Source organism: Microtetraspora fusca, from assembly GCF_001570365.1.
In the GTDB taxonomy this organism is placed as follows: Bacteria; Actinomycetota; Actinomycetes; order Streptosporangiales; family Streptosporangiaceae; genus Microtetraspora; species Microtetraspora fusca.
Genome location: NZ_BBYK01000054.1, coordinates 111,098 through 168,768 on the forward strand (window position 1 = coordinate 111,098; position 57,671 = coordinate 168,768).

Consider the following 57,671-nt stretch of genomic DNA (forward strand, 5'->3'; position numbering starts at 1 on the left):
TGGACGTCTTCTGCGCGCCCAACCTGGGCGGTGAGAGCTTCGGCATCGTGCTCACCGAGGCGATGTCGGCCGGAGCGCCCATCCTGGCCAGCGACATCCCCGCGTTCCGGCGGGTGCTCGGTGACGGCCAGGCCGGCGCGCTGTTCGCCACCGGCGACGCGGCCGCCCTGGCCAAGGAGGCGGCCCGGCTCCTCGACGACCCCGGGTGTCGCGCCAAGTTGTCCGACGAGGCGCGGCAGGCGGTGCGCAAGTACGACTGGTCCACCGTCGCCCGCGACGTGTCGCGCGTCTACGAGACCGTGACCGACGCGACCGCCGGTGTGGTGGAGGACGACGCTTCGTGACGACCACGGTCCTGATCCTCGTGGTGGGCGTGATCGTCGTGCTCACCGCCGTCTACATCTCCTGGCGGGCCGGCCGGCTCGACCGGCTGCACATCCGGCTGGAGACCGCGCAGGCCGCGCTCGACGCGTCCCTGCTGCGGCGGGCGGCGGTCTGCCTGGAGCTCGCCGGGTCGCGCATCCTCGACCCCGCGACCTCGCTCGTGCTCGCGGCCGCCGCCCACGAGGCCCGTACGGCGGGGCCGGACGAGCGCGAGCACGCCGAGAGCGACCTGTCCCGGACGTTGCGCGCGGTCGTCGGCCAGGACCGGTTCCGGGAGAGGCTGGCCGAGCACGCCACCGGCCCGGAACTGCTGGAGGAACTCGACGCCGCGGTGGCCAAGGTGGTCTACTCCCGGCGCTTCTACAACAACGCCGTCGACGTCACCCGCACGGCGCAACGCCGATGGCTGGCGCGTACGCTCCGCCTGGCGGGTCACACGGAATATCCTCGGTTCTTCGAGATCGACGACGCGCCTCCGGCGGCCCTCGCGGCGGAATAGCCGCTTTTGACCGTTCCAAGCGGGATCTACTATCCGGCACCGGTAAGCTCGTTGCCATTTCGCGGCGCGAGCCGGTCCAGATACGGCGTTTCCTGCTGGTCTCGGCTGGTTCTCCAAGGGAGGAGCTTGAGGGTGCGGGCGCAACGGATGATCGGTGTCACGCTTGGTCTGGGGGCGGTTCTCGCCGGCGCCGCGTGCTCCTCGGACAGTGACAAGCCGCCGGTCGCGCAGCCCCAGGCCGCGACCGCCTCCCCGTCGCCGACCCCGCCGCCCGAGCACCCGTTCACCGGCCGCCCGGTCACGCAGCGCCGTCCGGTGCTCGCCGTGAAGATCGAGAACACCTCGGCCGGCAAGCCGCAGATGGGCGTGCGCAGCGCCGACATCGTCTACGTCGAGCAGGTCGAGGGCGGGCTCACCCGTCTCATGGCGATCTTCTCGTCGAAGCTGCCCACCCAGGTGGGGCCGGTCCGCAGCGCCCGGATCTCCGACCTGCACATCCTGCCGCAGTTCGGCAAGCCCGCCCTGGCGTACTCGGGTGTGCAGACCAAGATGATCCCGTACGTGCAGAAGGCGTCGCTGTTCGACGTCTCCGACAGCAGCACGCCCGGCGCCTACTTCCGCGCCCAGGGCCGGTACGCGCCGTACAACCTGTTCGCCACCCCCCGCAAGCTGCTGGCGAAGGCGTCCCAGGCGACCAAGGCGGACGACGTCGGCTTCGTTTTCTCCGACGAGCCGCCCGCCGGGGGAGTGCCGCAGAAGAAGGTACGCGTGCGCTACCCCGCGGCGAACTTCGAGTTCGCCTGGTCGGAGACGCAGAAGCGCTGGCTGGTCACCCAGGACGGCAAGAAGGACATGGCGGCCGAGGGCGGCCAGCAGGGCGCGCCGACGATCGTGGTGCAGTGGGTGAAGACCGAGAGGTCGGAGTTCCACGACTTCACCGGCAGCTACACGCCCCTGGTCCACAGCGTCGGCAAGGGCACCGGCGTCGTGCTGCGGGACGGCATGGCGTACAAGGTCAGGTGGGAGCGCCCCTCCGAGGAGGGGGGCACCACCTACACCATGGCCGACGGGTCGCCGATGCCGTTCGCGCGCGGCCAGGTCTGGGTCGTGCTCGCCTCGCGCAAGCCCATCGCCCCCTGACGAGCGCATACGGAAACCCGCGCCGGGGCCGGGCGCGACGGAGGAATGGGCGCGGCGTACAAAACGCGGCATGAACCCTTACAGGATGGTGCGTCGGGCCAAGGTTCGGTCAGGACCTACCATGGGAAGGGAATCCACCGATCAGCCGTCGTGAGGTAGCAACGTGTCCAGCAGCACGCCCGAAGTCAACGAGACCGCCGTCGGCACCGCCCGCGTGAAGCGGGGCATGGCCGAGATGCTCAAGGGCGGCGTCATCATGGACGTCGTCACGCCCGAGCAGGCCAAGATCGCCGAGGACGCGGGAGCGGTCGCGGTCATGGCGCTGGAGCGCGTCCCCGCCGACATCCGCGCCCAGGGCGGGGTTTCCCGGATGAGTGACCCCGACATGATCGAGGGCATCATCAGCGCCGTGTCGATCCCGGTGATGGCCAAGGCCCGGATCGGCCACTTCGTCGAGGCCCAGGTGCTGCAGGCGCTTGGCGTCGACTACATCGACGAGTCCGAGGTCCTCACCCCCGCCGACTACGCCAACCACATCGACAAGTGGCGTTTCACCGTCCCCTTCGTCTGTGGGGCCACCAACCTGGGTGAGGCGCTGCGCCGCATCACCGAGGGCGCCGCGATGATCCGCTCCAAGGGCGAGGCCGGCACCGGCGACGTCTCCAACGCCGTCACCCACATGCGCACGATCCGCGCCGAGATCCGGCGGCTCACCTCGCTGGCCGAGGACGAGCTGTACGTCGCGGCCAAGGAGCTGCAGGCGCCGTACGAGCTGGTCGCCGAGGTGGCCAAGACCGGCAAGCTCCCGGTCGTGCTGTTCACCGCGGGCGGCATCGCCACCCCGGCCGACGCCGCGATGATGATGCAGCTCGGCGCCGAGGGCGTCTTCGTCGGCTCCGGCATCTTCAAGTCCGGCGACCCGGCCAAGCGCGCCGCCGCCATCGTCAAGGCGACCACGTTCTACGACGACCCGGACGTCGTGGCGAAGGTGTCGCGCGGCCTGGGCGAGGCCATGGTCGGCATCAACGTGGACGACATCCCGGTGCCGCACCGCCTGGCCGAGCGCGGCTGGTGACCCGCGTGTGATCTCGCCGGTCTGATCCGCTGAGAAACGGCGGCCCCGCCACCGGGGCCGCCGTTTCGCTTTCCGGAAGCTCCTGGAATATCAGGCATATGAGGGGCCCTCCGGGCGAATAGTTAGTCAGGCTAAGTTAGTATGGCAAACTATGACGACGGATGACACGCAGGCGCTGGCCGAGCGCCTGTCCCGCGAACTGCGCCACCTGGTGATGCTGCTGCGCCGCACGACGGCGGGCCAGCCGATCACCACCCAGCAGTACGGCGTGCTCGGCTCCCTGGAGGGCGGCGGCCGGCGGATGACCGAGCTGGCCGAGGAACACGGGGTGCAGCTCCCCACCATGACGGTGCAGATCAACCGGCTGGAGGACGCCGGGCTCGTCGCGCGCGCCGCCGACCCGGCCGACGCCCGCGTGCGCACCGTCGAGCTCACCGAGGAGGGCCGCGCCCGGCTGCACGCCGTAAGGGAGGCGAGGATCGCTTATCTCAGCCGCCAGCTCGGCTCCCTCACCCCCGAGGAGCGCGCCGCCATCGACGTCGCCCTGCCCGCCCTCGCCAAGCTCGGCCGAAGCTGAAGGAGTACCAGTTGTCGCAGCCATCCGGAGGACTCCTCCGTCAGCCCGTCTCGGTGTGGGCCACCGCGTTCGCCGCGGTGGTGGCCTTCATGGGGATCGGGCTCGTCGACCCCATCCTCCCGTCGATCGCGCAGGGCCTGCGGGCCACGCCCAGCCAGGTGTCGCTGCTGTTCACCAGCTACTTCCTGGTCACCGCGGTCGCGATGCTGATCACCGGCTGGTTCTCCAGCCGGATCGGCGGCAAGCGCACCCTCCTGCTCGGCCTCGCGCTCGTCGTCGTCTTCGCCGCGCTGGCCGGGACCTCCGACACGGTCGGCCAGCTCGTCGGCTTCCGTGCCGGATGGGGCCTCGGCAACGCGCTCTTCGTGGCCACCGCGCTCGCCGTGATCGTCGGCGCGGCCAGCGGCGGCGCGGAGAAGGCGATCATCCTCTACGAGGCCGCGCTCGGCCTCGGCATCTCCCTCGGCCCGCTGGTCGGGGCGCTGCTCGGCGACTGGAACTGGCGCGCGCCCTTCTTCGGCACGGCGACGCTGATGGCCGTCGGGTTCGTCCTGATCGTGACCCTGCTCGCGCCGACGCCCAAGCCTGCCGTACGGACCCGGCTGAGCGACCCGATCCGCGCGCTGGCCCACGGCGGCCTGTCCACCACCGCCTTCACCGCGCTCTTCTACAACTTCGCGTTCTTCACCGTGCTGGCGTTCACGCCGTTCATCCTCGGCATGTCCGCGTACGGCATCGGCGCGGTGTTCTTCGGATGGGGCGTGTGCGTGGCGCTGGCCTCCGTCTTCGGCGCGCCGTGGCTGCAGCGCCGCCTCGGGTCGGTCCGCGTGCTGCTGCTCTCCCTCGCGCTGCTCGCCGTCCTCCAGGTGGGCATCGCCCTCTCCGGGCAGGCCGGGACCGTGGTCTTCGTGATCCTGTGCGGCATCCCGATCGGGTTCAACAACACGATCTTCACCGAGGCCGCGATGGAGGTGTCGGACGCGCCCCGTCCCGTCGCCTCGGCCGGCTACAACTTCGTCCGCTGGATGGGCGGGGCGCTCGCGCCGTACATCGTGACCAAGCTGGGTGAGGAGTTCGGCGAGGCCGTGCCGTACTACGTGGGGGCGGCCTGCTGCGTGGTCGGCATCGCGATCCTGTTCGCCCGGCGGCACCATCTGGCCGCGCTCGACCACGTCGACACCGATCACACCTTCCAGGACGCGTCGCCCGCACAGGCATAAAACATGCGGTTTGGGACGTTCTGCGCCTTGGTTCTACGCTGGGACCACCGCCGGACGAAAGGATGACCGTGACGACTGCGCCGCTTATCGGCGTGCTCGCCCTGCAGGGCGACGTGCGCGAGCACGCCCGCGCCATCGAGGACGCGGGGGCGAGGGCGATGGCCGTACGCCGCAGGAGCGAACTGGACGCGGTCGACGCGTTGGTCATCCCGGGCGGGGAGTCCACCACGATGTGGAAGCTCGCGACCGCGTTCGACCTGCTCGAACCGCTCAAGCTGCGCATCAAGGAGGGGCTGCCCACGTACGGCTCCTGCGCGGGGATGATCATGCTGGCCGACCGCATCGAGGGCGGCGTCGAGGGCCAGGAGACGATCGGCGGCATCGACATGGTCGTCCGCCGCAACGCCTTCGGCCGCCAGGTCGACTCCTTTGAGGCCGACCTCGACTTCGCCGGACGCGGCACCGTCCGGGCGGTTTTCATCCGCGCACCCTGGGTCGAGTCGGTCGGCGCCGACGTGGAGGTGCTGGGCACAGCCGAGCCCGGGGGTAGGATCGTCGCGGTCCGACAGGGACCTCTGCTCGCGACGTCCTTCCACCCCGAGCTGACGGGCGACGCGCGGGTTCACTCGTATTTTGTCGAAATGGTGAGGGAGTTCTAGGCGATGTCCGGCCACTCCAAATGGGCGACGACGAAGCACAAGAAGGCCGCGCTCGACTCCAAGCGCGGCAAGCTGTTCGCCAAGCTCATCAAGAACATCGAGGTCGCGGCCCGGACCGGCGGCCCCGACCCGGACGGCAACCCGACCCTCTACGACGCCATAACGAAGGCGCGTAAGAACTCCGTCCCCATCGACAACATCGAGCGGGCGCGCAAGCGCGGCGGCGGCCTGGAGGCCGGCGGCGCCGACTGGCAGACCATCATGTACGAGGGCTACGCCCCGGGCGGCGTGGCCGTCCTGATCGAGTGCCTCACGGACAACCGCAACCGCGCGGCGTCCGAGGTCCGGGTCGCGCTGACCCGCAACGGCGGCTCGCTGGCCGACCCGGGTTCGGTGTCGTACATGTTCAACCGCAAGGGCGTCGTCCTCGTGCCGAGGGCCGGCGACCTCTCCGAGGACGACGTGCTGCTGGCCGTCCTCGACGCGGGCGCCGAGGAGGTCAACGACCTCGGCGACAACTTCGAGGTGGTGTGCGAGGCCACGAACCTGGTCCCGGTCCGCTCCGCCCTCCAGGACGCCGGCATCGAGTACGAGTCGGCCGAGCAGAGCTTCCTGCCGAGCATGAACATCCCGCTCGACGAGGAGGGCGCCCGCAAGGTCTTCCGCCTCATCGACGCCCTCGAGGACAGCGACGACGTGCAGAACGTCTGGGCCAACTTCGACGTCTCCGACGAGATCATGGAGAAGCTCGAGGCGTAGATTCGCCCGTGGGTCCCGCCGCCGCCCTGTGAGCGGCGCGCGGGTCACACGGAAAATCGATTGGCGCGGGACCGGTCGTCAGCATATTTTGTCCGATCGTGGACATTCGTGACCTCACCGTCGATGATCTCGACGCGGTGCTCGACAACCGTAAGCGGGCCTTCGGCCCCATCTCCGGCAGCGACGTCGAGACGTGGCGCGAACTGGTGGTGCCCGTGTTGCCGACCGGGCGCTTCATCGGCGCCTTCGACGGTCCCCGCCTGGTCGCCACGGCTCGGATCAACGCGTTCACCCAGTGGTGGCACGGCCGGCCGATGCCGATGGGCGGCGTCGCGAGCGTCACCGTCGCCCCCGAGGACCGGGGCCGCGGCGTGGGCCGGGCGATCATGCAGGCCGTCATCGAGCGTACGGCCGAGCTCGGGGACGTCGTCTCCGCGCTCTACCCCGCCACCACGCCGCTCTATCGGAGCATGGGCTGGGAGCACGCGGGCGGCCTGACCAGGGCCACCCTCCCCACCGAGGCGCTGCGCGGGCTCGGCACGGACGGCCCCGGCGTCAAGCTGCGCCGGATGGGCCCCGACGACGCGCCGGAGCTGATCGCGACCATCGGGCGGATCAACGCCGCGACCCGCGCCTCCGGCCCGGTGTGCTACGACGAACGCACGTGGCGGCTGTGGCTGGCCGAGGACGACGACTTCTGTTACATCGCCGACGACGGATTCCTGATCTACCGGTGGGACAGCGGTGACATCGAGGTCGACAACTGCGTGGCCGGATCCGAGGCCACCGCGCGGGCCCTGTGGTCCATGGTCGGCAGCGCCTCCTCGATCGCCAAGTCCGTCACGGCGATCGTCGACCCGTACGACCCGGTGCTCTGGCTGCTCCGGGAGCGGAGCAAGGACGAGATCCGGCAGACGCGCTGGATGTTCCGCGTGATCGACCTGGCCGCCGCCGTCGCGCGGCGCGGCTTCCCCGCCGGGATCTCGGTGGACACCGTCATCCAGGTGGAGGACCCGCAGCGGCCGGCGAACAGCGGCGCCTGGCGGCTGGAGATCTCCTCGGGGGCGGGATCCGTCACCCCGTCGTCGGGAACCGGGCCCGCCTTCGGCGTCCGCGGCCTGTCCGCGCTGTTCGCGGGCGTCCCCATGGCCGCGCTGCGCCGTACCGGCCTGGTCGCGGGCGGCACCGCCGAGGACGACGAGGCGCTCGACGCGGCCTTCCACTGCGCCGCGTACATGCTCGACTACTTCTGATCCGCCGTTACCCGTGATCTCGCGCCTCCGCCGGGAGTAGAGTTCTTCGCCGAACACGTGTTCGGCGAAGAGTGGATCCCGGGGGAGGCGTTCTCGTGCGGTTGCCCGAGCTGAGGGTGATGGGGGTCGATCCGGGGCTGACCCGGTGCGGCCTCGGAGCGGTCGAGGGCCGTCCGGGCGCGCCGCTGCGCATGGTGGCCGTCGGCGTGGTGCGCACGCCCGCCGAGGACGACATCGGCGCCCGGCTGGTCGCCATCGAGGCCGAGATCGAGCGCTGGCTCGACGAGATCAAGCCCGACGCGGTGGCCGTGGAGCGCGTCTTCGCCCAGCACAACGTGCGCACGGTCATGGGCACCGCGCAGGCGTCCGCGGTCGCCATCACCTGCGCCGCGCGGCGCGGCCTGCCGGTCGCGCTGCACACGCCGAGCGAGGTCAAGGCCGCCATCACCGGGAACGGCAACGCCGACAAGAAGCAGGTCGGCACCATGGTGACCCGCGTGCTCAGGCTCGACGCCATGCCGAAGCCCGCCGACGCCGCCGACGCCCTGGCCCTCGCCATCTGCCACGTCTGGCGCGGCGGCGCGCAGAACCGGCTGGCCCAGGCCCTGGCCGGGCGGGGACGACCCGGCGCGGCCGTCGCGCTCCAGCCGGGGTACCGCCATCCCGGGGCCGGGCGGTGACCCGGGAGACGTCGCCGGCCGCGGCGATGTCGGCGGCTTCTGGTAGGACTGGGGTCCGCGAGGCAGGGCGGGCCGATGGGGGAGGGAACGCGCAGTGATCGCATCCGTGGCGGGCCGGGTGGCCGGGGTCGGGCCGGAGGCCGCCGTGATCGAGGTCGGCGGGGTCGGCATGCTGGTGCACTGCACGCCCGGCACGCTGGCCGGGTTGCGGGTGGGCGAGCCCGGCAGGCTCGCCACCTCGCTCGTGGTTCGCGAGGAGTCGCTCACGCTGTACGGCTTCGCCTCCGAGGACGAGCGGACCGTGTTCGAGATGCTGCAGACGGCGAGCGGAGTGGGGCCGCGCATCGCGCTCGCCATGCTTGCCGTCCACACGCCGAGCGCGCTGCGGGTGGCCGTCGCGACCGCCGACATCAAGGCGCTGACCATGGTCCCCGGCATCGGCCAGAAGGGCGCCCAGCGCATCGTCCTGGAGCTCAAGGGCAAGCTCGGCACCCCGGAGGACGCGGTCAACGCCGCGCTCGGCGGCGGCGCGCCGGTGCCGCCTCCCTGGCGCGACCAGGTCCACTCCGGCCTGGTCGGCCTCGGATACTCGGCCAAGGACGCGGACGAGGCCGTCGCCGCGGTGGCGCCCGAGGCCGACGCAGAGGTGGCGGCCGGCCGGTCCCCCCAGGTCGCCGTGCTGCTCAAGTCGGCCCTGCGGGCGCTGAGCGTCCGGTGAGTCGTCCGATGAACGTTTCAGCGCGCCACCGGCGACGGGGGAGGCAGTCATGAGCATCGAGCGCGACCTGGTGTCGCCCGACGCCGAGGGGGACGAGCACGCCATCGAGGCGGCGCTGCGTCCCCGCCGCCTGGAGGAGTTCATCGGCCAGGGGAGGGTGCGCGAGCAGCTCTCGCTGGTGCTGGAGAGCGCCCTGCGCCGCAACCGGCCGCCGGACCACGTGCTGATGAGCGGCGGCCCTGGCCTGGGCAAGACCACGCTCGCCATGATCATCGCGGCCGAGCTGGGCGCGCCGCTCCGGATGACCTCCGGCCCGGCGCTGGAACGCGCCGGCGATCTCGCCGCGATCCTCTCGACCCTCTCCGAGGGCGAGGTCCTCTTCATCGACGAGATCCACCGCATGGCCCGCCCGGCCGAGGAGATGCTGTACCTCGCGATGGAGGACTTCCGGGTCGACATCGTGGTCGGCAAGGGGCCGGGCGCCACGTCCATCCCGCTGGACATCGCGCCGTTCACGCTGGTCGGGGCGACCACGCGCGCCGGGCTGCTCCCGGCGCCGCTGCGCGACCGCTTCGGCTTCACCGCCCACATGGACTTCTACGAGGTGCCGGAGCTGGAGCAGGTGCTGCACAGATCCGCGCGGCTGCTGTCCGTCGATCTTCCCGGCGAGGGCGCGCACGAGATCGCCCGCCGGTCCCGCGGGACGCCCCGCATCGCCAACCGCCTGCTGCGCCGGGTTCGCGACTTCTCCGAGGTGCGCGCCGAGGGCGTGGTCACCCGCGAGGTGGCCGCCGCCGCGCTCAACCTCTACGAGGTGGACGGCGAGGGCCTGGACCGGCTCGACCGCGCCGTGCTCGGGGCGCTGCTGCGCAAGTTCGGCGGCGGCCCGGTCGGGTTGTCCACGCTCGCCGTGGCGGTGGGGGAGGAGCCGGAGACCGTGGAGGTGGTGGCGGAGCCGTTCCTCGTTCGGCAGGGCCTGCTGGCCCGCACACCGCGGGGTCGCGTGGCGACCGCGGCGGCCTGGACGCACCTCGGCCTGATCCCGCCCCCGGACGCCCCCTTCTGAACCGCGCGGCCGTTCCGCTTCCGCTGGAGGAGTGGCGGAGCCGTGAATGACCGACGACGAAAGCCGTGCATTTCTTGAATGACGGAGAAATATCAGGGGGGCCGAAGTCGGTCGAGAAGGGCGCATCAGCCGTGCATGGTCACAGATCGGTTGCAAAGACGCTGAAATGGGCACTTTCCCGCGTGCCATATCGTGGGTTCGTTGCCGCTCTTCGAGCGGCTCGCCTACACTGCGTGGCTTGACCGGCCGCTTACGCTGACACTTCTCGGCGACGCGGTCGCGGCGCGCAAAACGCCTAACTGGACCTCCGGTGTCAAGCCGGTTCATCACCTAATGGAAGGGTGGCCCCCGTGGGCAACAACCCGCTTGGGACGTTTCTGCCACTGATCTTGCTGGTAGTGGTGTTCTACTTCCTGCTGATCCGCCCCCAGCGCAAGCGTCAGCAGGAGCAGCTGCAGATGCAGAACACGCTTACGCCGGGCGCGCGCGTCATGACCACCACGGGTCTGTTCGGCACCGTGGTGGGCCTCCAGGACGAGGACGTCATCCTGGAGATCGCGCCGGGTGTGGAGACCCGCTGGGTCAAGGCCGCGATCGGTCGCGTTGTGACTCCCGTTGACGGTGCCGACGCCGACGAGACGGATGCTGCCCAGTCCGTGGCGCAAGAGGGCGTTCGCGACGACGCCCATGAGGACATTCAGAAAGACAAGGGCGAGCAGGTGACCGAGACCTCCGAAGACGGGGGCGCCAAGGACTCGAGCACCAAGCAGTCCTGACCACGCTCACTGAAGATCCCTTGACGAAAGAGTCGACCACCAGTGGCCCCACCGACCAGTAGCCAGATCAGGCCAGGACGCACGCTCCTGGCCCTTCTGGTGATCATCCTCGCCATGGGGGCGTCGATCGTCTTCCAGAAGGCGTTCGTCCCCAAGTTCGGTCTCGACCTCGCGGGCGGCACGACGGTGACGCTGTCGCCCGTGACCGCGGACGGCAAGGCCCCGCCGCAGGAGAGCCTCGACCGGGCCGTCAACATCATCCGGGACCGCGTGAACGGCACCGGCATCTCCGACGCCGAGGTCGCCAGGTCCGGCGACAACATCGTCATCTCGGTGCCGGGCGCCGGCCGCGACGAGGCCATCAAACTGGTCGCCACCACCGCGGAGATGCGTTTCCGCCAGGTGCTCGCGGTGGCCGCGGCCACGACTCCGCCGGCCGCCCTTCCCACGACCGCGGCAACGCCGAGTTCGTCGGCCGTGACCCCGTCCCCCGGCGCCACGCCGGCCGGGCGCGCGGTCTCCAAGGCCGTTGCCGAGCCCACACCGACGCCGGGCGTGACCAGGCGGGCGAGGTCGCATACCGCCACCGGTGAGAGGTCGGCGGCCGGGACACGGGCCAAGGCGACTCCGTCGCCCTCGCCCTCGGCCACCGCCGGCGAGGAGGACCCACTCGCCGGGCAGGACGTCTCCGGCATCGACCCGGCTGTCCTGGAAGCGTTCCGCAAGATCAACTGCACCGCGAAGGACCGCGGCCAGGGCGCTCAGGACGACCCGAACAAGCAGATCGTGGCCTGCAGCCAGGACGGCTCCGCGAGGTACATCCTCGACAAGGCCGCCGTGCAGGGCTCCCAGATCACCACCGCGTCGGCCGGCGTACGCCAGGACACCGGCGAGTGGGTGGTCAACCTCGACTTCAAGAGCCAGGGCGCGTCGCAGTGGAGCGACCTCACCGCCAAGGCCTTCGGCGCCCAGGCGCCGCGCAACCAGATCGGCGTCGTCCTCGACGGCCTCGTGATCACCGCCCCCTCCTCGAACGGCCGGATCCCCGGCGGCAAGACCGAGATCTCGGGCGGCTTCACCCAGCAGACCGCGACCGAGCTCGCCGACCAGCTCAAGTACGGCGCGCTGCCGCTCAAGTTCGTGCAGAGCTCCGTCGTCTCCGTCTCCTCGACGCTCGGTCAGGACCAGCTCCGCGGCGGCCTCGTCTCCGGCGCCATCGGTCTGCTGATCGTCATGCTCTACCTGCTGCTCTACTACCGGGGCCTCGGCGCGATCGGCATCGCCAGCCTGGGGGTGGCGACGATCGCCACCTACCTGTCGGTGGCCGTCCTCAGCGCGAACGTCGGCTTCCGATGGTCGCTGCCACACATCATCGGCCTCGTGGTCTCGATCGGCATCACCGCGGACTCGTTCATCGTCTACTTCGAGCGCATCCGTGACGAGATGAAGGAAGGCAGGCGCACTCTCCGCGCCGCCGTCGAGGTCGCCTGGCGGCGGGCCAAGCGGACGATCCTGGTCGCGGACGCGGTCATGTTCATCGCCGCGGTGGTGCTCTACTTCCTCGCCGTCGGCGGTGTCGCCGGGTTCGCGTTCGCCATGGGCCTGACCACGCTCATCGACATCGTGGTGGTCTTCCTCTTCACCAAGCCGCTCATGTCGCTGGCCGCGCGGCTGAAGTTCTTCTCGAAGGGCCACAAGCTGTCCGGGCTCGACGCCGAGCGCATGGGCCGCAGCGGTGCCGAGCAGACCCTGCAGGAGGCGTGATGCCGGGCATTATCAGCCGCCTGTACCGCGGCGACATCGACATCGACTTCGTCGGCAAGCGGAAGCTCTGGTACGGCCTGTCGGCCCTGCTGATGGCGGTCTCCATCCTGGGCATGGTCATCCACGGCCTCAACCTCGGCGTCGAGTTCAGGGGCGGCTCGGTCTTCGAGTTCCCCCGGGCGGCGAGTTCCAGCGTCGAGGAGGTCAGGGAGACCATCCACGAGACCGGGGTCCACCAGACCATCGTGCAGCAGGCCGGGGCGAACTGGCGGGTCACCACCGAGAGCCTGGACACCAACGAGGTCCCCAAGGTCCAGCAGGCGGTCGCGCAGAAGTACCACATCGACGTGAACGAGGTCAGCACCCAGGTCATCGGTGCGACCTGGGGTGGCGAGGTCGCCCAGAAGGCGTGGATCGGCCTGGCCGTCTTCATGCTCGCGATCATGCTGTACCTCAGCCTCGCGTTCGAGTGGCGGATGGCGCTCGCCGCCATCGTGGCCCTGGTCCACGACCTCGTGATCACCGCGGGCATCTACGCCTGGTCCGGCTTCGAGGTCACCCCGGCCACCATGCTGGGCTTCCTCACGATCCTCGGCTATTCGCTGTACGACGCGGTCGTCGTCTTCGACATGATCAAGGAAGTGACGGGCAAGCTCGGCACGAGCGCGAAGATGACCTACACCCAGGCCGCGAACAACGCGCTCAGCCACACGCTGATCCGGTCGCTGAACACCTCCCTGGTCGCGATCCTGCCGGTGGCGGCGATCCTGTTCATCGGCACCACGCTGCTCGGCGCGGGCACGCTGAAGGACCTCTCCCTGGCGCTGTTCGTCGGCATGGTCGTCGGCACGTACTCCTCGCTGTGCGTGGCCACGCCCATCCTGGTCACGCTCAAGGAGCGCGAGCCGCAGTGGCAGGCCCTGGCCAAGCGGGTGGCCCAGCGCGAGGCCTCCGCCGCCAAGGCGGCCGCGGCCGACGCGCGCGCTGCCAAGCAGCCGGTGGGCGCGGGGTCGCAGAACGGGACCTCGGCGACCGAGGACGACAAACGCAAGAAGCGCTGACCGGTACGGTTGACGCATAAGTACGGCGACGGCGCTCCTGTGCCGCCTCCGGCGATGCCCGGCATCGCGGGAGGGACGCGGGGGCGCCGTCCTCATGAAGTGGGCGGAAAATGACCGAGTGGGTCTCCCTGATCAGAGACGTTCCCGACTACCCGAAGCCGGGCGTCGTGTTCAAGGACATCACCCCGCTGCTGGCCGACCACAGCGCGTTCACGCAGGTGGTGGACGAGCTGGGCGCCGGCCTGGCGTTCGACAAGGTGGTCGGCATCGAGGCGCGCGGCTTCATCCTGGCCGCCCCGGTGGCGTACCGGGCGGGGGCCGGGTTCGTCCCCGTGCGCAAGAAGGGCAAACTGCCTGCACAGACGTTCGAGGCGAACTATGATCTGGAGTACGGCTCCGCGACGGTGGAAGTGCACTCCGACGCCTTCGCCCCGGGCGAGCGGGTGCTGATCGTGGACGACGTGCTCGCCACGGGAGGCACCGCCAACGCGACCGTGGAGCTGGTCAGGAGAGCGGGCGCCCACATCATCGGGGTGTCCGTCCTGATGGAGCTGTCCTTCCTCTCCGGCCGCGACCGGTTGCCTGGCCTGGAGGTCCGTTCCCTGGTGACCGTCTGAACCGACCGCATCCAGGCGAAAAGCGGGCATACGGCGCGGATACACTGGGGAGCCTGGACTCGACGTGAGGAGTCTGTGTGCCCCGTGATGTGGTCGTGCCCGACGGCGTGCGGGCCCGGAGTGAGTCCTGGCCCGCCGAGGCCGAGGAGACGGTAGTCGCGCGCGACGCATCGGAGGCAGTGGAGGAGAGACCCGCGCCTGCCCAGCGACGGCGGCGGGCGCGGTTCGGGGGGCAGTGGGGTGCTATGAATCCGGTGTTGGAACCGCTCTTCAAGACGGTTCGCGCGACCCATCCCAAGGCGGATCTCCGGCTGATCGAGCGCGCCTACGATGTCGCCGCCCACCATCACCGCGACCAGAAGCGCAAGAGCGGCGATCCGTACATCACGCACCCCCTGGCCGTGGCGACGATCCTGGCCGAGCTCGGCACCGACGACGAGACGCTCTGCGCGGCGCTCCTGCACGACACGGTCGAGGACACCGCCTACAGCCTGGAGGAGCTGCGCGCCGACTTCGGCGAGAGCATCGCCCTGCTGGTCGACGGCGTGACCAAGCTGGACAAGGTCAAGTTCGGCGACGCGGCGCAGGCCGAGACCGTCAGGAAGATGGTCGTCGCCATGGCGCGCGACATACGCGTGCTGGTCATCAAGCTGGCCGACCGGCTGCACAACATGCGCACGATGCGCTACCTGCCCGAGCACAAGCGGCAGCAGAAGTCCCGCGAGACGTTGGAGATCTTCGCACCGCTCGCGCACCGGCTCGGCATGAACACCATCAAGTGGGAGCTGGAGGACCTCGCGTTCGCCATGCTCTACCCGAAGCGGTACGACGAGATCGCCCGGATGGTGTCCGAGCGCGCCCCCCGCCGCGACCTGTTCCTGCAGGACGTGATCGAGAAGGTCTCCGCCGACCTGCGTGAGGCCAAGATCCGGGCGACCGTCAAGGGCCGTCCGAAGCACTACTACTCGATCTACCAGAAGATGATCGCCAAGGGCGTGGCGTTCGACGACATCTACGACCTGGTGGGCATCCGCGTGCTGGTGGACACGGTGCGTGACTGCTATGCCGCCCTCGGGACGATCCACGCGCAGTGGAGGCCGGTGCCCGGGCGGTTCAAGGACTACATCGCGATGCCCAAGTTCAACATGTACCAGTCGTTGCACACGACGGTCATGGGCCCCGAGGGCAAGACGATCGAGCTGCAGATCCGTACCCGCGCGATGCATCACCGCGCGGAGTACGGCGTGGCCGCCCACTGGAAGTACAAGGAGGAGATGAACGGCGCCCCCGGCACGGCGAAGGGGAAGCAGGTCAACGACATGGCCTGGCTGCGCCAGCTCCTCGACTGGCAGAAGGAGACCTCCGACCCGGGCGAGTTCCTGGAGTCGCTGCGCTTCGACCTGTCGGTCTCGGAGGTGTTCGTCTTCACGCCGCGCGGCCAGGTGATCGCGCTGCCCGAGGGCGCCACCCCGGTCGACTTCGCGTACGCGGTGCACACCGAGGTGGGGCACCGGTGCATCGGGGCCCGGGTGAACGGCCGCCTGGTGCCGCTGGAGTCGCGGCTCGGCAACGGCGACACGGTGGAGATCTTCACCTCCAAGTCGCCGGACGCGGGCCCCTCGCGTGACTGGCTGAAGTTCGTCAAGAGCGGCCGGGCCCGCAACAAGATCCGGCAGTGGTTCTCCAAGGAGCGCAGGGAGACCGCCATCGAGGCCGGCAAGGAGGCCATCGGGCGGGCGATGCGCAAGCAGGGGCTGCCGCTGCAGCGCCTGATGTCCGGCGAGGCCCTCCTGGCGCTGGCGCGCGACCTCAGGTACCCGGACGTGTCGGCTCTCTACGCCGCGGTCGGCGAGGGCCACAGCGGGGCCCAGGCGGTCGTCCAGAAGCTCGTCCAGTCCCTCGGAGGCGTCGAGGGGGCGGAGGAGGACATCGCCGAGGCGGCGGTCCCCACGAAGCTCAGGGGGCGTCCCAGGGGCGGTTCCAACGCTGGCGTCATCGTGGCGGGCGACCCGGACGTGTGGGTGCGGCTGTCGCGGTGCTGCACGCCGGTACCCGGCGACGAGATCGTGGGCTTCGTGACCCGCGGCCACGGGGTGTCGGTCCACCGGACGAACTGCCCCAACGTGGAGCAGCTCAGCGCCCAGCCCGACCGGCTCGTGCAGGTGGCGTGGTCCCCCGGCGGAGACTCGGTCTTCCTGGTGGCGATCCAGGTCGAGGCGCTGGACCGGCCCCGGCTGCTGTCGGACGTCACGCGTACCCTGTCGGACCAGCACGTGAACATCCTGTCCGCCACGGTGGCGACCAGCCGGGACCGGGTCGCGGTGAGCAAGTTCACCTTCGAGATGGGTGATCCCAAGCATCTCGGCCACGTGCTCAAGGCGGTGCGCAACATCCAGGGCGTCTACGACGTCTACCGCGTGACGAACTGACCGTCGGCGTTCCGCACACTCGGAGCCCTGACACGCGTCGTCCCCCGCCGCGCGATCGCGACGGGGGACGAGACGGTCCGACGGTGGGGGCGGCCGGCGCCGCCCCCGGTGAACTCGGCGTCAGGAGAACTCGGCGAGCGTGCGCTCGGCCTCCTCAAGCCAGGAGCGCCGCGCGGTGAGCGCCTCCTCGGCCTCCTTGACGTCCTTGTCGCGGCCCGCCGTCCGGGCCTTGGACAGCCGGGCCTCGAGCTGCTCGATCGACCGGCGGAGCTGGTTGACGGTGTCCTGGGCGCGCGCCCTGGCCTCCGGGTTCGTACGGCGCCACTCGTTCTCCTCGGCCTTGCGGACCGAGTCGTCGATCTTGCGCAGGCCGCCCTCCAGCCGGTCGCGCTGGTCCCGCGGCACCGGTCCGGCCGCCTCCCAGCGCTCCAGGATGCCGCGCAGCACGGCGCGGGCGCTCCTGGCGTCCGTGATCGGCAGCAGCTTCCCGGCCTCGGCGAGCAGCGCCTCCTTGATCTCCGCGTTCGCCGCGAAGGAGGCGTCCCGCTCGGCGAAGACGGCCGACCTGGCGTGGAAGAACTGGTCCTGCGCGCCCTTGAACCTGGTCCACAGCTCGTCCTCGACCTCACGGGAGGCGCGGCCGGCGGCCTTCCACCGGCGCATCAGCTCGCGGTAGGCGGCGGCGGTCGCGTTCCAGTCGGTCGAGCCGGCGATCGCCTCCGCCTCGGCGACGATGCGCTCCTTCTCGTCGCGCACCGCGTCCCGCTGCTCGTCCAGCGAGGAGAAGTACGCCTTGCGCCGCTTGGCGAACGCCGTACGGGCGGCGGACAGGCGCTTCCAGAGGCCCGCCTCGGTGGGGCGGTCGATGCGCTCGGCGGCCTTCCACTCCTCGACGAGCTGGCGCAGCCGCTCGCCGCCGGACTTCCAGTGGGTCGCCTCCTCGGCGATCCGCTCGGCCTCGGCGACGATGCGCTCCTTGACCTCGCGCGCCTGGGTCCGCGCCTTGTCCCGCGCGGCCTTCACTTCGTCGCGACGCCTGCCGACGATCTCGGTCAGGGCGTCGAGGCGGCCCTGGAGCGCGCCCAGGTCGCCCACGGCGTGGGCCTCGGTGACGGCCTCGCGGAGCTTCTGGATGCTCGCCTCCGCCTGCGCGGGCGGCAGATCGGTGCCCCGCACCCGCTGTTCGAGAAGCTGGACCTGGCCGGCCAGCTCCTCGTACTTGCGGTGGTAGTAGGCGAGAGCCTCCTCCGGTTCACCGGCCTGCCAGGACCCGACGGCTCGTTCACCCTCGGCCGTACGTACGTAGACGGTGCCGTCGTCGTCTACCCGGCCCCACGGGTCGGTGGTCACGGTGTCCTCCCGCACTCGAATCAGCCTCCGGGGCCCCATTGTGCCCTTGGTTGTATTACGTCAGCTCTTGCTGGTTATTGTCACGTCTTTGATTTCGACGGGCCGCTTGGGTGCGCCCGTACCATCGCCACCGGCTCCGGTGATGACGCCCCGCTTGGCCACTTTGTCCAGGATTTCCAGCCCCTTCGTCACGGTACCGAAAGGCGTGTAGTCCGGGCTCAGCCCGGTGTCGCCGTACACGATGAAGAACTGGCTGCCGTTGGTCGCGGGACCGCTGTTGGCCATGGCGAGCACGCCGCGGTTGTACTTGGCGCCCGCGAGGTTCTCGTCCACGAAGCGGTAGCCGGGGCCGCCCTGGCCGTCGGTGGGGTTCTTGCCGTCGGCCTTGGCCAGCGGGTCGCCGCACTGAAGGATCGGGAAGCTGGTGCCCATCCGGTGGCACCGGGTGTTGTCGAAGTAGTCCTTCGACGCGAGGAACTTGAACGAGTTGACCGTGCAGGGCGCGTTGACCGCGTCGAGGTTCGCGACGATGTCCCCGTAGTTGGTCTTGATCGTCATGACCGCCGGGGCGGTGCTCACCTTCTCGGGCGGCATGCCCACGTCCTTGACCGGGCCGCCGTCGGCCGCCTTCACGTACGAGCACGTGCCGGCCGCGGGGTCGTACGCCTTCGGCTCCTCGCCGGCGGCGATGCTCGGCTTGGCCTTGGCGGTGGCGTCGTCGCCACCGGCCATGAAGGCGATCGCCCCCACGATCGCCCCCACCGCCACGACGGCGACGGTGGTCGTTCCGATGACGGCGGTGCGCCGGGCCTTGCGCTGCCGCTCAAGTCTCGCCTGCGTCTGCCGCTGGTAATGCTCCCGGGCCAGCTGCTTCTGGCGGTCCTTGCCGGTGACCACTTCGTCCTCCCGACTGTCCAAGAATGACTATTGAGGTGGGCGAATCGTATCGGCACACGGGTATGCGTTCGCAGCCTGCCGACCCGCACCGGTACCCTTCGGTTACATTCGCTCGCGCATTCCTTGATACATCTTCTGAGACGAAGAGGCCGATTCCGTGCTCGTCGCCGGGTTTCCCGCAGGGTCGTTCCAGACCAACTGCTACGTCGTCGCTCCCGCCGAAGGTGAGGAGTGCGTCGTCATCGACCCAGGTCAGGACGCTGTCGAGGGCCTCGACGAGATCGTGCGCGAGTACCGGCTCAAGCCGGTCGCGGTGCTGCTGACCCACGGCCACATCGACCACATGTGGTCCGTCGTGCCCGTCTGCGGCGCGCGGGACGTGCCCGCCTGGATCCACCCCGAGGACCGCGAGCTGCTGTCGGATCCCGGCAAGGGGCTTTCCCTGCAGGCCGGGCAGATGCTGTTCGGCGGGCTGGAGTTCACCGAGCCCGACGACGTCCGCGAGCTGAGCGACGGCGCCGTGCTGAAGCTCGCGGGCATGGAGATCACGGTCGACCACGCGCCCGGCCATACCAGGGGGTCGGTGACGTTCCGGGTTCCTGAGATCATGTTCTCGGGCGACCTGCTGTTCGCCGGCTCCATCGGCCGTACCGATCTTCCGGGCGGGGACCACGAGACGATCCTGCGCAGCCTGGCCACCGTGTGCCTGCCGCTGCCGGACGAGACGACGGTCCTGCCCGGCCATGGACCGCAGACGACCATTGGCCGCGAGCGCGCGACCAACCCCTACCTCCGCGGGCTGCTCGACCAGCAGGCCTCGGGCGGGGACGCGCCGCCCGCAGGCCCGACCAGGGGACTGTGATGAGCTTTCAAGCGCCGAAGGGCACCTTCGACTGGATGCCGCCGCGCTCCGAATGGGCGCTCGCCGTACGCGACGCGCTGTCCGCGCCGGCCCGTGCGGCGGGCTACGGCTACATCGAGACGCCGGCCTTCGAGGACACCCGGCTGTTCTCCCGCGGCGTCGGTGAGTCCACCGACATCGTGACCAAGGAGATGTACACCTTCGAGGACAAGGGCGGGCGGTCGATCACGCTGCGCCCCGAGGGCACCGCCTCCGTGGTGCGCGCGGTGATCGAGCACGGACTGCCGGGCGGCCCGCTGCCGGTCAAGCTGTGGTACTCCGGCAGCTACTACCGCTACGAGCGGGCCCAGAAGGGCAGGTACCGCCACTTCTCGCAGATCGGGGCCGAGGCGCTGGGCGCGGAGGACCCGGCCCTGGACGCCGAGCTGATCACGCTCGCCGTGGACGGCTATGCCCGGCTCGGGCTGCGGAACGTGCGGCTGCTGCTGAACTCGCTGGGCTGCCGCGAGTGCCGTCCCGCGTACCGGGCCGCGCTGCAGGAGTTCCTGCGCGGGCTCGACCTGGACGAGCCGACCCGCCAGCGCATCGAGATCAACCCGCTGCGCGTGCTCGACGACAAGCGGCCCGAGGTCCGTGCCCAGCTCGCGGACGCGCCGCTGGTCACCGACCACCTGTGCGGGGCGTGCAAGACGTACCACGAGGAGGTGCGCGGCCTGCTCCGTGAGGTGGGCGTCTCCTACACCGACGACCCCCGGCTGGTCCGCGGCCTCGACTACTACACCCGTACGACCTTCGAGTTCGTGCACGACGGCCTCGGCGCCCAGTCGGCCGTGGGCGGCGGAGGCCGCTACGACGGGCTGAGCGAGATGATCGGTGGCCCGCCGCTGCCCAGCGTCGGCTGGGCGCTCGGCGTCGACCGCACCGTCCTCGCGATGGAGGCCGAGGGACTGCTCACCGAGCGTCAGGGCAGCGTGGACGTGTTCGCCGTGCCTCTCGGCGAGGAGGCGCGGCGGCGGGTCTTCGCCCTGGTGGCGGAGCTGCGCCGGGCCGGCCTTTCGGTCGACATGGCCTTCGGCGGGCGCGGCGTCAAGGGCGCGATGAAGGCGGCCGACCGCAGCGGCGCCCGGTACGCCCTGATCCTCGGCGACCGGGATCTGGAGTCGGGGGCCGCGCAAGTGAAGGACATGACCACAGCCGAGCAGACCGCGGTGCCGATCGCCGAGGTCGTCGACATCCTGAAGGGGAAATTCTCGTGATCCGCAGTCACGAAGCAGGGACGCTTCGTAGGGAGCATGCAGGCCAGCGGGTGACGCTGGCGGGCTGGGTGGCCCGCCGCCGCGACCACGGCGGGGTCGTCTTCATCGACCTTCGGGACGCCTCCGGCTCCGTCCAGGTGGTCTTCCGTGAGGAGGACCACGCCCACGACCTGCGCTCGGAGTACTGCGTCAAGGTGACCGGCGAGGTTCGCGTGCGCCCGGAGGGCAACGAGAACCCCGACCTGCCGACCGGCGCCGTCGAGGTCGTCGCGTCCGAGGTGGAGGTGCTGAGCGAGGCCGCGCCGCTGCCGTTCCCGATCGAGGGCAGCACCGGCGTGTCGGAGGAGGCGCGGCTGAAGTACCGCTACCTCGACATCCGCCGGGCCCAGATCGCCGACGCGCTGCGGACCCGCTCGCAGGCGACGTACCTGGCGAACGAGGTGATGCGGGAGCGCGGGTTCGTCTACGTCGAGACCCCGAACCTCACCCGCTCCACCCCCGAGGGTGCCCGCGACTTCCTGGTGCCGGTACGGCTCCAGCCGGGCAACTGGTACGCCCTGCCGCAGTCGCCGCAGCTCTTCAAGCAGCTCCTCATGGTCTCCGGCCTCGAGCGCTACTACCAGCTCGCGCGCTGCTTCCGCGACGAGGACCTTCGGGCGGACCGGCAGCCCGAGTTCACCCAGATCGACATCGAGATGTCGTTCGTCGACCAGGACGACGTCATCGAGCTCGGTGAGGCGCTGATCGGCCGCATCTGGAAGGAGATCCTCGGCTACGAGCTGCCGACGCCGCTGCCGCGGATGAGCTACGCCGACGCGATGTCCCGGTACGGCTCCGACAAGCCGGATCTGCGCTTCGGGGTCGAGCTGACCGACCTGACGGAGTACTTCGCCAACACCTCCTTCCGCGTCTTCCAGGCGCCGTACGTCGGCGCGGTCGTCATGCCGGGCGGCGCCGGGCAGACCCGCAAGGAGCTGGACGCCTGGCAGGAGTGGGCCAAGTCGCGCGGCGCCCGGGGCTTGGCGTACGTGCTGGTCCAGGAGGACGGGCTCGGCGGCCCGGTGGCCAAGAACCTGTCCGAGACCGAGATCGCCGGCCTGGTCAAGGTCACCGGCGCGCAGCCCGGGGACGCGATCTTCTTCGCGGCCGGCCTGCCCCATCCCTCACGGGAGCTGCTCGGCGCGGCCCGGCTGGAGATCGGCCGCCGCTGCGACCTGATCGACGAGTCGCAGTGGTCGTTCCTGTGGGTCGTGGACGCCCCCATGTTCGAGCCGGTGGTCGACGAGGTCGGCCGGCAGACCGGCTGGACCGCCGTGCACCACCCGTTCACCGGCCCCAAGCCCGAGTTCGCCGACACCTTCCACGACAACCCCGGCGAGGCCCTGGCGTACGCGTACGACATGGTCTGCAACGGCATGGAGATCGGCGGCGGCTCGATCCGTATCCACCGGGCCGAGATGCAGCAGCGGGTCTTCGACGTGCTCGGCATCTCCAAGGAGGAGGCGGAGAGCAAGTTCGGCTTCCTGCTCGAGGCGTTCAAGTACGGCCCGCCGCCGCACGGCGGCATCGCCTACGGCTGGGACCGCGTCTGCATGCTCCTCTCGGGCGGCGAGTCGATCCGCGACGTGATCGCGTTCCCGAAGACCGCCTCCGGGTTCGACCCGCTGACCGCCGCTCCCACGCCGATCACGACCGAGCAGCGCAAGGAGGCCGGGGTGGACGCCAAGCCCAAGGGCCAGGAGGCCCCGAAGGCCTGACGGCGCCGCTTCCGCGCACATGACGACGGCCCCCGGGCCCGGTGGTGAACCGGGCCCGGGGGCCGTTCGTCGTGCCGCGCTGCCGCGGGTCAGGAGATCCTGATGGTCTTGATCTGGACCTTCATCTTGGGAGCGTTCGAGCCGCCGTCGTCGCTGGTGATGTCGATGCCGTCCTTGGCGGTGTTGACCCCGCCCTTGGCGATCTTGTCGACGATCTCCATGCCCTGGCGCACGATGCCGAACGGCGTGTACGCCTGCGGAAGCTGGGCGTTCTCGTCCGTGTAGGAGATCACGAACTGGCTGCCGTTGGAGTTGGAGGCGTCGCCGCCCTGGGCCATGAAGACCACGCCGCGGGCGTACTGCGGACCGAGGTTCTCGTCGGGGAACAGGTAGCCGGGACCGCCGGTGCCGTCGGTCGGGTTCTCGCCGTCGCCCTTGGCCTGCGGGTCGCCGCACTGCAACAGGCCGAGACCGTTGGACTCGATCGTGGTGAGCCGGTGGCAGACCGTGTTGTCGAAGAACTTCTTGCTCGCCAGGAACGCGAACGAGTTGATCGTGCAGGGCGTGTCGCCGGGGGCGATGTCGATGACGATTCTGCCGAGGTTGGTGTAGATCGTCATCGTCTTGGCGTTGATCACCGCCTTCGACAGCTGCTTCGGCGGAAAGCCGACGAACTTCGCCGGGCTGCCGGTGTCGTCCTTGCGGTACTCGCAGGTCACCTTGCGCAGGTCGGTCTCCTTGACGGTGGGTGTCGGCTCAGCGATCTCCGAAGGGACGGCGGAGGGCACCTCCGAGGGAGCGGGCGTCGGAGCCCCGTCCGCGGAGTTCTTCGCCTCGCTGCACGCCGCGAGGCTCCCTACGAGCGCGAGCACACTGAGGCCGACGCCGATGGTGCGCCTGGCCTTGCTCCTGGGCAGAGCCGGGTGCTGCTGCCGGTCCGTGTCGGTCACCGTTATGCCTTCCCTTTTACCTGTCTTGACCACTTGCGATGCGTCACTTTATCGGCGTTCATGTCGGGTACGCGTAAGCAGGAGACTCACAGGTATCTCAAGTAGCAAAAATCACGATCTTGCGGTAAAAGGGCTTCCCGTTACGATTACTTGGTGACGAGTGGGTCTTACCTTCGATTTCCCCACGTTCACCGGCGATCGCTGACGTTCGTCGCGGAAGACGACGTCTGGATCGCCCCCCTCGACGGCGGCAGAGCCTGGCGGCTCACGGTCGACCGGGCCGGGGCGAGCCACCCGAGGTTCTCTCCCGACGGCACCAGGGTCGCCTGGACCAGCCGCCGCGACGGCGACCCGGAGATCCACGTGGCCGCGATCTCAGGCGGCCCCGCCACCCGGCTCACCTACTGGGGCGACCCGCGCACCGAGTCCCGGGGCTGGCTCGACGACCACACCGTCGCCGCCGTCAGCGCGCACGGCCAGCCCTTCTCGTTCTGGACCTGGGCGTACGCGATCCCCGACGACGGGCGGCCGGCCGCGCGGCAGCCGTACGGGCCGGTGGAGGACCTGCACGTGTCGGGTGAGGACACGCTGCTGCTCACGGGGGCGGCGGGACACGACCCCGCGCACTGGAAGCGCTACCGGGGCGGCGGCACGGGCCGGCTCTGGCTCAACGGGCGGCGGCTGCTGGAGAGCCACGAGGGCCAGATCGCCTCGCCCATGATCGTCGAGGGCCGGATCGCGTTCCTCTCCGATCACGAGGGCGTCGGCAACGTCTACTCGTGCGCCCTCGACGGCTCGGACCTGAAGCGGCACACCTGGCACGAGGACTTCTACGCCCGCCAGGCGGGCACGGACGGGCGGCGGATCGTCTACACGCGGGCGGGCGAGCTGTGGCTGCTGCCCCGCCTGGACGCCCGCCCCGAGCGGCTGGACGTGACGCTGGGCGGCGCGGGGACCGGGCGTCGGCCCCGCCACGCGCCGCCGCTGCTCGACGACCTCGCCTGCGACGCCACGGGACGGGCCAGCGCCGTCGAGGTCGCGGGCGCCGTCCTGTGGCTCACCCACCAGGACGGCCCGGCGCGGTGCCTGGACGCCCGACCCGGCGTCCGGGCCCGGCTCCCCGTCGTGCTCGGCGCCGTACGCGCGCCGGAGGGGGAGGAAGCGGCCCGGCGCGGCAACGGGCCGGTCGCCTGGGTGAGCGACGCGGGCGGCGAGGACGGCATCGAGTTGGCGGAGCCCGGCGGCACGGTCAGGAGCCTCGCCTGCGGCCGCCTCGGGCGGGTGCTGGAGCTGTCCGGCTCGCCGGACGGGACGATGATCGCGGTCATCACGCACGACGGCAGGGTCCTCCTCGTCGACGCCACGGGCGGCGGGACGGAGGCGACGGTCACCGAGGTGGCGCGGTCGGAGAGCGGCCCGCCCAGCGGGGCCCGGTTCTCGCCCGACTCGGCCTGGCTGGCCTGGTCGCACCCGGGGGTGGGCTCGCTGCGGGCGATCCGGATGGCCCGGCTGCGCTCACGGACGCCCCGTACGGCACCTGAGGGAACCCCCGGCGGCCAGGACCCGGCGGATCCGGTGACGCGCGCCGACCCGCTCGTCGTCGAGGTCACCGACGGCCGCTTCACCGACACCGAGCCGGTGTTCACTCCCGACGGGAGATATCTCGCGTTCCTGTCCAGGCGGGGCTTCGACCCGATCTTCGACGTGCACAGCTTCGACCTGGCCTTCGCGGCGGGCTCACGACCCTTCCTGCTGCCGCTCGCGCGGAGCACGCCGTCGCCGTTCGCGCCCTCCGTGGACGGCCGTCCGTCCGAGCACGAGGACGCCGGCGGCGGCGACCTCGTCGTGGACACCGAGGGGATGGCGGGCCGGGTGGTCGGCCTGCCCGTGCCCGAGGGGAGCTACACGAGCCTCCAGGCGGTCAAGGACGGTCTCGCCTGGCTGCGCCACCCCCTGCGCGGCTCCCTCGGCACAGGAGAGCCTGGGACGCCGCGACGGCCCCTCCTGGAGCGGTTCGACCTCACCAAGCGCTCCTGCGAGGAGGTCGCGCCCGCCGGCGCCTTCTCGGTCAGCGGCGACGGCGCCCGCATCGCGTACGTCGAGGGAGGGGCGATGAAGGTCGTCGGCGGCAGCGGCGACTCGATCGAGGTGGACCTGCGCAGAATCCGGGTCGAGATCGACCCGCCGAGCCGCTGGCGCCAGGCGTACGCGGAGGCAGGGCGGCTGGTGCGCGACCAGTTCTGGGTGGCCGACATCGCGGGCGTCGACTGGCCCGGCGCGCTCGCCGCGTACCGGCCGTGGCTCGACCGGATCTCCGGCGCGGACGACTTCGCCGACGTGCTGGGGGAACTTTTGGGCGAGCTGGCGTCCTCCCACGCCTACGTGGTCCCCGCCGCTCCGGAGCAGTGGTACCGGTACGTCGGCATGCTGGGCGCCGACCTCGCGCCCGACACCGACGGCCTGTGGCGGGTCCGGCGCGTCCTGCCCGCCGAGTCCTCCGACCCGCAGGCCAGGTCGCCTCTCGCCGGGGCGGGCGTGCGGCCGGGCGACGCCGTACTGGCCGTGGACGGCAGGCCGGTGGACCCGCGCACCGGGCCCGCGCCGCTGCTGGTGGACACGGCGGGCCGCCCCGTGGAGCTCACCGTCGAGTCCGGCGACCGGGTGTTCCGTGTGGCCGTGGTGCCGCTGTGGGACGACCGCACGCTGCGCTACCACGCCTGGGTCGCGGAGCGCAGGCAGCGGGTACGGCGGCTGAGCGGGGGCCGGGCGGGCTACCTGCACGTCCCCGACATGGACGCCGCCGGCTGGGCACAGCTCCACCGGGACCTCGGCCGGGAGCTGGCGCGGGACGCCCTCGTCGTCGACGTGCGGGGCAACCGGGGCGGCTTCACCTCGCAGCTCGTGCTGGAGAAGTTGTCGCGGCGGATCGTCGGCTGGATGCTGAGCCGCCACCACGAGCCGACGAGCTACCCCATGGAGGCGCCGCGCGGCCCGGTCGTCGTCGTGTGCGACGAGGCGACGTGCTCGGACGGCGACATCATCACCGGCGCGGCGCAGGCGCTCGACCTCGGCCCGGTGGTCGGCGCGAGGACGTGGGGCGGCGTCATCGGCTACGACGAACTGCACCGGCTCGGCGACGGCACCTCCCTCACCGTCCCCGGCTACGCGCACTGGATCCGCGGATACGGCTGGGAGCTGGAGAACGGGGGCGCCGCACCGGACGTGGAGGTGCTCAACACCCCGGCCGACTGGGCCGTGGGCGCGGACCCGCAGCTCGACACGGCGGTGCGGCTGGCGCTGGAGGGGCTCGACACGACCCCCGCCGCCGCGCCTCCCGACCCCGCCGGCCGTCCTCACCGGGGCCGCGCCGCCACCTGACCCGCGGGGCGGGTCGCTTACGTTAGCCGGCGCCGCGTGCGCTCATATTGTTCTCAGATCTCTCTGAGAACCTCGCCGTGATCACGTACGCATCAGGGTGAGGGACCACCCTGACACGATCGCGAAGCCAGGAGCGACGCCCATGTTCGACGAGATGTTCGGCCTGCCCGTCCACCCCCTGCTCGTCCACGCCGCCGTGGTGCTCACGCCGCTGCTGGGACTCCTCAGCGTCGGCTACGCCGTGCTGCCGAGGTTCCGCGCGAAGCTCGACTGGCTACTTGTCCTGGCGGCGCTCGGAGCGCCCGTCGCCGTGTTCGTGGCGAAGGAGAGCGGAGAGTCCTTCGAGAGGAAGCTCTTCGAGGGACACCCGTCGGCCGCCGTCAACGCGCACGAGGCCTTCGCGAACCCGTTGCTGCTGAGCACCGGCGCGCTCGGCGTGGTCGCCCTGCTGCTCGTCTTCGGTGCGCGGCGGTGGCCGAAGGTGGCCGGCACGGCCCTGTCCGCCGCCTCAGTGGTCCTCGCCGTCGTCGCGGGCTACTACGTCGTACGCGCCGGGCACAGCGGGGCGACGGCGGTCTGGGGCGGCTGACGGCAGCGTTCAATCGCCTCGCTCCGCTCGGCGGCTCGGGGCGCGGCGATGTCTTCCTTCGTCGCCCGGAGTCGCTCGTTCCTCGCTGTGCGTACTGCCTCGCTCCTCTCGGCGGCTCGGGGCGCCCGAAGTCGGCTCGTGCCCTCGTCACGTCCTCGCTCCTTCGTCGCTGCGGGCGTTCCTCGGTTACTTCACCGCCGCGCCCTTCGCGGGCCACTCGCTCCTCAGTCCAGACACCGCCGCGCCCGTGTCTATTTGCGCTCGCTTCGCTCGCGCGGGCTCGGGGCGCCCTCAGGCGATGTCTTCCCTCGTCGCTCGGAGTCGCTCGTCCCTCGCTCCCCACTCGCTCCTCAGTCCAGACACCGCCGCGCCCCGAGCGTGATGGTTCCCGGCGGGGTGGCTCGGCCGGAACGGCTAGAGTCGAGGTTGTGGACAGTCTGTTCGATTCGGTGGCCGAGGAGGCCCATAGGAGCCACGAGCCGCTGGCCGTCCGGATGCGCCCGCGCGGGCTGGACGAGGTGATCGGACAGCGCCACCTGCTCGGCCCCGGCACGCCGCTGCGCCGCCTGGTCGAGAGCGAGGCCCCCATGTCCCTGTTCCTGTGGGGACCGCCGGGCACGGGGAAGACCACGCTCGCCTACGTCGTGGCGGGCGCGACCAAGCGCAGGTTCGTGGAGATCTCCGCCGTCTCCGCCGGCGTCAAGGACGTACGCGCCGCGATCGACCAGGCCCGTCGCGAGCTGGGCATGAGCGGGCGGCAGACGGTGCTGTTCGTCGACGAGGTGCACCGGTTCAACAAGGCCCAGCAGGACGCCCTGCTTCCCGCGGTCGAGAACCGCTGGGTCACCTTCATCGGCGCCACCACCGAGAACCCGTTCTTCTCCGTCATCTCGCCGCTGCTGTCGCGGTCGCTGCTGCTCACCCTGGAGTCGCTGGGAGAGGACGACGTTCGCGCCGTCCTCGAGCGGGCGGTGCGCGACCCGCGCGGCCTCGACGGGCGCGCCACGCTGCATCCCGACGCGCTCGACCAGCTCGTACGGCTCGCCGGGGGCGACGCCCGCAGGTCGCTCACCTACCTGGAAGCGGCGGCGCTGCTGGCCGACCAGATCACCGTCGAGGTCGTGGAGCGCGCGGTCGACAAGGCGGCGGTCCGCTACGACCGCCAGGGCGACCAGCACTACGACGTGGTCAGCGCGTTCATCAAGAGCATGCGCGGCTCGGACGCGGACGCGGCCCTGCACTACCTGGCCCGGATGGTCGAGGCGGGGGAGGACCCCCGGTTCATCGCACGCCGGATTGTGATCTTCGCCTCAGAGGATGTGGGCATGGCCGACCCCACCTGCCTCCAGGTCGCCGTGGCGGCGGCACAGGCGGTTGAGTTCATCGGGCTGCCCGAGGGCCGCATCAACCTCGCCCAGGCCGTGATCCACTGCGCGCTCGCCCCCAAGTCCAACGCGGTGATCTCGGCCATCGGGGCCGCCGCCGACGACGTACGGCGCGGCCAGATCGGGCAGGTCCCCTCCCACCTGCGCGACGCCCACTATGCCGGGGCGAGCAAGCTCGGCCACGGCAAGGGCTACCAGTACCCCCACGACTTCGAGCACGGCCTGGTCCGGCAGGACTACGCCCCCGAGGAGCTCCGGGACCGGCGCTACTACCGGCCCACCAAGCACGGAGCGGAGGCCAGGTTCGCGGAGCGCTGGGCCAGGATCCGCGCCTTCCTCAGGGGCGAGACCGGCGCCTGACGAGGGGCGCGGGAGGTCTGGAGCGGGCCCGGGAAGGCGTGGTGGGCCTCGGCGTGTCCGGCGTTCGCGGTAGGGTCTTGCCATTCCAGCCGGATCCGCGCGCCCGAGACGCGCGGCGCGGATTCGCGCGACGTCACGCGCCTTGCCACCTACCGAGGAGACGGATCCGCACATGCTTACCGCGGGAGAGGTCGCCGGTCTGATCGTCGCGATGTTCTGGGCGATCCTGGTGTGCTTCATGGCCGTCGTGCTCGTCAGGCTGGCCCGCCTGCTCACCGAGACCACCAAGGTGGTGTCCGAGCTGAGCGATCGGGTGGTGCCCCTCCTTGAGGACGTCGGCCACACGGTCAACGAGACGAACCGCCAGCTCGTCGCGGTCGAGGCGATCACCGAGAACGTCAAGGACGTCAGCGGCAACATGGTGAAGATCACCGGTGTCGCCGCCATGCTGTTCGCCGGACCGATGATCAAGCTGTCCGCCCTGAGCTACGGCGTCCGCGAGGCGCTGGCCCGGCGGGAGCGGCGGGCGATCGGAGGGCGGCGCCCGTGATCCGCCGGACCTTCTACATCGCCGTCGGCGCGTTCCTCGCGGTCTGGGCCATGCGTAAGCTTCAGGCCATGCGGCCGGACAGCGTCGCCCGGCGCGCGGCCGACCGGGCCGCGGGACTGGCCGGCGAGCTCGCGGAGTTCGCCGGGGACGTCCGCGCCATCGCGCGGGAGCGGGAAACCGAGTTGCGTTCCCGCATGGGACTCGAAAGTGTTGACAGAAACCACGACCACGACGTAAAGGATGGCCGCTGAAATGGAGTCGGCAGAGATCGCCCGCCGCTTCCTGCGCTTCTTCGAAGAGCGCGGGCACACCGTCGTGCCCTCGGCCAGCCTCATCGCCGAGGACCCGACGCTGCTTCTGGTGCCCGCGGGCATGGTGCCCTTCAAGCCCTACTTCCTCGGCCAGCGCACGCCGCCGGCGTCGAGGCTGGTGAGCGTCCAGAAGTGCATCCGCACCCCGGACATCGACGAGGTCGGCAAGACCACGCGGCACGCCACGTTCTTCCAGATGCTGGGCAACTTCTCCTTCGGCGACTACTTCAAGGAGAAGGCGATCCCGTTCGCCTGGGAGCTGCTGACCCGGTCGGAGTCCGACGGCGGCTTCGGCTTCCCCGAGGAGCGTCTCTGGGTCACCGTCTACGAGGACGACGACGAGGCGGCCGACATCTGGCACAAGACGGTCGGCGTCCCGAATGACCGCATCCAGCGCCGGGGCCTGGCCGACAACTACTGGCACATGGGCGTGCCCGGCCCGGGCGGTCCCTGTTCGGAGATCTACTACGACCGCGGTCCGGAGTACGGCCGAGAGGGCGGCCCGATCGCCGACGAGAACCGCTACCTCGAGGTCTGGAACAACGTCTTCATGCAGTTCCAGCTCAGCGCGGTCCGCAACAAGGTCGACTTCGACATCGCGGGCGAGCTGCCGAGCAAGAACATCGACACCGGCATGGGCCTGGAGCGCATGGCGGCGATCCTGCAGGGCGTCGACAACATCTACGAGATCGACACCACCTACAAGATCCTCGACCGGGCGGCCGAGCTCACCCGCACGAAGTACGGCCGGGACAGCCGCGCGGACGTGTCGCTGCGCGTGGTGGCCGACCACACGCGCGCCGGCGTGATGCTGGTCGCCGACGGAGTCCTGCCCTCCAACGAGGGCCGCGGGTACGTCCTGCGACGCATCCTGCGCCGCAGCATCCGCAACCTCCGCCTGCTCGGCGCGGGCGAGGAGCGGTACATGCACGAGCTCACCGCGACCACGATCGACGTGATGGGCGAGCTGTACCCCGAGCTGAAGAGCGACGCGGCCAACATCCACACCGTCATCGACGCGGAGGAGGCGTCCTTCCTCGGCACCCTCCGCACCGGTACGGCGATCTTCGACGCGGCCGCGGAGGAGTCCAAGCGCAAGGGCGCCGCCACCCTGGGCGGCGACCAGGCGTTCCAGCTCCACGACACCTACGGCTTCCCGATCGACCTGACCCTGGAGATGGCCGCCGAGCAGGGCCTCAAGGTCGACGAAGAGGGCTTCCGCCGGCTCATGAAGGAGCAGCGCGACCGCGCCAAGGCGGACGCGGCGGCCAAGAAGACCGGCAACGCCGACATCTCCGTCTTCAGCAGCATGCTCGAGAAGGCCGGCCGGGTCGACTTCCTCGGCTACGACCACACCACGGCCGAGACCAACGTCATCGGCCTGATCGTCGACGGCGGCTCCGTCCCGGCGGCGGGGGAGGGCACCGTCCTGGAGGTCGTCCTCGACCGCACGCCGTTCTACGCCGAGGGCGGCGGCCAGCTCGCCGACCAGGGCGTCATCCGCACCGCGGGCGCCGAGGTCGAGATCATGGACGTGCAGTCGCCGATCGGCGGCCTGATCGTGCACCGCGGCAAGGTCCGCACCGGCGAGATCCGGGTCGGCGAGCAGGCGCAGGCCGAGATCGACCTGGAGCGGCGCCGCGCGATCTCCCGCAGCCACACCGCGACCCACCTCGTGCACCGGGGCTTCCGCAACGCGCTCGGCGAGTCGGCGGCGCAGGCGGGCTCGGAGAACTCGCCCGGACGCTTCCGCTTCGACTTCACCGCCGCCGGCGCCGTCTCCCCGAGCGCCCTGCGCGACGTCGAGGACGAGGTCAACGCGGTCCTGATCAACGACCTCAAGGTCAACGCGTTCTACACGTCCCAGTCGGAGGCCCGCGCCATGGGCGCGCTCGCGCTCTTCGGCGAGAAGTACGGCGACGAGGTGCGCGTGGTCGAGGTCGGGGACTACTCCCGCGAGCTGTGCGGCGGCACCCACGTGGCGAGCTCCGGCCAGCTCGGCCTGGTCAAGGTCCTCGGCGAGGCGTCGATCGGCGCGGGCGTGCGCCGGGTCGAGGCGCTGGTCGGCCTGGACGCCTTCCGCTTCCTGGCCCGCGAGAGCGTCCTGGTGGCGCAGCTCAGCGAGCAGCTCAAGACCCGCCGCGAGGAGCTGCCCGAGCGGGTCGAGGGCATCGTCATCCGGCTGCGCACCGCCGAGAAGGAGCTGGAGCGGCTCCGCTCGGCGCAGGTGCTCGCGGTCGCGGGCGAGCTGGCCGCCGGAGCGGCCGACGTGCACGGCGTCTCGATTGTCACGCACAGCGCGCCCGCTGGCACCTCGCCCGACGACCTGCGTAAGCTCGCCCTCGACGTGCGCGGCCGATTCCCGAGCGACCGCGCCGCGGTGGTCGTGGTCGCCGGCGTCCCCTCCGACCGGCCGGTCGTCGTCGCCGCGGTGAACGAGGCGGGACGCGGGCGCGGCCTGAAGGCCGGACAGCTGGTCGGCGTCGCCGCCAAGGCGCTTGGAGGTGGCGGTGGCGGCAAGGACGACGTCGCTCAGGGCGGCGGTACCCGCGCCGAGGCGATCGACGACGCGCTGCGCGCCGTCGAGCAGACCATCTCCTCGTCCCTCACCTGATCACCGGGTCTTTCGGGGAGAGCCGGCCATGAGGCAGGGTGTGCGACTCGGCGTGGACGTCGGATCCGTACGCGTCGGCGTGGCGCGCAGCGACCCTTCGGGGCTGCTCGCCACGCCGGTCGAGACCGTACGGCGCGGCCGGGGCGACGTGGAGCGGATCGCCGCGATCGTCGCCGAGCACGAGGCGATCGAGGTGGTCGTGGGCCTGCCCACGTCCCTGTCGGGGCGGGAGAGCCACGCGGCCGGGGCGGCGCGCGAGTTCGCCGCCGTCCTCGCCGAGCGGCTCGCGCCGGTCCCGATCCGGCTCTTCGACGAGCGGCTGACGACGGTCACGGCGCAGCAGCGGCTGCGCTCCAGTGGCGTGAAAGCCAAGAATCAGCGTTCGGTCATCGACCAGGCGGCGGCTGTGGAGTTGCTCCAGGCGGCGCTCGACTCCGAGCGCGCCACCGGCCGGCCGCCGGGCAGCTGCCTCGGACCGCCGGGCGGCCCCGGCGACGGGAAGGCGAGCGGCGGAGCCGGCTGATGCCCGCCGCGGCGGTCGCACCCGCCCGTCTCCCCGTCCCGGTGGTCCGATCGCGTCCGCAGCGCGCGGCTGGGACGGTCCCTCGCCGCGTTGTCACCCCGGTCCCCGAAATTCCACACCGGGTCGGACTTTTCGCCAGGCCCGGGAATGCCGGCCGGACACTCCGTGCCGGCCGTCCATTCGCGGCGCATCCGTCTGGATCCGCGTTCCCCGGTGCGTCGGCCGTCCGCGTCCGGCGCGAAGCGGCCTCCACCGGCACGTTTCCCACTCCCGGCCGAAGTCCTCACCGGCGTTCCCGCAGTCCCCTCCTCCGGTCACGCGCGCCGACTAATCCGGCGGTAATGCCATACTTGGTGCACTTCGCCCCCAAAACCGGCGATTGGTACCGGTTTGTCAGAACCGATCTTCACCATAGGATCATCAAATTCCCTGACAAAGAGGACGAGTTTGTGAAATACCGGGAAGAGTTGAACGCGTACCTGGGGATCGCCTAGGACATGACCATTCACGCCCGGAAGGACCGTCCTGGCCCGCGCGGGGCCCGGGTGGCCGCTCCCTCCCGCGAGGGGCGGCCCGCCCGTAACCGGGGGCCCACGTCCGCCTCTCGCGGGGGCGGGCGCGTAATCGAACGCCGGAACCCCCTCGGTTCTGCACACTCGCTTGACGCGGGGCGCGCCGTACCGAGAGATTGGCCAGCGCACTATGAATGACCTCGATATGGACTTCCTGCTGGGCTCCGACGACGACGGGCCCTCTCGGCGCCGTGCCCGCGGCCCGAACCGCAGCCAGCGTCGCCGCAGCCGCCGGCGGCGCAGCCGGCAGCGCCGCAAGGGATTCGCGGCCTCCTTCTTCGCCATCCTCGTCGTGGCCGGGGTGCTCGGCGGCGCGGGATACCTCGGCTTCAACTGGTTCCGCGACCTCCTCGTGCCGAAGGACTTCACCGGCTCCGGCAGCGGCGAGGTGGTGGTCGAGATCAAGGAGGGGGCGACCGCCTCCGACGTGGCCCAGGAGCTGGAGGAGCAGGGCGTGGTCGCCAGCGCGCGGGCGTTCGTCAACGCCATCGGCGCGGCGGGCAAGAGCTCCTCGCTCCAGCCGGGTGAGTACAAGCTGCGCAAGGGCATGTCGGCGGAGACCGCGGTCACCCTGCTGGACCCGAACAACCGCGTGCGCAACCAGTTGACGATCCGCGAGGGGCTGCGGCTCAGCAAGATCTTCACCGACCTGTCCACCGCCACCGGCAAGCCGGTCGAGGAGTTCAAGAAGGCCGCCAAGCAGGACATCGGCCTTCCCCGGTATGCCAAGGGACGGCTGGAGGGCTACGCCTTCCCCGCCACCTACGAGATCTCGCCCAAGCTCAGCGCGAGCCAGATCCTCACCCGGATGGTCGACCGCTTCAACCAGACCGCCCAGCGGCTCGACCTGGAGCGCCAGTCGAAGCAGCTCGGCTACTCGGCCCACGACATCATGACCATCGCGAGCATCGTCCAGGCCGAGTCGGGCAGCCAGGCGGACATGCCCAAGGTCGCCCGCGTCATCTACAACCGCCTCGGGCTGAACCCGCCGATGAAGCTGGCGATGGACAGCACGGTCATGTACGGCCTGAACAAGTACGGCATCGCCGCCAGCCACAAGGACCTGGAGAGCACGTCGCCGTACAACACGTACAAGTATCCCGGTCTGCCTCCCGGTCCGATCGACAACCCCGGTGACCACGCCATCGAGGCGGCGCTCAAGCCCGCCGACGGCAACTGGCTGTGGTTCGTGACCGTCGATCCGAAGAAGGGCATCACCAAGTTCACCGACAAGGAGTCGGAGTTCTTGAAGTTCGTCGCCGAGTTCAACCGGAACAACGGATGACCGGAGCCGCCGGAGGGGGGCCGCGCCGCGCGGCGGTGCTCGGCCTCCCGGTCCGCCACTCGCTCTCCCCGATCCTGCACCGCGCCGCGTACGCCGCGCTCGGCCTGACCGAATGGCGCTACGACGCGATCGAGTGCGGCGAGGACGACCTCGCCGGGCTGGTCGACGGGCTCGGCCCCGAGTGGGCCGGGCTGTCGCTGACGATGCCGCTCAAGCGCGTGGTGTTCCCGCTGCTCGACACGGTCTCCGACCTCGCGGTCGAGGTGAACGCGGCCAACACGGTGGTCTTCCGCGACGGCCGCCGCCACGGCGAGAACACGGACGTGTACGGCATCGTCCAGGCGCTCGCCGAGGGCGGGGTGACGGCGCCCTCCAGCGCCTCGATCCTCGGCGGCGGCGCGACCGCGGCGTCCACCCTGGCCGCGCTGCGCGAGATGGGATTGCGCGAGGTGACGCTGGCGGTGCGCGAGCCGTCCCGCGCGGCCGAGACCCTGGAGGTCGCCGAACGGCTCGGCGTCGTGGTCGCCGTCCGCACGTTCGAGGACTTCGACGCCGACGTCGACCTGGTCGTCTCCACGCTGCCGTCGGGGGCCGCGGACGCGTTCGCCGCGCGGGCCACCCGGGCGAAGGCGGTGTTCGACGTGGTCTACGCGCCCTGGCCGACGGCGCTGGCGCGGACCGCCCAGGAACGCGGCGCGGTCGTCATCGGCGGGTTCCCGATGCTCCTGCACCAGGCAGTTCGCCAGGTCGAGCTGATGACCGGCCGTACGGACGTCCCGGTCGAGGAGATGCGCGCGGCCGGCGAGGCGGAGATCCACAGGCGCGCCGCGGCAGCCAAGTAGCCGCGCGAGCGAAGCGAGGCCAATAAGCACTGTGAGGCAAGTAAGCACTGCGAGGGGCGCGGCGGTGTCTGGACTGAGGAGCGAGTGGGCGAGGGACGAGCGACTCCGAGCGACGAGGGAAGGCATCGCCTGAGGGTGCCCCCGAGCCCGCGCGAGCGTAGCGAGCGCAATAGGCACGGTGTGGTAGTGTTGGCAACTGATCGGTCCGGCATGCCGGCTGGACGCGCAAGCGGAGGTCCTCCTCCCACCTGATCGGCCGAAAGGCGGACGGGTCAAGGATCACAACCAGGGTTCTCGCCACGAGAGCTCAGTGACCCCGCATGCGTGACGTGCGGGGTTTTGTGTTTTCCTGCACGGTCGAGCATCAAGCGGAAGTCCTTTGGAGGTCCCATCAGCACCGAGCCCCGCATCAACGATCGTATTCGCGTGCCGGAGGTTCGCCTCGTCGGCCCGAACGGCGAGCAGGTCGGCATCGTCTCGATCGGCGATGCACTGAAGCTGGCCCAGGAGAGCGATCTCGACCTCGTCGAGGTCGCGGCGACGGCCCGGCCGCCCGTGTGCAAGCTCATGGACTACGGCAAGTTCAAGTACGAGTCGGCCATGAAGGCGCGCGAGGCCCGCCGTAACCAGGCACACACGATCATCAAGGAGATCAAGCTCCGGCCGAAGATCGACCCGCACGACTACGAGACCAAGAAGGGTCACGTCGTGCGCTTCCTCAAGGCGGGGGACAAGGTCAAGGTCACGATCATGTTCCGGGGTCGCGAGCAGTCCCGGCCGGAGTTGGGCTTCCGGCTGTTGCAGCGGCTCGCCGAGGACGTCACCGAGCTGGGCTTCGTGGAGTCACAGCCCAAGCAGGACGGGCGAAACATGATCATGGTCATCGGCCCGCACAAGAAGAAGGCCGAGGCCAAGGCCGAAAAGGCAGCGGCCAAGGCACAGCGCGCGTCGGATTCCGAGTCCGAGTCCGAGTCCGTGGAGCCGGAGTCAGCGCCCGCGGAGTGACGCGCGCGTCTGAGGGATCAGACACGCATGGAGAAGCCGAGACCGGGACGGTCTCGCAGAGCCAGGCATGCCGTCGGCTCGGGTCACCGGCCCGGGCCTTCGGCACGACCAATGAGGGAGAGACGGCTGAGATGCCGAAGATGAAGACGCACAGCGGTGCGAAGAAGCGGTTCCGGTTGACCGGCTCCGGCAAGATCGTGCGCCGGCGTGCGAACCGGAAGCACCTTTTCGAGCACAAGCCGTCCACCCGCACGCGCCGGCTCGAGAACGACGTCGTGATCAGCGACGCCGACGCCAAGAAGATCAAGAAGCTGCTCGCGAAGTAACCGACCCCGGGGAGACTGAACAACATGGCACGCGTGAAGCGGGCGCTCAACGCCAAGAAGAAGCGCAGGGTCGTCCTCGAGCGGGCGAGCGGTTACCGTGGGCAGCGGTCCAGGCTGTACCGCAAGGCCAAGGAGCAGATGCTCCACTCGATGACCTACGCGTACCGCGACCGCAAGGACAAGAAGGGCACCTTCCGGCGCCTGTGGATCCAGCGGATCAACGCCGCGGCCCGCGCGAACGGCATCACCTACAACCGGTTCATCCAGGGCCTGCGCCTCGCGGGCATCGAGGTGGACCGCAAGATCCTCGCCGACCTCGCGGTGAACGACGGCCAGACCTTCGCCACGCTGGCCGAGGCGGCGAAGAAGGCTCTTCCGGCCGACGTGAACGCGCCGGTCGCCTGAGTCAGACGCGATTCAGCATTCATAGGGGCTCACCGGCATCCGGTGGGCCCCTTTTGACGAGGGAAGGCATGGCCGGAACCGAGCTCACCAACATCAGGTCCCCGCGGGTGAAAGCCGCGCGGCGGCTCACGAAGCGCGCCTTCCGGGACCGCGACCGGGCCTTCCTGGCCGAGGGGCCGCAGGCCGTACGCGAGGCTCTCACGCTCGACGGCGTGACCGTGGAGCTGTTCGCCACGGCCGAGGCCGAGATCAGACACGCCGACATCGTCGCGGCGGCGGTCGCGGCGGGCGTCCCCGTGTTCCGGGTCAGCGGCGAGGTCATGGCCGAGCTGGCCCAGACCGTCACCCCGCAGGGGCTGATGGGCGTCTGCCGGTTCGTCCACGTCCCGCTCTCCGAGGCGGTGCCGTCCGGCGCACGGCTGGTCGCCCTCCTCGCCCACGTCCGCGACCCCGGTAACGCCGGCACCGTCCTGCGGACGGCCGACGCCGCCGGCGCCGACGCGGTCGTCTTCACCGACGCCTCCGTCGATCCGTACAACGGCAAGTGCGTCCGGGCCAGCGCGGGCAGCCTGTTCCACCTCCCCGTCGCCACCGGCTCGCGGGTGGAGGACGCGGTGCGGCACGTACGGGACGCCGGGATGCGCGTCCTCGCGGCGGACGGCACCGGCAAGGCGACCCTCGACGACGTCGATCTCGGCGCGCCCACCGCGTGGCTCTTCGGCAACGAGGCGTGGGGGCTGCCCCCGGCGCTGCTCGAACTCGCCGACGAGGTGGTGCGGGTGCCGATCTACGGGCGGGCCGAGAGCCTCAACCTCGCCACCGCCGCCGCGGTCTGCCTGTACGCCTCGGCGCGGGCGCAGCGGCAGACCTTACATCGCGTGGAAGATCCATCTACCCCCGCGGTCTGAGACGGCCGACTAGAGCGGGAAACCCGCTATTGTCGGCCTTGGAACACGCGCGGTCCCCCATCCGGCGTGCTTCACAGGATCGAGGGAGGCGGTCGCGTGCGAGGTGAGGGCACTCCTCGGGGCGCCCGACAACCGGTCGCGGACGGGAGTGCGGACGTCTGTGCCGACGATCTCCCCGACGGTCTCGTGGTGACCGACTCCGACGGCGTCGTCCTGCTCGTCAACCGGGCCGCGGAGCGGCTGACCGGAGTGGCCCGCCGCACGGCGGTGGGACGGCACGTCACCGACGCGCTGCCGTTCCGTGACCCGGAGGGCCGCGACTGGTGGAAGTGCCTCGACCCGCACGGCGGCCTGTCCACCCGGGCCCGCCAGCCCGAGCGCCCGGTGCACCTCCCGGGACGGCGGGAGGTGCTGCTCGCCGCCCGGCTGGTCCGCCGTCCCGAGCGCGGCGGCCCCGTGGTCCGCGTGGTGGTCACACTGCGGGACGCCTCGGCCCGGGCCCGGCTGGAACGCAGCAGGGCCGACCTCGTCTCCACCGTCGCGCACGAGCTGAGGTCGCCGCTGACCAGCGTCAAGGGATTCACCGCGACGCTGCTGGCCAAGTGGGACCGGTTCACCGACGCGCAGAAGCTCGTCATGCTGCAGACCGTCAACGCCGACGCCGATCGGGTCACCCGGCTGATCACCGACCTGCTCGACGTGTCCCGGATCGAGTCCGGCCGGCTGGAGGTCCACCGCCAGGTCGTCGACATCCCCGCCCGCGCCCGCCGGCTCATCGAGGGCCGGATCGCCGCGGGGGAGCCCGCCGACCGGTTCCACCTGGAAGTGCGCGGCGAGCTGCCCGAGACCTGGTGCGACCAGGACAAGATCGACCAGATCCTCGGCAACTTGCTGGAAAACGGGGTGCGCCACGGGCGCGGTACGGTGACCATAGTGGTCGAAGCCGTCGAATTGGGAGTGGCCGTGTCCGTGCGCGATCAGGGTGAGGGCGTCGCGCCCGAGCTGGTCACGCGCGTCTTCCGGCAGTTCTGGCGCGGCAACGGCCGCAGGCGGGGCGGCACCGGCCTCGGCCTCTTCATCGTCAAGGGCCTGGTCGAGGCCCACGGCGGCACGATCACCGTGCAGCGCGCGCCCGGCGGCGGCGCCGAGTTTCGATTTACCGTGCCCACCGGGACCCCTGACTTCGCCTGACCTCGGAGCCGATCTCTCGCCGCCGGAGTCAGAGCCGATCTCAGCCCGGTGGGCGCCCCGAGGGCCGGCGGCCCCGTCCCAGCACGGGTGGCCGGCCGCGCCGGAGCCTCCGTCGCCGATCTTGGCGGGGGCGTATCTTGACCCATCCGGCACTAGACTCGTGCACGCTTAAGCCCTGGATACGGAGCTCTCTCTTGTCGAACACCTATGACCCGGTCGAGGTGACGCCGCTGCACGCCGACGAGGTCGCGCGGGCACAGGCCGACGCCCTCGCCGCGATCGCGGCGGCGCGCGACCTCGACGAACTGAAGCAGGTACGGCTCGCGCACGCAGGCGATCGCTCGCCGATCGCGCTGGCCAACCGCGAGATCGGCGCGCTGCCGCCGCAGGCGCGCTCCGAGGCGGGCAAGCGCATCGGCGGCGCGCGCAAGGAGATCGGGCAGGCGCTCGCCGCCCGCCAGGCCGAGTTGGAGGCCGAGCGCGACGCACGCGTCCTCGTGGAGGAGACCGTCGACGTCACCCTTCCGTGGGACCGGCGGCCGCGCGGCGCCCGCCACCCGTTGACCACGCTGCAGGAGCGCGTCGCCGACGCGTTCGTGGCGATGGGCTACGAGGTGGCCGAGGGGCCGGAGCTCGAAGGCGAGTGGTTCAACTTCGACGCGCTGAACATCGCGCCGGACCACCCCGCGCGCTCCGAGCACGACACGTTCTTCGTCGAGAGCACGGCCTCCGGCAAGGTGCTGCGCACCCAGACGTCGCCGGTGCAGATCCGCGCCCTGCTCGCGCGCGAGCTGCCGGTGTACGTCGTCTCCCCGGGCAAGGTCTTCCGCACCGACGAGCTGGACGCCACCCACACGCCGGTCTTCCACCAGGTCGAGGGGCTCGCGGTCGACAAGGGGCTGACCATGGCCCACCTGAAGGGCACGCTCGACCGGTTCGCCGAGGTGATGTTCGGCGAGGGCATCACCACCCGCTTCCGGCCCAACTACTTCCCGTTCACCGAGCCGTCCGCCGAGATGGACCTGCGCTGCTTCGTCTGCCGCGGCGCGTCGGCCGCGCCGGGCAACCCGCCGTGCCGTACCTGTAAGTCGGAGGGGTGGATCGAGTGGGGCGGCTGCGGCATGGTCAACCCGCGGGTGCTGATCGCCTGCGGCGTGGACCCCTCGGTCTACTCCGGCTTCGCGTTCGGGATGGGCATCGAGCGCACCCTGATGTTCCGCAACAACGCCGAGGACATGCGTGACATGGTCGAGGGCGACATCCGCTTCACCCTGCCGTTCGGAATGGAGGTCTGATGAAGGTCCCGCTTTCATGGCTGCGGGAGTACGTCGATCTCCCGGCCGTCACGGCTCAGGAGGTGGCCGACAAGCTCACCTCCGCCGGTCTCAAGCTTGAGGCGATCACCTCCCACGGCCACGAGATCAAGAACGTGGTCGTCGGTCAGGTCGTCGTCATCGAGGAGCTCGCCGGCTTCAAGAAGCCGATCAGGCACTGTCTGGTCGAGGTGGGGGAGGCCGCGCCGCGCGAGATCGTGTGCGGCGCGACCAACTTCTCCGAGGGCGCGATCGTGCCGGTGGCGCTGCCCGGTGCCGTCCTGCCCGGCGGTTTCGAGATCGGCTCCCGCAAGACGTACGGGCGGCAGTCGGACGGCATGATCTGCTCGGAGGCCGAGCTGGGCATCGCCGAGTCCTCGCCGGGCATCCTGCTGCTCCCGGAGGACACGCCCATCGGGGCCGACGTCGTCGAACTCCTCGGCCTGCGCGACGACGTGCTGGAGCTGGAGATCACGCCCGACTGCGGGTACGCCCTGTCGATCCGGGGCGTCGCGCGCGAGGCCGCGACCGCGTTCGGCGTGCCGTTCCGCGACCCGGCCGCGGTCGAGCTGCCGGCCGCGTCCGGCCCGTCCTATCCGGCGTCGATCGGCGACCCGACGGCGTGCGACCGGTTCGTGCTGCGCTCGGTGTCCGGGTTCGACCCGGCCGCCGAGAGCCCGCTGTGGATGCGGGTGCGGCTCATCCGCGCCGGCATGCGCCCCGTCTCGCTCGCCGTGGACGTCACGAACTACGTGATGCTTGAGCTGGGCCAGCCGCTGCACGCGTTCGACCGGTCCCGCCTGTCCGGCGAGATCGTCGTACGGCGGGCCAAGCCGGGGGAGACCCTGGAGACGCTCGACCACGTGACGAGGAAGCTCCACGCGGAGGACATCCTCATCACCGACGACACCGGGCCGATCTCGATGGCCGGCACGATGGGCGGGCTCCACACCGAGATCTCCGACTCATCGACCGACATCGTGATCGAGGCGGCGCACTTCTCCGCCACGGGCATCGCCCGGGAGTCCCGCCGGCACGACCTGGTCAGCGAGGCGTCCAAGCGGTTCGAGCGGGGCGTGGACCGGGAGCTGCCGCTGGTCGCCTCCTGGCGCGCCGTCCAGCTCCTGGTCGAGCTGGGCGCCGGCACCGCCGACCCGGGCGTCACGCACGCCGAGGTGGACGTCGCCCCGGTGCGGGTCGTCATCCCGTCCGACTACCCGGGACGTGTCGCGGGCCTGCCGTACGAGCGGGAGACCGTGATCCGCCGGCTGGAGCAGGTGGGCTGCGCGGTCGTCGAGGGCGCGGACGCGGCGAGCGGCGACGGCGGCGCTCACGGCGTGGCCGCGACCGGCGTGGTGTCCGGCGCCGACCTGCACGAGAAGCTGGCCGTGCGCGGCGACGACCTGCTCACGGTCACCCCGCCGTCGTGGCGGCCGGACCTGACCGACCCGAACGACCTGGCGGAGGAGGTCATCCGCCTGGAGGGCTACGAGGGCCTGCCCTCGGTGCTGCCCCCCGCCCCCGCCGGGGCCGGGCTGACCGAGGGGCAGCGGCTGCGCCGCAGGGTCGGCCGGGCGCTGGCCTACGCGGGCTACGTCGAGGTGCTCTGCTACCCGTTCATCGGGGTCCGCGACCTGGACAACCTGCAGCTTCCCGCGGATGACCCGCGCCGGCGGGTGACCCGGCTGGTCAACCCGCTCAGCGAGGACGAGCCGTACATGCGGACGACCCTCCTGCCGGGCCTGCTGAAGACGCTGGTCCGCAACGTGGGCCGCGGCTTCGGCGACGTGGCGCTGTTCGAGACCGGCCTCGTCTACCGGCCGGAGCCGGACGCCCCGGCGGCCGCGCCGGTGCTCGCCGTGGACCGCAGGCCCACGGCGGAGGAGCTGGCCCGGATCGAGAGCGCGCTGCCGCGGCAGCCGTTCCGCGTCGCCGCCGTGCTGGCCGGGGAGTTCGACCGGTCCGGCTGGTGGGGCGCGGGCCGCCAGGCCTCCTGGGCGGACGCGATCGAGGCGGCGCGGACCGTGGCTCGTGAGGCCGGCGTCGAGCTGGAGGCGCGGGCCGACCAGCACGAGCCGTGGCACCCGGGCCGGTGCGCCGCGCTGTACGTCGGGGACGTCCTCGTCGGGCACGCCGGCGAGCTGCACCCGCGCGTCGTCGAGGCGTGCGGCCTGCCGCCGCGCACCGCCGCGATGGAGCTGGAGCTGTCGCTGCTGACCCCGCCGGGGCCGGTGCAGGCGCCCGCCGTGTCCGCGTACCCGGTGGCCACCCAGGACGTGGCGCTGGTCGTCCGCTCCGAGGTGACCGTCGCGGAGGTCGAGGCCGCGCTGCGCGAGGGCGCCGGCGAGCTGCTGGAGTCGGTCCGGCTGTTCGACGTGTACACGGGCGAGCAGGTGGAGGAGGGCCACACGTCCCTGGCGTACACGCTGCGGTTCCGCGCGGCGGACCGCACGCTCACCGTCGAGGAGACGACGGCCGCCCGCGACGCCGCCGTGGCGCTCGCCCACGAGCGGACCGGGGCCCGGCTGCGCGGCGTCTGACCCGCACGGCTGACCCGCACGTCTGACCCGCACGTCCAGGACCCATCGATGCCCGTCCGGCCTCCCGCCGGGCGGGCATCGCCGTGTCCGGAGGCGAAATCACCCATTGATGCGAGGGTTACCAACGAGTATCGTCCAGAGCTGAGCAGCCCTCATATTCGCGCGCGAAAACCGTAACCCCCGACACCCCCCGGCTTCTCGCGAAGGGAAGTTCCCCATGCACGCGCGCCTTCGAGGGGCGCTCACGGCCACCGCCGTGCTCGCCCTCGTGATCACCGGCTTACCGGCGACGTCGGCCGCCTCCGCCTCGTCGTCCGCCTCGTCGGCGGCCGACGCGGTCACCGACGACTACTGCCTCGGCCAGTGCGCCGACATCCTTCCTCCCGGCCAGAACGGCAACGCCACGCTGGTCGACATCCTCGGGAACCAGAGCGTCGGCACCCGCCCGGCGCACAGCTCCGACCAGCTCGGCAGGTACGCCGGGCTCATCTCCGGCTACACCGGCCTGACCGAGGACCAGATCGCGTCGTTCTTCAACGACGCCTCCTTCGGCGTGCCCGCCGGGCAGGTCGAGAGCACGGTCAGCCCCCGTTCGGACGTCACGATCGTCCGTGACAAGGCCACCGGCGTGCCGCACATCACCGGCACCACCCGCGAGGGCACCATGTTCGGCGCCGGGTACGCGGGCGCGCAGGACCGTCTGTGGGTCATGGACCTGATGCGGCACGTCGGCCGGGGCGACCTCACCCCGTTCGCCGGAGGCGCCCAGGGCAACCGGGAGCTGGAGCAGAGCGTCTGGCGTAACTCGCCCTACACCGAGGCGGATCTGCAGGCCCAGATCGACCGGGTGCGCGACTCCGGTCCACGCGGCGCCCAGCTCTACTCCGACGTGCGCAACTACATCGACGGCATCAACGCGTACATCGGCGTCTGCATGGCCAAGCGCAACTGCCCCGGCGAGTACGTCCTGACCGGGCACCTCGACGCGATCACCAACAAGGGCGGCCCGGTCAACTTCACCATGACCGACCTGGTCGCGATCTCCGGCGTGATCGGCGGCCTGTTCGGCGGCGGCGGCGGAAACGAGATGCAGTCGGCCCTGGTCCGGGTCGCCGCGCGGGCCAAGTACGGCGCCGCGGTGGGCGACCAGGTCTGGGCGGCGTTCCGCGGCGAGAACGACCCCGAGACCGTGCTCACCCTCCACGCCGGCCAGAGCTTCCCCTCCGGAGCCGCGCCCGCCGGCACCACCGGCGTCGTGCTGCCCGATCCCTCGACCGCGCCGGTCGACATCGTCGAGAACCGGACCGGGACCGCCACCACCGCCACGACCGCCGCGAAGAGCCCCCTGAGCGGCCTCACCGTCGACAACGCCAAGCCCGGCATGTCGAACGCGATCGTCGTGTCGGCGGCCAAGTCGGCCACCGGCCACCCCGTCGCCGTCTTCGGCCCGCAGACCGGCTACTTCGCCCCGCAGTTGCTCATGCTGGAGGAGCTGAACGGCCCCGGCATCCGCGCGCGCGGCGCCGCGTTCGCCGGGATCAACCTGTACGTGCTGCTCGGCCGGGGCGCCGACTATGCCTGGAGCGCCACGTCCAGCACGCAGGACATCACCGACACGTACGCGATCACGCTGTGCGACCCGAAGGGCGGGACGCCCACCACGGCCTCCGACCACTACCTGTACCGCGGCGCCTGCACGGCGATGGAGACGCTGCGCAAGAAGAACTCCTGGAAGCCGAACACGGCCGACTCCACCGGGGCCGGGTCGTACGAGCTGGTGGCCAAGCGCACGAAGTACGGCCTGGTGACGTGGCGCGGCACCGTGGACGGGGTGCCGACCGCCTTCACGGCGCTTCGCTCGACCTACCGGCACGAGCCCGACTCGGCGGTCGGCTTCCAGATGTTCAACGACCCCGCCGAGATGGGGTCGGCCGCCGCGTTCCAGAACTCCGCCGCCAACATCGGCTTCGCGTTCAACTGGTTCTACGTGAACTCGACCGACTCGGCGTACTTCATGTCCGGGAGCAGCCCGGTGCGCTCGGCGGTCGCCGATCCGAACCTGCCGATGGTCGCGGACGCCGCGCACGAGTGGGCCGGGTACGACCCGGACGCCAACAGCGCGACGTACGCGGCGGCGAGCACCCACCCGCAGGCGGTCAACCAGGACTACTTCGTGAGCTGGAACAACAAGCAGGCCAAGGACTACGCGGCGGCCGACGGCAACTTCAGCTTCGGCTCCGTCCACCGGGCGGACCTGCTGGACGCGCCGGTGAAGGCCGCGCTCGCCTCGGGCACCCTCGACCGGGCCGGCACCGTGAAGATCATGGCGAACGCCGCGATCACGGACCTGCGCGGCTGGAAGGTCCTGCCCAACCTGCTCCGCGTGATCAACAACACCGATGTGAGCGACCCCGCGCTCGCCTCGGCCGTCTCCAAGCTGTCCGCCTGGGCCTCCGCCGGAGCCCGCCGCGCCGAGACCTCACCGGGCAGCAAGACGTACGCGCACGCCGACGCGATCCGCGTCTTCGACGCCTGGTGGCCCAAGCTGGTGCGGGCGCAGTTCCGGTCCGGCCTCGGCGACGGGCTCTACCGATCGCTGGTCGACGCCCTGCAGATCAACGAGTCGCCGTCCGGGCGGCAGCAGGGCGACACCTCCACCCTCGCCACGTCGGCGAACGAGGCCCAGACGCACAAGGGCTCCTCGTTCCAGTACGGCTGGTGGGGCTACGTCGACAAGGACATCAGGAACGTGCTGGGTGACACCGTCCAAGGGGCGCTCCCGGCCCGGTACTGCGGGGCCACCGTGCAGGCGTGCCGTACGGTCCTGCTGGACAGCCTGTCCGCGGCGCTCGCGGAGACGGCGGCGGTCACCTACCCGGCCGACGACGTCTGCTCCGCGGGCGACCAGTGGTGCGCCGACGCGGTGCGGCAGTCGCCGCTCGGCGGGGTCAAGCAGGACCTGATCTCCTGGCAGAACCGGCCCACCTACCAGCAGGCGGTCTCCTTCCCGGCCCGGCGCGGTGACAACGTCGCCAACCTGGCCGCTCGGGCCTCGGTGAGCGCGTCGAGCAAGGAGAGCTTCCTCTACCCGCCCGCCAACGCGAACGACGGCGACCGCTCCACCCGCTGGTCCAGCGCGTTCAGCGACAACCAGTACTTCCAGGCGGACCTCGGGGCGGTCACGACCGTCGCCCGGGTGATCCTGCGCTGGGAGGCGGCGTACGGCAAGGCGTACCGGATCCAGACGTCGACCGACGGGAGCACCTGGACCACGGTCTACTCGACCACGACCGGCGACGGCGGCGTGGACAACGTCGCCTTCGCCCCGGTGAGCGCGCGCTACGTCCGCATGCAGGGCGTCACGCGGGCCACGTCCTACGGCTACTCGCTCTACGAGTTCGAGGTGTACGGCCGGTAGGCCGCGGAGCCGCCCCGGCCCCTCCCGAGACGGTGCGGAGGGCCGGGGCGGCACCGCGTTCCCCGGGTGAACGTTTCACCCCGTGGCCGGGGCGGGTCACCAGGTCACCGCCCTTCGGGCCGGGACGGCGTGACGCGCGTGAGAACCGGGGCTGGTCGTGGAACGCGCCAGGCCCGTACTCTCCGGCCATGGCCTGGAGGACCCGCGTCCCTGACCGTCCCGTGGACTCCGCCGCCCCCCGGAGGCGCTCGCCGCTCGCGTTCCCGGCCGTCCGCCGGATGCTCGCGGCCGTGCCGCCGCCGGGCCGGTGGCCGCGCCACGCCGTCGCGCTGGCCGCCGGATGCGCCGTCGCCGTCGCGGTGTACTCCCTCCACGGGCTGACGAAGCTGCGCAACTTCCGCACCGGCACGTACGATCTGACGATCTTCGATCAGACGGTGCGCGGCTACGCCCACTTCCGGCCGCCCGTCGTGCCGCTCCTGGGTGTCACCCTGGATCGGGGGACGGACTACCTCCAGCTCGCCGACCACTTCTCGCCGATCCTGGCGTTGCTCGCCCCGCTGTACTGGCTGCACGACGGTCCCGCGACGCTCATCGTGGCGCAGGCCGTCCTGTTCGCGCTGGCCGTCCCGTTCCTGTGGGCCTTCACCCGCCGCCGGCTCGGTACCGCTCCCGCCTATCTGGCCGTGGTCGCGTACGCGCTGTCCTGGCCGATCGCGCAGACCGTCAGCGTGGAGTTCCACGAGGTCGCGTTCGTCCCCGTCCTGACCGCCGCGGCGATCGAGCGGCTGGACGCGGAGAGGCGGATCCCCGGTCTCCTCGCGCTGGCCGGCCTGCTGCTGACCAAGGAGGACGCCGGGCTGATCGTGGCGGGCGTCGGCGCCTGGCTGTTCCTCACCCGGAAACGACGCCTCGGCGTGGCCGTCGTCGTCGGGGGCGTGGCCGCGATGGAGGTCACCCGCAAGGTGCTGATCCCGCTGGCGGGCGGCCGGGCGGACGAGCGCTGGTACTTCTCCCAGCTCGGCGCGGACCTGCCCGACGTGCTGCGCACGGCCGTGACCGACCCGCTGCGCGTCCTCGGCGTGCTGACCGCCGACCAGGTCAAGCTGGACACGACCGCGCTGCTGCTGTGGCCGACGCTGTTCCTCTGCCTCCTGTCGCCGATCGCGCTGGCGGCGCTGCCGCACATCGCCGAGCGGATGCTGTCCGACGCGCCCAACTGGTGGTCCACCGCCTGGCACTACGACGCGTTCACCGTCGCGATCCTTTTCCTCGCCGGGGTGGACGGCACGGCACGTCTGATCCGGTTGCTGCGCCGGAAGGAGCGGTTCGCGGAGCCGGAACGGTTCGGCCTGGTGTGGTCCGTCGCGATCTGCGCCGTCGCGCTCACCCTGGTGCCGCCCCGTCCCTTCGGCGAGCTGCTCCGTCCGGACTTCTACGCCGCGGACGCCCGGGCGGCGGCGCGGCAGGAGGCGCTCGCGCTGGTCCCCGACGGCGTGGTGGTGGAGGCGAGCAACGACTTCGGCCCCCACCTGTCCGGCCGCGACACGGTCCTGTGGTGGGACTACCGCCACCGGGGGACCCCGTGGATCATCGCGTCGGCCGGACAGGACCTGCGCGGCGTGATCGACGACTACGTGCGGGACGGCTACCGGCTGCTCTTCGACCGGGAGGACATCGTCGTCCTGCGCCTCGGCGGATAGCCGGAGGCGGTGTGCCGCGCGCCCCGCGTGAGCCGTACGGGGGCGCGTCGGTCAGAAGCGGTCGATCTCGGTGAGGTCGATGTCGATCTCGAAGGGCAGCGAGACCTTGAGCCGGTCGTGATGGATGCCGGTGAGGAAGTAAGCCGAGGTCCCGGGGTCGATCTCGTAGACGTAGACGGCGGGCCGGCCCTTCTGGTTCTCCACCCGCCAGAAGTGCGGGACGCCCGCCTCGGCGTACAGCACCGGCTTGCGCTTGCGGTCGCGGACCTCGGACTCGGGCGAGACGACCTCGACCACCAGAACCGCGTCGGCCGCCTGGTAGGCGGTCTGCTCGTCCTCCTGCTCCGCTTCGGCACGGATGACGGTCACGTCGGGCTCCGGCCGCTGGCGCGAGTCGAGGACCAGGCTCATCTCGCGCCGGACCCGTAGCTCGCGCGGAGCGACTCCGCGCAGAGCGTTCTCCAGAAGGGACACGGCACGTGAGTGGAAGGAGGTCTGAGGGCTCACGAAGACCAAGCTTCCGTCAATCAACTCTGTGTGCGCAGGCAAATCCGGAATGTGATCGAGGTCCGTGGCCGTGTAGCCCTTGAGTGGCGGGAAAACCCAGCCGGGCAGCTCCGATGAGTCGCTCATGACGTCGCTCCGTGCCTCTGCCTCCGCCGCTGGTGTCGTCTCCGCCGTCTCTGTCTCCACTACCGCTGCCGTCATGCGCACATCGTAACCAGCCGGTCGCGGTGAGGGGCGGGTTCGTCCGGGTTGTGTCAGGTGGCCGCGGGCTGCTCCGCGCGGCGGGCGCGTTCGGCGAGGGCGTGCTCGTCGGTGCGCGCGTCGTAGCGGCGGAAGCGGGGCAGCGCGGCCGCCATCGCGGCCACCGCGCCCACGCACAGCAGGCCGCCGAACCCCAGCGAGAACCGGCTGCCGCCCCAGCCGGCCAGCGTCCCGGCGCGCACGTCGCCGAGCATCGGGCCGGTCGAGTAGGAGAGCAGCTCGATCCCGGCGAGGCGGCCGCGGTACTCGTCGGGGATGGTCTGGTTCCAGATCGTGCCGCGGAAGAGGCCGCTCACCATGTCCGCGCCGCCCGCGACGGCGAGGAACAGGAAGACCAGCCACACGTTCGGCATGAGCGCCGCGATCGCCACCGAGACACCCCACAGCGCGGCCGACACGATCACGGCCATCCCGTGCCGATGCACGTGGGCGGTCCAGCCGGAGGTCAGCGAGGCGACCACCGAGCCGACCCCTCCGGCGGCGTACAGCAGGCCGAGCGCCTGCGGCGTCCCCAGGTCGTCGGCGAGGAAGGGGAACAGCGCGGTCGAGCTGGCGAACGCCATCGCGGCGATGTCGACAAGGTAGGTGCCCATCAGGTCGGGGCGCCGGACGGCGTAGCGGACGCCCTCGGCCAGCGACCGCAGCGAGGCGGGGGAGGCGTCCTTGGGCCGCGCCACGGGACGCACCCGCACCAGCAGCGCCAGCGAGATCAGGAACGAGGCCACGTCGACGCCGTACGACGTGGCGGTGCCGAGCGCGATGACGGCCAGCCCGCCGACGGCGGGGCCGACGATGACCGCGCTGTTGCGCACGAGGCCCTGCAACGCGAACGCGGCGGTCATCTGGTCGAGCTTGACCACCCGGTTGACCATCGCCTGCTCGCTCGGGCCGCGTACGCTGGCGAACCCGGCGGACAGGGCGCCCGCGACGTAGAGGACCCATACCTGCGGATGGGGCAGCAGGGCGTTGACCAGCAGGATGCCGGTCGTGACGCAGAGCCCCAGCTCGGAGTAGATCACGATCTTGCGCCGGTCGAGCGCGTCGGCGATCGCACCGCCCCACAGCCCGCAGACCACCATCGGCACGAACTCGGCCATGCTCACCAGACCGACCGCGAGCGGCGACCCGGTGAGCTGCTTCACCTGGTACGGCACGGCCACCATGGTGAACAGGGTGCCGAGCATGGTGATCATGCCGGAGCCGAGCAGGAGGCGGAAGTCGCGAGACTCGCGCAGCGGGGTGACGTCGACGCGCATCCGGCGGGCCAGCGCCCTCAGCGATCGATCCGAGCGTTCAGACACGGACGGCCATATTCACCGACCGCGGACCGCCGGGCAATCGGTTTTTCGGGCGCAGGCGGTGGGGCGCGGTCCCTCCGGGGCACCGGGGGACCGCGCCCGCCGCTCACATCGCGGGCACCTTGTCGAGGAAGCCGTGCACGTCGCGGATGCGGCCGTCGGCGTCCAGCGCGGCGACGTCGAAGCCGATCACGACCGGCTCGGCGGCCCCCTCCGGAGCCAGGTGCCAGGTGAACCGCACGAGGTCGTGGTGGCCGTCCAGCACCTCGCCACGGCTGAACACGAAGCCGGGGAACATCCCCTGGGCACCCGCGATCACGGCGGCGATGGCGTCGTGGCCGCGCACGGCCGCCATCGGGTCGGTGTAGCCGCCGTCCTCGGCCCACAGCTCCGCCACGGCCGCGGCCCGGGCGGCGGCGTCGGTCTCGTTCCAGGCGGCGATGTAGCGGTCGACCAGGGTGGAAAAGTCGCTCACGGGGACTCCTCAGTTCGCGTGTCTTCGTTGACACCGGAAAGTTCCCACGACGCGGTGTGCCCCGTCGATTACCCGCGAGGTAACCCGGCGCGCTACGAGGCGCGCCGGGATTCCGTGTCAGGAGCCGAGGACGCGGCGGCGCAGCGCGGTCTTGAGGATCTTGCCGCCCGGGTTGCGGGGCAGCTCCTCCTCCAGGAACCAGACCGTCGCCGGGACCTTGAACCCGGCGAGGCGTTCGCGCACGAAGTCCCGCAGCTCGTCCGCGGAGACGGCCGAGTCCGGCGCGCGCCGCACCACCGCGCCGACCTCCTCGCCCAGCTCGTCGTGCGGGACGCCGATCACCGCCACGTCGTCGACGCCGGGATGCTCGAACAGCGCGGCCTCGACCTCGGCGCAGTAGACGTTCTCGCCGCCCCTGATGACCATGTCCTTGGCCCGGTCGACGATATAGACGAAGCCCTCCTCGTCCACCCGGGCGAGGTCGCCGGTGTGCAGCCAGCCGTCCACGAAGGTCTGCGCGGTGGCCTCCGGCCGGTTCCAGTAGCCGCTGATCACGATCGGCCCGCGGATGCACAGCTCGCCGACCTCGCCCGGAGGCAGCTCCGCCCCTCCCGGATCGCAGATCTTGACGTCGTTGACGGCGAGCGGGAGGCCGATGCTGTCCGGCCGCGCCGCGTAGTCCGCGCCGCAGTTGTAGACGGCCAGCGCCGTCGTCTCGGTCATGCCGTACCCGTTGGCGGGCGCGCGGCCCGGCAGCAGCTCGGTGATGCGCTCCAGCAGCTTGGGCGGGGCAGGCGCGCCGCCGTAGGAGATGGAGGTCAGGGACGAGATGTCGTGGCGCTCCAGCGCGGGGTGGGCGAGGAGCTGCCACGCGTTGGTCGGCACGCCGGCGAGGGCGGTGACCCGCTCGCGCTCGATGGTTCGCAGCGCGCGTTCGGCGTCCCACTTGTACATGAGGGCGAGCGTGCCCCCGGTGAAGATCGTCGGGATCAGCACGGCGAAGCAGCCGGTCACGTGGAACAGCGGCACCGCGAGGAGCGTGACCCGTTTGGCCGAGGCCGTCTCCGCGGGGTCCTTCCCGGCGAGCAGCGTCGCGCGCATCATCGCGTACGCCACGGTCATCGGCGCCTGGCCGAGGTTGCGGTGGGTGCCGAGCGCGCCCTTCGAGCGGCCGGTGGTCCCCGAGGTGTAGAAGATCGTGGCCGGGTCGTCGGGGCCGAGGTCGACCGGGGGCAGGGTCACGTCGGCCCGCACCTCGCCCATCACCTCGGCGAGGTTCGCCCCCGGCCCGCGTGCGACGATCACCGGTATCCCGGGCCCGTCCGCCTCCGCGGCCCGCGCGGCGCGCTCGGCGTCGGCGATCAGCAGGCTCGCCCCCGAGTCGGCCAGGCCGTACGCGAGCTCCTGACCGGTCCACCACGCGTTCAGCGGCACGGCGACCGCCCCGGCGGCCAGGATCGCGGAGAACGCGACCACCCATTCGGGATAGTTCCGCATCGCGAGAGCCACCCGGTCGCCCGTGCGGACGCCGTAGTCCTCCACGAGCCGCCGCGCCAGGGTCGCCGCACGGCGGAAGTGCTCCTCGTAGGTGATCCGCTCGTCCTCATAGATCAGGAAGACCTTCTCGCCCTGGAACCGGCTGTTCTCCAGCAGGTCCCGGAAGGTCCGGGGAGCGTGCTTCCACGCGCGGATCGTCGTCCCCGCTGCCTCCACCTCTTCCATCTCGAAGAGCTGGCCGGGCGCGGTGAGCTGAGCCTTTACCTGGTCGTGCGTCATAGCCATGGACTGCGCTCCAAGCCGCGATGGTAACCGGAAAAATCACGATACCGACCGGTAGGTACGGACGCCAGGGTGCCGACCCCCGAGCTCGCGGCGGGGTGGCGGGGCCGCGCTCGCTTGCATGATCATGCTGAGTTGTGCATACTTTTCGACAGGTAAGAAGATGTGCTCGTTCGCATGAACATGCAGGGGGACCGATGAGGGCGGCGATCGCGGGAGCGACGGGTTACGCGGGAGGCGAGCTGCTACGGCTGCTGCTCGGGCACCCCTCCTTCGAGGTCGGCGCGCTCACCGCCGGCTCCAGCGCCGGCTCGCGCCTCGGCGAGCACCAGCCGCACCTGCCCGCCCTCGCCGACCGGGTCGTCCAGGAGACCACCGCCGAGACCCTGGCCGGTCACGACGTCGTCTTCCTCGCGCTGCCCCACGGGCAGTCCGGCGCGGTCGCCGCCGAGCTGGGCGAGGACACCGTCGTGGTGGACTGCGGCGCCGACTTCCGGTTGGAGAGCGCGCAGGACTGGGCCCACTTCTACGGCGGCGCCCACGCGGGCACCTGGCCGTACGGGCTGCCCGAGCTTCCCGGCCAGCGCGAGGTGCTGCGCGGGGCCCGCCGCATCGCGGTGCCCGGTTGCTACCCGACCTCGGTGACGCTCGCGCTGTTCCCGGCCTTCGCCGCCGGCCTGGTCGAGCCCGACGTGGTCGTGGTCGCCGCCAGCGGCACCTCGGGCGCGGGCCGCGCCCCCAAGACCCACCTCCTCGGCAGCGAGGTCATGGGCTCCGTCAGCGCGTACGGCGTGGGCGGCGTCCACCGGCACACCCCCGAGATGGAGCAGAACCTGGCGAAGGTCGCGGGAGGGCCCGTCCGGGTCTCCTTCACCCCGACGCTCGCGCCGATGAGCCGGGGCATCCTCGCCACCTGCACGGCCCCGGCCGTGCCCGGCCTCACCGCCGCCGCGCTCCGGGAGGCGTACGAGACGGCGCTCAAGGACGAGCCCTTCCTCCGCCTGCTGCCGGAGGGGGCGTGGCCCGCGACCGCCATGACGGCCGGGGCCAATACCGTGGTCCTGCAGGTGGCCCTCGACGAGCGTGCCGGCAGGGTCGTCGCCGTCGCCGCCGTCGACAACCTCACCAAGGGCACGGCCGGTGGCGCGATCCAGAGCGTCAACCTGGCTCTCGGGCTGCCCGAGGAGCTCGGCCTCCCCGTGAACGGGCTGGCCCCGTGACCGCGGCGGAGTGCGCGGCGCACCACAGCGGCGGGCGAACGCAAGAACGGCACGCGACAGGCGACAGCGGCCCGGGGCCGCGAGGCGAGGAGGAAGTATGAGCGTCACGGCTCCACTCGGGTTCCGGGCGGCGGGCATCGCGGCGGGCATCAAGGCGAGCGGCGCGCGCGACCTCGCGCTCGTCGTCAACGACGGGCCGTCCCGCGCGGCGGCGGGCGTCTTCACGGCCAACCGCGTCAAGGCCGCGCCGGTGCAGTGGTCGGCGCAGGTGCTCTCCGGCGGCCGGGTCAAGGCGGTGGTCCTCAACTCCGGCGGCGCCAACGCCTGCACCGGGCCGCTCGGCTTCCAGGACACCCACGCCACGGCCGAGAAGGTCGCCGCCGCGATCGAGGACTCGGCGGGCGAGATCGCGGTCTGCTCCACCGGCCTGATCGGCGAGCGGCTGCCGATGGACGCGCTGCTCGGCGGGGTCGAGACCGCGGTGTCCCAGCTCTCCCGGGACGGCGGCCTGGCCGCCGCCGACGCGATCAGGACCACCGACACGGTCGGCAAGATCGCCTTCCGCAGGGGCGAGGGCGGCTACATGGTCGGCGGCATGGCCAAGGGCGCGGGCATGCTCGCCCCGTCGCTGGCCACCATGCTCTGCGTCATCACCACCGACGCCGACCTCTCCTCCGAGGAGCTCGACGCGGTGCTGCGCAAGGCGACGGGCGTCACCTTCGACCGCCTGGACGCCGACGGCTGCATGTCCACCAACGACACCGTGCTGCTGCTGGCGAGCGGCGCCTCCGGCGTGCGGCCCGACCTCGCCGAGTTCGAGAAGGTCGTCACCACCGTCTGCGCCGACCTCACCCGCCAGCTCCTGGTCGACGCCGAGGGCGCGTCCAAGGCGATCGCCATCGAGGTCGTGGGCGCGGCCAGCGTCGAGGACGCCGTCACGGTCGGCCGCACGGTGGCCCGGAACAACCTGCTCAAGTGCGCGATCCACGGCGAGGACCCCAACTGGGGCCGGGTGCTGTCCGCGGTCGGCACGACCGACGCGGTCTTCGAGGCGGACCGGCTCAACGTGGCCATCAACGGCATCTGGATCTGCCGCGGCGGCGCCGTGGGCGACGACCGCTCCAAGGTGGACCTGCGCCCCCGCGACGTGACGATCACGATCGACCTGTCGGCCGGCCCGCACTCCGCGACGGTCCACACCACGGACCTCACCGCGGCGTACGTCCACGAGAACTCGGCGTACTCGTCATGACGCCCCGCAAGAACGGCGCGCTGGACAAGGCGCACACGCTGATCGAGGCGCTGCCCTGGCTGGCGCGCTTCCACGGCGCGACCGTCGTCATCAAGTACGGCGGCAACGCGATGACCGAGGAGCATCTGCGCGAGAAGTTCGCCGACGACGTGGTCTTCCTCAGGTACGCCGGGCTCCGCCCGGTGATCGTGCACGGCGGCGGCCCGCAGATCCAGCGGCAGCTCGACCTGCTGGGCATCGAGAGCCGCTTCGTCGCCGGCCTGCGGGTGACCACGCCCGAGGCCATGCAGGTGGTGCGCATGGTCCTGGTCGGCCAGGTCAACCGCGACGTGGTCGGCCTGATCAACCGGCACGGGCCCTTCGCGGTCGGCATGTCCGGCGAGGACGCCCACCTGTTCACCGCCGAGCGCAAGCAGGCCGTCGTGGACGGCGTCACCGTGGACATCGGCCAGGTCGGCGAGATCGTCGGCGTCGAGGCGGGAGCCGTCGAGGCCCTGCTGAACGACGGCCGGATCCCCGTCGTGTCGTCGATCGCCCGGGGCGAGGACGGCACGATCTACAACGTCAACGCCGACACCGCGGCCGCCGCGCTGGCGGTCGCGGTGGGCGCGTCCAAGCTGGTCGTGCTCACCGACGTCGAGGGCCTCTACGCCGACTGGCCGAACAGCGACGAGGTCGTCAGCAGGATCGCCGCGACGGAGCTGGCCGAGCTGCTGCCGTCGCTGTCCAGCGGCATGGTCCCCAAGATGGAGGCGTGCCTGACGGCGGTGCGCGGCGGTGTCCCGCAGGCGCACGTGCTCGACGGCCGGGTCCCGCACTCCCTGCTGCTGGAGATCTTCACGGACCAGGGCATCGGCACAATGGTCCTGCCCGACTCCGCATCCGCCCCGGCCGAGCCCGCGCCGGTCGCGGTTCCGAACAAGGAGGACGCGTGAGCGAGGAGACGAAGCCGAGCCGGAACCCGGCCGGAGAGGCGCTCAGGAAGCGCTTCGAGGCGGCGTTCATGCCCAACTACGGCGTGCCGCCGGTCGCGCTCGCGCGCGGCGAGGGCACCGCCGTCTGGGACGTCGACGGACGGCGCTACCTGGACCTCATCGGCGGCATCGCGGTCAGCTCCCTGGGCCACGCCCACCCGGCGCTGGTCGAGGCGGTGTCCCGGCAGGTGGCGACGCTGGCGCACACCTCGAACCTGTACCTGCACGAGCCCGAGGTGCTGCTGGCCGAGCGGCTCGGCGGCCTGATCGGCGCGCCCGCCCGGGTCTTCCTGGCCAACTCCGGCACCGAGGCCAACGAGGCCGCGCTCAAGCTCGCCATCAAGTACGGCAAGGCGAACGGCAAGAGCTACTTCGTCGCCGCCGAGATGGGCTTCCACGGCCGCACGCTCGGCGCCCTGTCGCTGACCGGCAAGCCCGCGATCCGCGACCAGTTCGGCCCGTTCCCGATCGACGTCCGGTTCGTCCCGTACGGCGACGCCGACGCGCTCAAGAGCGCGGTGACCGACGACTGCGCGGCGGTCTTCCTGGAGCCGACCCAGGGCGAGGCCGGCGTCGTGCCGCCGCCCGAGGGGTACCTCCGGGCGGCCAGGGAGATCTGCTCCGCCACCGGGGCGCTCCTGGTCGCCGACGAGATCCAGTCGGCGATCGGCCGCACCGGCCACTGGTTCGCCCACCAGGCGGACGGCGTGCTGCCCGACGTGCTGACCCTGGCCAAGGGCCTCGGCGGCGGCATGCCGATCGGCGCCTGCGTCGGGATCGGCCCGGCCGGGACGATCTTCGAGAAGGGCGACCACGGCTCGACGTTCGGCGGCAACCCGGTCTCGTGCGCGGCGGCGCTGGCCGTGCTGGACACGATCGAGCGCGAGGACCTGCTGGCGCACGTCCGGGCCGTCGCCCGGGAGCTTCGCGACGGCATC

General features: G+C 71.3%; 49 protein-coding genes (2 of these 49 running past the window's edge). 42 read left to right on the plus strand and 7 right to left on the minus strand.

From position 1 onward, the window contains the following. The 17 genes from AWQ68_RS23930 to AWQ68_RS24010 all read left to right on the plus strand — a co-directional run. Positions 1-344: the 3' portion of a glycosyltransferase family 4 protein gene (locus tag AWQ68_RS23930; protein ID WP_066943838.1), read on the plus strand. 790 nt of this gene lie to the left of the window's left edge; only the last 344 of its 1,134 coding nucleotides appear in the window; its start codon lies beyond the left edge, outside the window; its stop codon occupies positions 342-344. After that, a complete protein-coding gene (locus AWQ68_RS23935) occupies positions 341-883 on the plus strand; it encodes a hypothetical protein (protein ID WP_066943840.1) in 543 nt (180 codons plus the stop codon). The genes AWQ68_RS23930 and AWQ68_RS23935 overlap by 4 nt, the downstream gene beginning before the upstream one ends. A gap of 132 nt (positions 884-1,015) precedes the next feature. Then, positions 1,016-2,023 carry a DUF3048 domain-containing protein gene (locus AWQ68_RS23940; RefSeq protein ID WP_245656062.1) on the plus strand — a complete coding sequence of 336 codons (1,008 nt, stop codon included), beginning with the start codon at positions 1,016-1,018 and terminating at the stop codon, positions 2,021-2,023. A 163-nt stretch (positions 2,024-2,186) separates the two neighbouring features. After that, positions 2,187-3,098, plus strand: a complete 912-nt coding sequence (gene pdxS / locus AWQ68_RS23945; protein WP_084464336.1) for a pyridoxal 5'-phosphate synthase lyase subunit PdxS — start codon at positions 2,187-2,189, stop codon at positions 3,096-3,098. 151 nt (positions 3,099-3,249) lie between these two features. Further along, on the plus strand, positions 3,250-3,675 hold the full coding sequence (locus AWQ68_RS23950) for a MarR family winged helix-turn-helix transcriptional regulator (protein WP_066943844.1): 426 nt from the start codon (positions 3,250-3,252) through the stop codon (positions 3,673-3,675). 11 nt (positions 3,676-3,686) lie between these two features. Continuing rightward, on the plus strand, positions 3,687-4,895 hold the full coding sequence (locus AWQ68_RS23955) for an MFS transporter (RefSeq protein ID WP_084464337.1): 1,209 nt from the start codon (positions 3,687-3,689) through the stop codon (positions 4,893-4,895). A 68-nt stretch (positions 4,896-4,963) separates the two neighbouring features. After that, positions 4,964-5,554, plus strand: a complete 591-nt coding sequence (gene pdxT / locus AWQ68_RS23960; protein WP_066943966.1) for a pyridoxal 5'-phosphate synthase glutaminase subunit PdxT — start codon at positions 4,964-4,966, stop codon at positions 5,552-5,554. Positions 5,555-5,557: 3 nt separating this feature from the next. Beyond that, a complete protein-coding gene (locus AWQ68_RS23965) occupies positions 5,558-6,313 on the plus strand; it encodes a YebC/PmpR family DNA-binding transcriptional regulator (protein ID WP_066943846.1) in 756 nt (251 codons plus the stop codon). A 98-nt stretch (positions 6,314-6,411) separates the two neighbouring features. Continuing rightward, a complete protein-coding gene (locus AWQ68_RS23970; protein WP_066943848.1) occupies positions 6,412-7,566 on the plus strand; it encodes a GNAT family N-acetyltransferase in 1,155 nt (384 codons plus the stop codon). Positions 7,567-7,676: 110 nt separating this feature from the next. Beyond that, entirely contained in the window at positions 7,677-8,246 is a 570-nt protein-coding gene (gene ruvC / locus AWQ68_RS23975; protein WP_066943968.1) for a crossover junction endodeoxyribonuclease RuvC, read from the plus strand. Between the two features lie 94 nt (positions 8,247-8,340). After that, positions 8,341-8,964: a Holliday junction branch migration protein RuvA gene (ruvA, locus tag AWQ68_RS23980; RefSeq protein WP_066943850.1), complete on the plus strand. Its 624-nt coding sequence runs from the start codon at positions 8,341-8,343 to the stop codon at positions 8,962-8,964. A 49-nt stretch (positions 8,965-9,013) separates the two neighbouring features. Beyond that, positions 9,014-10,030 (plus strand): Holliday junction branch migration DNA helicase RuvB, encoded by a 1,017-nt coding sequence (gene ruvB / locus AWQ68_RS23985; RefSeq protein WP_066943852.1) that lies wholly within the window; start codon positions 9,014-9,016, stop codon positions 10,028-10,030. A 350-nt stretch (positions 10,031-10,380) separates the two neighbouring features. Continuing rightward, positions 10,381-10,806: a preprotein translocase subunit YajC gene (gene yajC, locus AWQ68_RS23990; protein ID WP_066943854.1), complete on the plus strand. Its 426-nt coding sequence runs from the start codon at positions 10,381-10,383 to the stop codon at positions 10,804-10,806. Between the two features lie 42 nt (positions 10,807-10,848). Next, the gene (gene secD / locus AWQ68_RS23995; RefSeq protein WP_306306821.1) at positions 10,849-12,570 is read left to right on the plus strand and encodes a protein translocase subunit SecD; all 1,722 of its coding nucleotides are present in this window, start codon (positions 10,849-10,851) and stop codon (positions 12,568-12,570) included. Further along, on the plus strand, positions 12,570-13,631 hold the full coding sequence (gene secF / locus AWQ68_RS24000; protein ID WP_066943856.1) for a protein translocase subunit SecF: 1,062 nt from the start codon (positions 12,570-12,572) through the stop codon (positions 13,629-13,631). Before secD ends, secF begins: the two co-directional genes overlap by 1 nt. Before the next feature lie 110 nt (positions 13,632-13,741). Further along, positions 13,742-14,248: an adenine phosphoribosyltransferase gene (locus tag AWQ68_RS24005; RefSeq protein ID WP_066943857.1), complete on the plus strand. Its 507-nt coding sequence runs from the start codon at positions 13,742-13,744 to the stop codon at positions 14,246-14,248. A 245-nt stretch (positions 14,249-14,493) separates the two neighbouring features. Beyond that, entirely contained in the window at positions 14,494-16,677 is a 2,184-nt protein-coding gene (locus tag AWQ68_RS24010) for a RelA/SpoT family protein (protein ID WP_157545643.1), read from the plus strand. 120 nt (positions 16,678-16,797) lie between these two features. Here the strand turns inward: AWQ68_RS24010 and AWQ68_RS24015 are convergent, their stop codons facing one another. Beyond that, the gene (locus AWQ68_RS24015) at positions 16,798-18,027 is read right to left on the minus strand and encodes a DUF349 domain-containing protein (protein WP_066943972.1); all 1,230 of its coding nucleotides are present in this window, start codon (positions 18,025-18,027) and stop codon (positions 16,798-16,800) included. 60 nt (positions 18,028-18,087) lie between these two features. Continuing rightward, positions 18,088-18,945, minus strand: coding sequence for a peptidylprolyl isomerase (locus AWQ68_RS24020; protein ID WP_245656063.1), 858 nt, complete (start codon positions 18,943-18,945; stop codon positions 18,088-18,090). Positions 18,946-19,081: 136 nt separating this feature from the next. Here AWQ68_RS24020 and AWQ68_RS24025 point away from each other — a divergent pair, with 136 nt between their 5' ends. The 3 genes from AWQ68_RS24025 to aspS are packed head-to-tail and all read left to right on the plus strand — an operon-like array spanning position 19,082 to position 22,799. Next, entirely contained in the window at positions 19,082-19,786 is a 705-nt protein-coding gene (locus tag AWQ68_RS24025; RefSeq protein WP_066943862.1) for an MBL fold metallo-hydrolase, read from the plus strand. Next, a complete protein-coding gene (gene hisS, locus AWQ68_RS24030; RefSeq protein WP_174554139.1) occupies positions 19,786-21,042 on the plus strand; it encodes a histidine--tRNA ligase in 1,257 nt (418 codons plus the stop codon). The genes AWQ68_RS24025 and hisS overlap by 1 nt, the downstream gene beginning before the upstream one ends. Next, complete coding sequence (aspS, locus tag AWQ68_RS24035; protein WP_066943866.1) at positions 21,039-22,799, plus strand: aspartate--tRNA ligase; 1,761 nt, start codon at positions 21,039-21,041, stop codon at positions 22,797-22,799. The genes hisS and aspS overlap by 4 nt, the downstream gene beginning before the upstream one ends. A gap of 89 nt (positions 22,800-22,888) precedes the next feature. On the opposite strand, the gene AWQ68_RS24040 is transcribed toward aspS, so the two are convergent. Then, positions 22,889-23,749, minus strand: coding sequence for a peptidylprolyl isomerase (locus AWQ68_RS24040; RefSeq protein WP_245656064.1), 861 nt, complete (start codon positions 23,747-23,749; stop codon positions 22,889-22,891). Positions 23,750-23,902: 153 nt separating this feature from the next. On the opposite strand from AWQ68_RS24040, the gene AWQ68_RS24045 reads away from it, so the two are divergent. The 18 genes from AWQ68_RS24045 (at position 23,903) to AWQ68_RS24130 (ending at position 48,967) form a co-directional block, all read left to right on the plus strand. Further along, positions 23,903-27,127 (plus strand): S41 family peptidase, encoded by a 3,225-nt coding sequence (locus AWQ68_RS24045; RefSeq protein WP_218007001.1) that lies wholly within the window; start codon positions 23,903-23,905, stop codon positions 27,125-27,127. 142 nt (positions 27,128-27,269) lie between these two features. Then, complete coding sequence (locus AWQ68_RS24050; RefSeq protein WP_066943872.1) at positions 27,270-27,716, plus strand: DUF2231 domain-containing protein; 447 nt, start codon at positions 27,270-27,272, stop codon at positions 27,714-27,716. Between the two features lie 428 nt (positions 27,717-28,144). Next, positions 28,145-29,461: a replication-associated recombination protein A gene (locus AWQ68_RS24055; protein WP_066943874.1), complete on the plus strand. Its 1,317-nt coding sequence runs from the start codon at positions 28,145-28,147 to the stop codon at positions 29,459-29,461. Between the two features lie 172 nt (positions 29,462-29,633). Then, entirely contained in the window at positions 29,634-30,011 is a 378-nt protein-coding gene (locus AWQ68_RS24060) for a DUF948 domain-containing protein (RefSeq protein WP_066943876.1), read from the plus strand. After that, the gene (locus AWQ68_RS24065) at positions 30,008-30,262 is read left to right on the plus strand and encodes a hypothetical protein (protein WP_066943878.1); all 255 of its coding nucleotides are present in this window, start codon (positions 30,008-30,010) and stop codon (positions 30,260-30,262) included. The genes AWQ68_RS24060 and AWQ68_RS24065 overlap by 4 nt, the downstream gene beginning before the upstream one ends. Position 30,263: 1 nt before the next feature. Beyond that, on the plus strand, positions 30,264-32,936 hold the full coding sequence (gene alaS, locus AWQ68_RS24070; protein ID WP_066943880.1) for an alanine--tRNA ligase: 2,673 nt from the start codon (positions 30,264-30,266) through the stop codon (positions 32,934-32,936). A gap of 28 nt (positions 32,937-32,964) precedes the next feature. Continuing rightward, the gene (gene ruvX / locus AWQ68_RS24075; protein WP_066943882.1) at positions 32,965-33,459 is read left to right on the plus strand and encodes a Holliday junction resolvase RuvX; all 495 of its coding nucleotides are present in this window, start codon (positions 32,965-32,967) and stop codon (positions 33,457-33,459) included. 702 nt (positions 33,460-34,161) lie between these two features. Continuing rightward, complete coding sequence (gene mltG / locus AWQ68_RS24080) at positions 34,162-35,316, plus strand: endolytic transglycosylase MltG (RefSeq protein WP_066943884.1); 1,155 nt, start codon at positions 34,162-34,164, stop codon at positions 35,314-35,316. Continuing rightward, complete coding sequence (locus tag AWQ68_RS24085) at positions 35,313-36,158, plus strand: shikimate dehydrogenase (RefSeq protein WP_066943886.1); 846 nt, start codon at positions 35,313-35,315, stop codon at positions 36,156-36,158. The genes mltG and AWQ68_RS24085 overlap by 4 nt, the downstream gene beginning before the upstream one ends. A 324-nt stretch (positions 36,159-36,482) precedes the next feature. After that, positions 36,483-37,163, plus strand: a complete 681-nt coding sequence (gene infC, locus AWQ68_RS24090) for a translation initiation factor IF-3 (RefSeq protein ID WP_281217723.1) — start codon at positions 36,483-36,485, stop codon at positions 37,161-37,163. A 131-nt stretch (positions 37,164-37,294) separates the two neighbouring features. Further along, positions 37,295-37,489, plus strand: a complete 195-nt coding sequence (gene rpmI / locus AWQ68_RS24095) for a 50S ribosomal protein L35 (protein ID WP_066943890.1) — start codon at positions 37,295-37,297, stop codon at positions 37,487-37,489. A 24-nt stretch (positions 37,490-37,513) separates the two neighbouring features. Continuing rightward, on the plus strand, positions 37,514-37,894 hold the full coding sequence (rplT, locus tag AWQ68_RS24100; protein WP_066943892.1) for a 50S ribosomal protein L20: 381 nt from the start codon (positions 37,514-37,516) through the stop codon (positions 37,892-37,894). 68 nt (positions 37,895-37,962) lie between these two features. Next, on the plus strand, positions 37,963-38,802 hold the full coding sequence (locus AWQ68_RS24105) for a TrmH family RNA methyltransferase (RefSeq protein ID WP_066943894.1): 840 nt from the start codon (positions 37,963-37,965) through the stop codon (positions 38,800-38,802). A 96-nt stretch (positions 38,803-38,898) separates the two neighbouring features. Continuing rightward, positions 38,899-39,993, plus strand: a complete 1,095-nt coding sequence (locus AWQ68_RS24110) for a PAS domain-containing sensor histidine kinase (protein ID WP_066943896.1) — start codon at positions 38,899-38,901, stop codon at positions 39,991-39,993. Between the two features lie 194 nt (positions 39,994-40,187). Then, positions 40,188-41,288, plus strand: coding sequence for a phenylalanine--tRNA ligase subunit alpha (gene pheS / locus AWQ68_RS24115; protein WP_066943898.1), 1,101 nt, complete (start codon positions 40,188-40,190; stop codon positions 41,286-41,288). After that, on the plus strand, positions 41,288-43,846 hold the full coding sequence (locus AWQ68_RS24120; RefSeq protein WP_066943900.1) for a phenylalanine--tRNA ligase subunit beta: 2,559 nt from the start codon (positions 41,288-41,290) through the stop codon (positions 43,844-43,846). Before pheS ends, AWQ68_RS24120 begins: the two co-directional genes overlap by 1 nt. A 217-nt stretch (positions 43,847-44,063) precedes the next feature. Then, a complete protein-coding gene (locus tag AWQ68_RS24125; RefSeq protein WP_066943902.1) occupies positions 44,064-47,264 on the plus strand; it encodes a penicillin acylase family protein in 3,201 nt (1,066 codons plus the stop codon). A 188-nt stretch (positions 47,265-47,452) separates the two neighbouring features. After that, positions 47,453-48,967: a DUF2079 domain-containing protein gene (locus tag AWQ68_RS24130; RefSeq protein WP_245656065.1), complete on the plus strand. Its 1,515-nt coding sequence runs from the start codon at positions 47,453-47,455 to the stop codon at positions 48,965-48,967. A 51-nt stretch (positions 48,968-49,018) separates the two neighbouring features. Here the strand turns inward: AWQ68_RS24130 and AWQ68_RS24135 are convergent, their stop codons facing one another. The 4 genes from AWQ68_RS24135 to AWQ68_RS24150 all read right to left on the minus strand — a co-directional run bounded on the left by AWQ68_RS24135 (position 49,019) and on the right by AWQ68_RS24150 (position 53,290). Then, positions 49,019-49,675, minus strand: coding sequence for a Uma2 family endonuclease (locus AWQ68_RS24135; protein ID WP_084464338.1), 657 nt, complete (start codon positions 49,673-49,675; stop codon positions 49,019-49,021). Between the two features lie 53 nt (positions 49,676-49,728). Continuing rightward, on the minus strand, positions 49,729-51,036 hold the full coding sequence (locus tag AWQ68_RS24140) for an MFS transporter (RefSeq protein ID WP_245656066.1): 1,308 nt from the start codon (positions 51,034-51,036) through the stop codon (positions 49,729-49,731). Between the two features lie 103 nt (positions 51,037-51,139). After that, a complete protein-coding gene (locus AWQ68_RS24145; protein WP_066943908.1) occupies positions 51,140-51,508 on the minus strand; it encodes a nuclear transport factor 2 family protein in 369 nt (122 codons plus the stop codon). A 117-nt stretch (positions 51,509-51,625) separates the two neighbouring features. After that, positions 51,626-53,290 (minus strand): class I adenylate-forming enzyme family protein, encoded by a 1,665-nt coding sequence (locus AWQ68_RS24150; RefSeq protein ID WP_066943910.1) that lies wholly within the window; start codon positions 53,288-53,290, stop codon positions 51,626-51,628. Positions 53,291-53,484: 194 nt separating this feature from the next. Here AWQ68_RS24150 and argC point away from each other — a divergent pair, with 194 nt between their 5' ends. The 4 genes from argC to AWQ68_RS24170 form a co-directional block, all read left to right on the plus strand. Continuing rightward, positions 53,485-54,507, plus strand: a complete 1,023-nt coding sequence (gene argC / locus AWQ68_RS24155; RefSeq protein WP_066943913.1) for an N-acetyl-gamma-glutamyl-phosphate reductase — start codon at positions 53,485-53,487, stop codon at positions 54,505-54,507. A 97-nt stretch (positions 54,508-54,604) separates the two neighbouring features. Further along, positions 54,605-55,759, plus strand: coding sequence for a bifunctional glutamate N-acetyltransferase/amino-acid acetyltransferase ArgJ (gene argJ / locus AWQ68_RS24160; RefSeq protein WP_066943914.1), 1,155 nt, complete (start codon positions 54,605-54,607; stop codon positions 55,757-55,759). Further along, complete coding sequence (gene argB, locus AWQ68_RS24165) at positions 55,756-56,694, plus strand: acetylglutamate kinase (protein ID WP_066943917.1); 939 nt, start codon at positions 55,756-55,758, stop codon at positions 56,692-56,694. The genes argJ and argB overlap by 4 nt, the downstream gene beginning before the upstream one ends. A 68-nt stretch (positions 56,695-56,762) precedes the next feature. Continuing rightward, positions 56,763-57,671, plus strand: partial view of an acetylornithine transaminase gene (locus tag AWQ68_RS24170; protein ID WP_066943977.1) — the 5' portion only. It continues 237 nt past the right edge of the window; 909 of the gene's 1,146 nt are visible here — the first part of the coding sequence; its start codon is at positions 56,763-56,765; its stop codon lies beyond the right edge, outside the window.

What these genes read in the sequence shown, in the direction of transcription:
- AWQ68_RS23950 (WP_066943844.1), top strand. Translation starts at nt 3,250, where the DNA reads ATGACGACGGATGACACGCAGGCGCTGGCCGAGCGCCTGTCCCGCGAA.
- AWQ68_RS23965 (WP_066943846.1), top strand. Translation starts at nt 5,558, where the DNA reads ATGTCCGGCCACTCCAAATGGGCGACGACGAAGCACAAGAAGGCCGCG.
- ruvB (WP_066943852.1), top strand. Translation starts at nt 9,014, where the DNA reads ATGAGCATCGAGCGCGACCTGGTGTCGCCCGACGCCGAGGGGGACGAG.
- secF (WP_066943856.1), top strand. Translation starts at nt 12,570, where the DNA reads ATGCCGGGCATTATCAGCCGCCTGTACCGCGGCGACATCGACATCGAC.
- AWQ68_RS24005 (WP_066943857.1), top strand. Translation starts at nt 13,742, where the DNA reads ATGACCGAGTGGGTCTCCCTGATCAGAGACGTTCCCGACTACCCGAAG.
- AWQ68_RS24010 (WP_157545643.1), top strand. Translation starts at nt 14,494, where the DNA reads ATGAATCCGGTGTTGGAACCGCTCTTCAAGACGGTTCGCGCGACCCAT.
- hisS (WP_174554139.1), top strand. Translation starts at nt 19,786, where the DNA reads ATGAGCTTTCAAGCGCCGAAGGGCACCTTCGACTGGATGCCGCCGCGC.
- AWQ68_RS24050 (WP_066943872.1), top strand. Translation starts at nt 27,270, where the DNA reads ATGTTCGACGAGATGTTCGGCCTGCCCGTCCACCCCCTGCTCGTCCAC.
- AWQ68_RS24060 (WP_066943876.1), top strand. Translation starts at nt 29,634, where the DNA reads ATGCTTACCGCGGGAGAGGTCGCCGGTCTGATCGTCGCGATGTTCTGG.
- alaS (WP_066943880.1), top strand. Translation starts at nt 30,264, where the DNA reads ATGGAGTCGGCAGAGATCGCCCGCCGCTTCCTGCGCTTCTTCGAAGAG.
- ruvX (WP_066943882.1), top strand. Translation starts at nt 32,965, where the DNA reads ATGAGGCAGGGTGTGCGACTCGGCGTGGACGTCGGATCCGTACGCGTC.
- mltG (WP_066943884.1), top strand. Translation starts at nt 34,162, where the DNA reads ATGAATGACCTCGATATGGACTTCCTGCTGGGCTCCGACGACGACGGG.
- AWQ68_RS24085 (WP_066943886.1), top strand. Translation starts at nt 35,313, where the DNA reads ATGACCGGAGCCGCCGGAGGGGGGCCGCGCCGCGCGGCGGTGCTCGGC.
- rpmI (WP_066943890.1), top strand. Translation starts at nt 37,295, where the DNA reads ATGCCGAAGATGAAGACGCACAGCGGTGCGAAGAAGCGGTTCCGGTTG.
- rplT (WP_066943892.1), top strand. Translation starts at nt 37,514, where the DNA reads ATGGCACGCGTGAAGCGGGCGCTCAACGCCAAGAAGAAGCGCAGGGTC.
- AWQ68_RS24105 (WP_066943894.1), top strand. Translation starts at nt 37,963, where the DNA reads ATGGCCGGAACCGAGCTCACCAACATCAGGTCCCCGCGGGTGAAAGCC.
- AWQ68_RS24120 (WP_066943900.1), top strand. Translation starts at nt 41,288, where the DNA reads ATGAAGGTCCCGCTTTCATGGCTGCGGGAGTACGTCGATCTCCCGGCC.
- AWQ68_RS24125 (WP_066943902.1), top strand. Translation starts at nt 44,064, where the DNA reads ATGCACGCGCGCCTTCGAGGGGCGCTCACGGCCACCGCCGTGCTCGCC.
- AWQ68_RS24130 (WP_245656065.1), top strand. Translation starts at nt 47,453, where the DNA reads ATGGCCTGGAGGACCCGCGTCCCTGACCGTCCCGTGGACTCCGCCGCC.
- AWQ68_RS24135 (WP_084464338.1), bottom strand. Translation starts at nt 49,675, where the DNA reads ATGACGGCAGCGGTAGTGGAGACAGAGACGGCGGAGACGACACCAGCG.
- AWQ68_RS24150 (WP_066943910.1), bottom strand. Translation starts at nt 53,290, where the DNA reads ATGGCTATGACGCACGACCAGGTAAAGGCTCAGCTCACCGCGCCCGGC.
- argC (WP_066943913.1), top strand. Translation starts at nt 53,485, where the DNA reads ATGAGGGCGGCGATCGCGGGAGCGACGGGTTACGCGGGAGGCGAGCTG.
- argJ (WP_066943914.1), top strand. Translation starts at nt 54,605, where the DNA reads ATGAGCGTCACGGCTCCACTCGGGTTCCGGGCGGCGGGCATCGCGGCG.
- argB (WP_066943917.1), top strand. Translation starts at nt 55,756, where the DNA reads ATGACGCCCCGCAAGAACGGCGCGCTGGACAAGGCGCACACGCTGATC.